The 57,671-nt window shown below is 65.1% G+C and carries 46 protein-coding genes and 2 tRNA genes (2 of these 48 cut by a window edge); 15 read left to right on the top strand and 33 right to left on the bottom strand.

The genetic code is table 11. The features are described 5' to 3' along the window. Both I6E04_RS05175 and I6E04_RS05170 read right to left on the bottom strand, forming a co-directional pair. On the bottom strand, positions 1-1,429 hold the 5' portion of the coding sequence (locus I6E04_RS05175) for a UDP-glucose--hexose-1-phosphate uridylyltransferase (protein ID WP_235422107.1). It extends 239 nt beyond the left edge of the window; only the first 1,429 of its 1,668 coding nucleotides appear in the window; its start codon is at positions 1,427-1,429; its stop codon lies off the left edge, out of view. After that, a complete protein-coding gene (locus tag I6E04_RS05170; RefSeq protein WP_235422106.1) occupies positions 1,420-2,604 on the bottom strand; it encodes a galactokinase in 1,185 nt (394 codons plus the stop codon). The genes I6E04_RS05175 and I6E04_RS05170 overlap by 10 nt, the downstream gene beginning before the upstream one ends. A 429-nt stretch (positions 2,605-3,033) precedes the next feature. Here I6E04_RS05170 and I6E04_RS05165 point away from each other — a divergent pair, with 429 nt between their 5' ends. Next, on the top strand, positions 3,034-3,819 hold the full coding sequence (locus I6E04_RS05165; protein ID WP_235422105.1) for a DeoR/GlpR family DNA-binding transcription regulator: 786 nt from the start codon (positions 3,034-3,036) through the stop codon (positions 3,817-3,819). 90 nt (positions 3,820-3,909) lie between these two features. On the opposite strand, the gene I6E04_RS05160 is transcribed toward I6E04_RS05165, so the two are convergent. From I6E04_RS05160 to I6E04_RS05125, 8 genes are all read right to left on the bottom strand, one after another. After that, the gene (locus I6E04_RS05160; protein ID WP_235422103.1) at positions 3,910-4,551 is read right to left on the bottom strand and encodes a metallophosphoesterase family protein; all 642 of its coding nucleotides are present in this window, start codon (positions 4,549-4,551) and stop codon (positions 3,910-3,912) included. Further along, on the bottom strand, positions 4,548-6,509 hold the full coding sequence (locus I6E04_RS05155; RefSeq protein ID WP_235422102.1) for a BMP family ABC transporter substrate-binding protein: 1,962 nt from the start codon (positions 6,507-6,509) through the stop codon (positions 4,548-4,550). The genes I6E04_RS05160 and I6E04_RS05155 overlap by 4 nt, the downstream gene beginning before the upstream one ends. 336 nt (positions 6,510-6,845) lie before the next feature. Next, positions 6,846-8,147: a branched-chain amino acid transport system II carrier protein gene (gene brnQ / locus I6E04_RS05150; RefSeq protein WP_235422101.1), complete on the bottom strand. Its 1,302-nt coding sequence runs from the start codon at positions 8,145-8,147 to the stop codon at positions 6,846-6,848. Between the two features lie 177 nt (positions 8,148-8,324). Beyond that, positions 8,325-9,314: an ABC transporter ATP-binding protein gene (locus I6E04_RS05145; RefSeq protein WP_235422100.1), complete on the bottom strand. Its 990-nt coding sequence runs from the start codon at positions 9,312-9,314 to the stop codon at positions 8,325-8,327. 3 nt (positions 9,315-9,317) lie between these two features. Beyond that, complete coding sequence (locus I6E04_RS05140; protein WP_235422099.1) at positions 9,318-10,307, bottom strand: ABC transporter ATP-binding protein; 990 nt, start codon at positions 10,305-10,307, stop codon at positions 9,318-9,320. A 12-nt stretch (positions 10,308-10,319) separates the two neighbouring features. After that, entirely contained in the window at positions 10,320-11,213 is an 894-nt protein-coding gene (locus I6E04_RS05135; protein ID WP_235422098.1) for an ABC transporter permease, read from the bottom strand. A gap of 9 nt (positions 11,214-11,222) precedes the next feature. Further along, positions 11,223-12,143 carry an ABC transporter permease gene (locus I6E04_RS05130; RefSeq protein WP_235422096.1) on the bottom strand — a complete coding sequence of 307 codons (921 nt, stop codon included), beginning with the start codon at positions 12,141-12,143 and terminating at the stop codon, positions 11,223-11,225. A 117-nt stretch (positions 12,144-12,260) separates the two neighbouring features. Beyond that, entirely contained in the window at positions 12,261-13,964 is a 1,704-nt protein-coding gene (locus I6E04_RS05125; RefSeq protein ID WP_235422095.1) for an ABC transporter substrate-binding protein, read from the bottom strand. 36 nt (positions 13,965-14,000) lie between these two features. Between I6E04_RS05125 and I6E04_RS05120 the strand changes: the two genes are divergently transcribed. Together I6E04_RS05120 and I6E04_RS05115 are read left to right on the top strand one after the other, a co-directional pair. Beyond that, complete coding sequence (locus tag I6E04_RS05120) at positions 14,001-15,566, top strand: alpha-L-fucosidase (protein WP_328225447.1); 1,566 nt, start codon at positions 14,001-14,003, stop codon at positions 15,564-15,566. Between the two features lie 6 nt (positions 15,567-15,572). Continuing rightward, on the top strand, positions 15,573-18,224 hold the full coding sequence (locus tag I6E04_RS05115) for a transglutaminase domain-containing protein (protein WP_235422091.1): 2,652 nt from the start codon (positions 15,573-15,575) through the stop codon (positions 18,222-18,224). 189 nt (positions 18,225-18,413) lie between these two features. Here I6E04_RS05115 and I6E04_RS05110 read toward each other — a convergent pair whose 3' ends face one another. The 3 genes from I6E04_RS05110 to I6E04_RS05100 all read right to left on the bottom strand — a co-directional run bounded on the left by I6E04_RS05110 (position 18,414) and on the right by I6E04_RS05100 (position 23,253). Then, positions 18,414-19,355: an ROK family protein gene (locus I6E04_RS05110; protein ID WP_235422090.1), complete on the bottom strand. Its 942-nt coding sequence runs from the start codon at positions 19,353-19,355 to the stop codon at positions 18,414-18,416. 123 nt (positions 19,356-19,478) lie between these two features. Then, positions 19,479-19,958 carry a hypothetical protein gene (locus I6E04_RS05105; protein WP_235422089.1) on the bottom strand — a complete coding sequence of 160 codons (480 nt, stop codon included), beginning with the start codon at positions 19,956-19,958 and terminating at the stop codon, positions 19,479-19,481. 466 nt (positions 19,959-20,424) lie between these two features. Beyond that, positions 20,425-23,253 carry an ATP-dependent helicase gene (locus I6E04_RS05100; RefSeq protein WP_235422088.1) on the bottom strand — a complete coding sequence of 943 codons (2,829 nt, stop codon included), beginning with the start codon at positions 23,251-23,253 and terminating at the stop codon, positions 20,425-20,427. Between the two features lie 263 nt (positions 23,254-23,516). Between I6E04_RS05100 and I6E04_RS05095 the strand changes: the two genes are divergently transcribed. Continuing rightward, on the top strand, positions 23,517-24,530 hold the full coding sequence (locus tag I6E04_RS05095) for a C-terminal binding protein (RefSeq protein WP_235422087.1): 1,014 nt from the start codon (positions 23,517-23,519) through the stop codon (positions 24,528-24,530). A 54-nt stretch (positions 24,531-24,584) separates the two neighbouring features. Here I6E04_RS05095 and I6E04_RS05090 read toward each other — a convergent pair whose 3' ends face one another. Both I6E04_RS05090 and I6E04_RS05085 read right to left on the bottom strand, forming a co-directional pair. Further along, positions 24,585-25,508 carry an AEC family transporter gene (locus I6E04_RS05090; RefSeq protein ID WP_235422086.1) on the bottom strand — a complete coding sequence of 308 codons (924 nt, stop codon included), beginning with the start codon at positions 25,506-25,508 and terminating at the stop codon, positions 24,585-24,587. A gap of 67 nt (positions 25,509-25,575) precedes the next feature. Further along, the gene (locus I6E04_RS05085; protein ID WP_235422085.1) at positions 25,576-26,532 is read right to left on the bottom strand and encodes an undecaprenyl-diphosphate phosphatase; all 957 of its coding nucleotides are present in this window, start codon (positions 26,530-26,532) and stop codon (positions 25,576-25,578) included. A 216-nt stretch (positions 26,533-26,748) separates the two neighbouring features. Between I6E04_RS05085 and I6E04_RS05080 the strand changes: the two genes are divergently transcribed. After that, a complete protein-coding gene (locus tag I6E04_RS05080; RefSeq protein WP_235422084.1) occupies positions 26,749-27,186 on the top strand; it encodes a universal stress protein in 438 nt (145 codons plus the stop codon). Between the two features lie 150 nt (positions 27,187-27,336). On the opposite strand, the gene I6E04_RS05075 is transcribed toward I6E04_RS05080, so the two are convergent. The 4 genes from I6E04_RS05075 to purH form a co-directional block, all read right to left on the bottom strand. Further along, on the bottom strand, positions 27,337-28,428 hold the full coding sequence (locus I6E04_RS05075; protein WP_235422083.1) for a sensor histidine kinase: 1,092 nt from the start codon (positions 28,426-28,428) through the stop codon (positions 27,337-27,339). A gap of 15 nt (positions 28,429-28,443) precedes the next feature. Continuing rightward, the gene (locus I6E04_RS05070) at positions 28,444-29,109 is read right to left on the bottom strand and encodes a response regulator transcription factor (protein ID WP_235422082.1); all 666 of its coding nucleotides are present in this window, start codon (positions 29,107-29,109) and stop codon (positions 28,444-28,446) included. Positions 29,110-29,255: 146 nt separating this feature from the next. Then, the gene (locus I6E04_RS05065) at positions 29,256-29,960 is read right to left on the bottom strand and encodes a hypothetical protein (protein WP_235422081.1); all 705 of its coding nucleotides are present in this window, start codon (positions 29,958-29,960) and stop codon (positions 29,256-29,258) included. Positions 29,961-30,645: 685 nt separating this feature from the next. Then, the gene (gene purH / locus I6E04_RS05060; RefSeq protein WP_235422079.1) at positions 30,646-32,259 is read right to left on the bottom strand and encodes a bifunctional phosphoribosylaminoimidazolecarboxamide formyltransferase/IMP cyclohydrolase; all 1,614 of its coding nucleotides are present in this window, start codon (positions 32,257-32,259) and stop codon (positions 30,646-30,648) included. Between the two features lie 300 nt (positions 32,260-32,559). Here purH and I6E04_RS05055 point away from each other — a divergent pair, with 300 nt between their 5' ends. Beyond that, a complete protein-coding gene (locus I6E04_RS05055) occupies positions 32,560-33,198 on the top strand; it encodes a GNAT family N-acetyltransferase (RefSeq protein WP_235422078.1) in 639 nt (212 codons plus the stop codon). Between the two features lie 165 nt (positions 33,199-33,363). Here the strand turns inward: I6E04_RS05055 and I6E04_RS05050 are convergent, their stop codons facing one another. Beyond that, positions 33,364-35,241 (bottom strand): DUF2207 domain-containing protein, encoded by a 1,878-nt coding sequence (locus I6E04_RS05050; protein WP_235422077.1) that lies wholly within the window; start codon positions 35,239-35,241, stop codon positions 33,364-33,366. A 244-nt stretch (positions 35,242-35,485) separates the two neighbouring features. Between I6E04_RS05050 and I6E04_RS05045 the strand changes: the two genes are divergently transcribed. The 3 genes from I6E04_RS05045 to I6E04_RS05035 all read left to right on the top strand — a co-directional run bounded on the left by I6E04_RS05045 (position 35,486) and on the right by I6E04_RS05035 (position 37,210). After that, entirely contained in the window at positions 35,486-36,004 is a 519-nt protein-coding gene (locus I6E04_RS05045) for a ferritin (protein WP_235422076.1), read from the top strand. Positions 36,005-36,105: 101 nt separating this feature from the next. After that, positions 36,106-37,104, top strand: coding sequence for a tRNA glutamyl-Q(34) synthetase GluQRS (gene gluQRS, locus I6E04_RS05040; RefSeq protein ID WP_235422075.1), 999 nt, complete (start codon positions 36,106-36,108; stop codon positions 37,102-37,104). Positions 37,105-37,119: 15 nt separating this feature from the next. Then, positions 37,120-37,210: transfer RNA gene (locus I6E04_RS05035), tRNA-Ser, on the top strand. 303 nt (positions 37,211-37,513) lie between these two features. On the opposite strand, the gene I6E04_RS05030 is transcribed toward I6E04_RS05035, so the two are convergent. From I6E04_RS05030 to I6E04_RS05020, 3 genes are all read right to left on the bottom strand, one after another. Further along, complete coding sequence (locus tag I6E04_RS05030) at positions 37,514-39,853, bottom strand: tetratricopeptide repeat protein (RefSeq protein ID WP_235422074.1); 2,340 nt, start codon at positions 39,851-39,853, stop codon at positions 37,514-37,516. Positions 39,854-40,119: 266 nt separating this feature from the next. Then, positions 40,120-40,196: transfer RNA gene (locus I6E04_RS05025), tRNA-Arg, on the bottom strand. A 225-nt stretch (positions 40,197-40,421) separates the two neighbouring features. Next, entirely contained in the window at positions 40,422-40,775 is a 354-nt protein-coding gene (locus I6E04_RS05020; protein ID WP_235422073.1) for a hypothetical protein, read from the bottom strand. A 147-nt stretch (positions 40,776-40,922) separates the two neighbouring features. Here I6E04_RS05020 and I6E04_RS05015 point away from each other — a divergent pair, with 147 nt between their 5' ends. Next, positions 40,923-41,933: a dipeptidase gene (locus I6E04_RS05015; protein WP_235422072.1), complete on the top strand. Its 1,011-nt coding sequence runs from the start codon at positions 40,923-40,925 to the stop codon at positions 41,931-41,933. A 93-nt stretch (positions 41,934-42,026) separates the two neighbouring features. On the opposite strand, the gene serS is transcribed toward I6E04_RS05015, so the two are convergent. Then, complete coding sequence (gene serS / locus I6E04_RS05010; RefSeq protein WP_235422071.1) at positions 42,027-43,319, bottom strand: serine--tRNA ligase; 1,293 nt, start codon at positions 43,317-43,319, stop codon at positions 42,027-42,029. 127 nt (positions 43,320-43,446) lie between these two features. Between serS and I6E04_RS05005 the strand changes: the two genes are divergently transcribed. Then, positions 43,447-43,614, top strand: a complete 168-nt coding sequence (locus I6E04_RS05005) for a DUF6724 family protein (RefSeq protein ID WP_235422070.1) — start codon at positions 43,447-43,449, stop codon at positions 43,612-43,614. 303 nt (positions 43,615-43,917) lie between these two features. On the opposite strand, the gene glyA is transcribed toward I6E04_RS05005, so the two are convergent. Beyond that, complete coding sequence (gene glyA, locus I6E04_RS05000; protein ID WP_235422069.1) at positions 43,918-45,171, bottom strand: serine hydroxymethyltransferase; 1,254 nt, start codon at positions 45,169-45,171, stop codon at positions 43,918-43,920. 276 nt (positions 45,172-45,447) lie between these two features. Between glyA and I6E04_RS04995 the strand changes: the two genes are divergently transcribed. Further along, the gene (locus I6E04_RS04995; protein ID WP_235422068.1) at positions 45,448-46,467 is read left to right on the top strand and encodes a hypothetical protein; all 1,020 of its coding nucleotides are present in this window, start codon (positions 45,448-45,450) and stop codon (positions 46,465-46,467) included. 87 nt (positions 46,468-46,554) lie between these two features. Here I6E04_RS04995 and I6E04_RS04990 read toward each other — a convergent pair whose 3' ends face one another. From I6E04_RS04990 to I6E04_RS04980, 3 genes are all read right to left on the bottom strand, one after another. Further along, complete coding sequence (locus I6E04_RS04990) at positions 46,555-47,391, bottom strand: PRD domain-containing protein (protein WP_235422067.1); 837 nt, start codon at positions 47,389-47,391, stop codon at positions 46,555-46,557. 104 nt (positions 47,392-47,495) lie between these two features. Further along, positions 47,496-49,652, bottom strand: coding sequence for a PTS transporter subunit IIABC (locus I6E04_RS04985; protein WP_235422066.1), 2,157 nt, complete (start codon positions 49,650-49,652; stop codon positions 47,496-47,498). Between the two features lie 342 nt (positions 49,653-49,994). Next, on the bottom strand, positions 49,995-50,174 hold the full coding sequence (locus tag I6E04_RS04980; protein ID WP_235422065.1) for a hypothetical protein: 180 nt from the start codon (positions 50,172-50,174) through the stop codon (positions 49,995-49,997). 308 nt (positions 50,175-50,482) lie between these two features. Here I6E04_RS04980 and I6E04_RS04975 point away from each other — a divergent pair, with 308 nt between their 5' ends. Beyond that, a complete protein-coding gene (locus I6E04_RS04975) occupies positions 50,483-51,202 on the top strand; it encodes a helix-turn-helix domain-containing protein (RefSeq protein ID WP_235422064.1) in 720 nt (239 codons plus the stop codon). A gap of 30 nt (positions 51,203-51,232) precedes the next feature. Here I6E04_RS04975 and I6E04_RS04970 read toward each other — a convergent pair whose 3' ends face one another. Continuing rightward, positions 51,233-51,430 (bottom strand): hypothetical protein, encoded by a 198-nt coding sequence (locus I6E04_RS04970; RefSeq protein ID WP_235422063.1) that lies wholly within the window; start codon positions 51,428-51,430, stop codon positions 51,233-51,235. Positions 51,431-51,755: 325 nt separating this feature from the next. Here I6E04_RS04970 and I6E04_RS04965 point away from each other — a divergent pair, with 325 nt between their 5' ends. After that, complete coding sequence (locus I6E04_RS04965) at positions 51,756-52,556, top strand: fructosamine kinase family protein (RefSeq protein WP_235422062.1); 801 nt, start codon at positions 51,756-51,758, stop codon at positions 52,554-52,556. A 247-nt stretch (positions 52,557-52,803) separates the two neighbouring features. Continuing rightward, on the top strand, positions 52,804-54,282 hold the full coding sequence (locus tag I6E04_RS04960) for an ATP-binding cassette domain-containing protein (RefSeq protein WP_235422061.1): 1,479 nt from the start codon (positions 52,804-52,806) through the stop codon (positions 54,280-54,282). Between the two features lie 39 nt (positions 54,283-54,321). Here I6E04_RS04960 and I6E04_RS04955 read toward each other — a convergent pair whose 3' ends face one another. The 4 genes from I6E04_RS04955 to I6E04_RS04940 all read right to left on the bottom strand — a co-directional run. Next, on the bottom strand, positions 54,322-54,879 hold the full coding sequence (locus tag I6E04_RS04955; protein ID WP_235422060.1) for a nucleotidyltransferase family protein: 558 nt from the start codon (positions 54,877-54,879) through the stop codon (positions 54,322-54,324). A 205-nt stretch (positions 54,880-55,084) separates the two neighbouring features. Continuing rightward, positions 55,085-56,437, bottom strand: a complete 1,353-nt coding sequence (locus I6E04_RS04950; protein ID WP_235422059.1) for an alpha-amylase family glycosyl hydrolase — start codon at positions 56,435-56,437, stop codon at positions 55,085-55,087. A 143-nt stretch (positions 56,438-56,580) separates the two neighbouring features. Beyond that, the gene (locus I6E04_RS04945) at positions 56,581-57,297 is read right to left on the bottom strand and encodes a hypothetical protein (RefSeq protein WP_235422058.1); all 717 of its coding nucleotides are present in this window, start codon (positions 57,295-57,297) and stop codon (positions 56,581-56,583) included. A gap of 203 nt (positions 57,298-57,500) precedes the next feature. Next, a protein-coding gene (locus tag I6E04_RS04940; RefSeq protein ID WP_235422057.1) for a YczE/YyaS/YitT family protein crosses the window boundary here: on the bottom strand, positions 57,501-57,671 show its final stretch. It continues 483 nt past the right edge of the window; the window shows 171 of its 654 coding nt (coding positions 484-654); the start codon falls outside the window, past its right edge — the gene reads right to left on this strand; it ends in the stop codon at positions 57,501-57,503.

Raw genomic sequence — 57,671 nt, 5'->3', positions numbered from 1 at the left:
CCGCATGGGCCAGCAGATGCTCGCGCACGGCGCCCAGCTCGTCGACCAGACGCGGCGGCAGGATCGCCAAGCCCATGACCTCGATAAGCCCGATGTTCTCCTTCTTGATGTGATGCCACTGCGCATGCGGGTGGAACACGCCGAGCGGGTGCTCGTCGGTCGTGATGTTGCAGCGCAGGGCAAGATAGAGCACGTAGCCCGCGTCGGTCTTGCAGGCGACGGGCGTGATGGTGTTATGACGCACCGTCTGCCCGTCCTCGACCGTCTCGGCGACCACGCCGGCGGCGGCGTCGGAGTAGCCGCGCCACACGTCGAGCACGTGCGCGGCGGCGTCGAGCAGCTGCTCGCGGTCGGCGCTCGTCAGGCGCAGCACGGACATGGGCCAGCGCACGACCTCGCACGAGACGGCGTCGAACCCGTCCATCGCAAACGTCGACTCCGCGGGCGCCTTCATCATGGGGAACACGTGGCGACCGCCCTGGAAGTGGTCGTGCGATAGGATCGAGCCGCCGACGATCGGCAGGTCGGCGTTGCTGCCGACGAAGTAATGGCCGAACAGCTCCACGAAGTCGAGCAGGCGCCCCATGTTCTCGCGGTCGACGTGCATGAGGCGGTGCTCCGCACTCATGGCGATGCAGTGCTCGTCGAAGTACGCATACGGGCTGTACTGCAGACCCCAGTGCTCACCGCCGAGGGTGATCGGCAGGATGCGCAGGTTCTGACGGGCGGGATGCGCGCCGTGGGCGGCTCCCGCGCCGCGGCCGGGATACCCCTCGTTTTCCATGCACAGCTGACAGGCCGGGTAGACGTCGCCTGTATCCTTGGCGGCGCCCGCCGCCGCGATCGCCTTGGGATCTTTTTCGGGCTTGGACAGGTTGATGGTGATCTCGAGCTCGCCCCACTCGGTCGCCGAGGTCCACGCGATGTTCCTCGCGATGGCGGCCTTGCGCACGTAGCGGCTGTCGCAGCTCATCTTGTAGAACCAGTCGGTCGCGGCGACCGGACCGTAGGCGCGGTACAGCGTGGCAAAGCGGCGCTCGACCTCGGAGGGGCGCGGCATCAGGATGTTCATCACGCGCGTGGCGATGCGATCGGCACCCGACGGCGTGTCCTCCTCCTGCCCGTTTGCCACGCCGGCCGCGGCGATCCGCTCAACCGTCCCCTCGAGGTCGAAGGTCTCGTCGACGGCGGCGACGGCCATCGGCGCGTCCGCGTCCAGATGCGACGTCGGAGCCACCGCGTAGGCGGCATCGAGCAGCACCGAGGCGTTCGGCGCGGTGGGACCGACGGCGCCCACGGCCTCGAGCACGGTGTTGTAGGCCCAGACGGCATCGCCGGGCAGCACGAGGCCGCAGCGGACGGCGTAGGTCACGAGCGCCTCGATATCGGCCGCGAGCTCACGCGGCCCGTAGGTCGACGTTACAGCCATGCCGCATACGCCCCCTCGGATGCGATGCGGTAGGTGCGGCAGTTGCCCTCGCCGAGCCATGCATCCATGCTCTTGACGAAGTGGTCGACCATGTCGAGCGGCACGAACGCCTGGATCGAGCCGCCGAAGCCGCCGCCGTGGATGCGGACGGCACCGTTGTCGCCCAGCACGTGCTCGGCGAGCGCGAGCGCCACCATGGCGGGCTGATCGTTGCCGCCGTTGGCGACGTTTTGCAGGTACATGCCCGAGCTTGCGCCCGAACGGCGCGTGAGGTCGAGGAAGGTGTCGATATCGCCGGCGCACAGGGCGTCCCAGCGCTCGATGACGAGCTGGTTCTCGATGTAGTAGTGCAGGGCGCGCAGCACCGGGCGGTCGCCGAGCTTGGCGCGCAGATCGACCACGCGCTCGTCGAACGCCTCGGCCGGCACGTCGCACAGGCGCGTCTGGCCGAACTCGGCCGCCACCGCCTGCATCTCGCCGGGCACGGCGGCGTAGTCGGCCGTGCTCACGCTGTGATCGGTGCCCATGTAGGCCAGGCACAGCGCGTAACCCTTGTCGGCGAAGTCGAAGTCGAGCTTCTCGGACACCGGATGCGCCGGATCCTTGAAATCGATGTGGGCGATGCCGCCGAGGGCCTCGGACAGCTGGTCCATAAGGCCGCAGGGCTTACCGAAGTAGACGTTCTCGGCGCGCTGGGCGGCCTGGGCCATCGCGGTCGGGGTCACGGGGTCGCCGGGCCACAGGGTCTCCATCACGCGGCCGACGGCGAGCTCGAGCGCCGCCGAGGACGACAGGCCGCTGCCGCCGGGGATGTCGCTCGTCATGACGAGGTCGAAGCCCTTGACCTCGCGCCCGGTGGCGGCCAGCTCCGCGGCCATGCCGCGCACGAGCCCGGAAGTGCTCACCTGCTCCTCGGGACGGGCGGACACATCGGAAAGGTCGATCTCGAACGGCTCGTAGCCCTCGCTCGCCACGCGCGCGACCATCGTGCCGTTGAGCGCCGCGATGCCCTCGATGGCGACGTCCAGGGCGCCCGCCACGACATGGCCGCCCTCGTGGTCGGTGTGGTTGCCGGCGATCTCGCTGCGTGCCGGCGCGTGCACGTGGGCAAGCGCCCGATTGCCGCCGAACTGCTCGACGAAGCGGTCGATCAAGGTGGGATCTGGCGAACTCATGGCGTGTCTCCCCTCTATCGGGCGGGACGCACCGGGCGTCCCGCGGATGTCACCATCGCGCGGAGCACATGCCCTCATCCGCGCGACGCCCTCACCTTCACTGTGCGATTGTGTAAGGGTTTGTTATCTCTGGTTCTGACTGTAGCACACGGGATACCGCCCGACCCGAACGGAATGCGACCAATTCGGCCGTCGGATCCATCGATGTGCACAGTGCTGGGCATCACTCATTGATACCCATATTTACCAGCTTGTTTCTTACTATTGACCCCAATGTGACAACCCGGACTCGAACATTTGGACCCGGCGCGCCTGATCGAACGTGGCGGCTCCGTGAACGTCGACCGCTCACCCGCCAAGACCGACCGTCCACCTCGATGTTGACCAAGTTTGTTCGTTTATGTTGAAATACGTGAGAGGTGGTACCAGATGCTCAAAGCCCAACGCCAGGAACAGATCTTACGCCGGCTCGCCCGCGAGGGGACCGAGTCGGTGAGCGACACCGCTCGCGCGCTCGGCGTGTCCGAGATGACCATCCGGCGCGATCTGGAGGAGCTCGCCGACCGCAACATGGTCGAGCGGGTCTACGGCGGCGCGCGCCTGCCCCGCAACCTTAGGGACACCTTCTCCGCCGACGGCATCCCCGTGCCGCGTGAGTACAGCCACACCGAGAAGCGCCATCTGCACACCGAGGAGAAGGCGCGCGTCGCGCGTCGCGCCGCATCACTCATCGAGGCGCACGACACGGTCTTCCTCGGCGCCGGCACCACGGCCGAGCAGATGGTCGACTACCTGCCGGATATCCCCGTCCGTATCGTCACCAACTCGCTGTCCATCTTCCGCAAGCTCGAGCATGCCACCGCCGTCGAGCTCTACCTCGTGGGCGGCCTGTATCGCCGCCAGACCGGTTGCTTCGTCGGCGTCATGGCCGAGGACGCCGTCGCGCCGCTCGGCATCGACAAGGCGTTCATCGGCACGAACGGCATCGTCGGCGACTCGCTGTTCAACGCCGATATCGACGAGGGGCGCCTTCAGCGGCTCGTATTCGACAAGGCACACCGCCGCTATGCGATCACCGACGCGAGCAAGATCGGTCGCCGCGACTTCTACGCGTTCTACCGCCTGATCGACCTCACCGCGATCATCTGCAGCGGTCAGATCGACGCGGATAAGCGCGAGGAACTCGAGCAGCAGGTTCAGCTCATCGAGGCGTAACGGCTACGGGCGAAACGCGGGCAGGCGCATCCCGACGCACCGGCCCTCGAGCGCTCGCGACACACCGGGCACGGTGTGCGCCCGTCCGCCCTACCCCACCGTCGGCACCAAAAACGGCTCGCGCTCGCGGATCAGCTCGTCGGGATACTCGATGATATGCCCGCCGAACGCGTTGACCACCTTCGTGCCGCACGGGTGCTCGATCGTGCGCGCCACGCGCCCGTAGTTCATGTGCACGTGTCCGTGCACGAGGTAGGCCGGCTTGAGCTTGTCCACGTAGTAATCGAAGCACTCGAAACCCTGATGCGGCAGGTCGTCCATATCGCCGTACCCGCGCACCGGCGCGTGGGTGACCATGAGGTCCACCCCGCCCGTCGCACGGGCGAGCAAGGCGAGCTTGCCCACGCGCGAGCGCATCTGCTTTTCGGTGAACCCGAAGATCCGGTCGTTGTACTTCATGGATCCGCCGACGCCGAGGATGCGGATCCCGTGGAAGTCGCACAGCTGCCCCTCGATCGAGATGCACCCTTGTGGCGCGTGCCGCGCATACGACATGTCGTGGTTGCCCCACACGTACAGCAGCGGCACGTTGGCGAGCGTCTCGATATGCTCCAGGTAGCGCGCCGGCAGATCGCCGCACGACACGATGAGCTCGACGCCCTCCATGCGCTCGCGATCGTAATGGTCCGTCAGCCACGACTCCTCGACGTCCGAGATGACGAGTATCCTCATCGCTTAGCCTCGCGCTGCGCGGCGACCAGCGGATCGATGGGGATCACGCCGCTGACCGAGACCTCGTCCAAGGCGCGCTCGGACAGCTCGCGCTCCTCCGGCAGGCGGCCGACGACGTTCTGGTTGAGCCACGCCATGCGGGCGATGTCGTTGCTCGACAGGCGCGGCGCCCCTTGGGGCTGGACCAGGCCGCTCTGGCTCACCAACTCGTCGGAGAACGGATGGGTCTGGCCGGCGAGCATGCTCTGCTTGAACACCTCGACCAGATTGCGCTGACGCGCTGGCACCACATCCGACACGCGCACGTCCATGACGCCCGACGACAGACCCCACCAGTAGTTGAGCGCCTTGTTGCGCAGCTCGTCGCCCTCGCGGCGCCACGAGTCGTCGCGGATGGACTGGACGATCCGTTCATAGAAGCGACCCCAGCGCCAGACGGGCTCTGCCAAGCGGGTACGCGTGCCGTCGTGCTCGACCATATAGAGGCCCCATGCCTCGTCCGCGCGCCGCGGGTTGGGCACGTCGCGCGCGCAGACGATGCGCACATCGGTCTCGGACAGCTCGCGGCGCCAGTCGTAGTCCTTGGCGGAGTACCACTTGAGGTACACCGTCGCATGCGGGTCGACCGTCTGGACGCCCACGGCGAAGGCGTTGATGCCCGCCACCGTGCCGTACACCGGGGAATCCGCCACGTATCCCACGCGATGGTTGTCCGACAGGCTCGCCGCCAGCACGCCGAGCAGGAACTTGACCTCGTAGGTCTTCGTGGCAAAGGTACGCACGGCCGAATGCGACAGGCTGACCGAGCAGTTGAGCACCTTGAGCTGGGGGTACCTGACCGCTGCGCGCAACGCTTGGGACATCTGGGTGGGCACGTTGGTCACGATGAGGGTGTTCCCCGCGCGCACTGCGGCGTCGACCGCCTCGTCGAAGGCGGCGTCACCTGCGCAATCGTAGTATGCCGACGTGTTGACCACGCCGCCCAGGCTGCATTCGAGCTCCCGCCGCCCCTGCTCATGCGCGACGGCCCAACCGGAGGTCTCCGGGTTCCGCTCGTAGATGAACGCGATATCGATCGGCTTGAGGGGCCTCGTCTTCTTGTACAGGCCCTTGAGGTCCGACAGGATCGTCCCGCGCTCGGGCGCGGAGGGCTGCTCCAGATACGCGATCGGATCCTCGCTCGTCTTGACCTGCAGCTCTCCCCAAATGCGCCCCAAGCGGTCCGCGATCTCGACGGGAGAGGCGCAGACGGCGAGCTCGTAGCCGTAGAGCTTGAGGTAGACGAGGAAGGCGTCGCCGGCGGTCATGTTGAGCGCATCTCCGCCGCGCTGGGCAAACGACGCCGCGAAGCCACCGAACGCCGAGCGCAGGGTCTTGACGTCGTCTTCGGGCCACGGCGTATCGAGGTCGTGCCCGGCGAACACGGCGAGCCGTTCGAAGGACCCCTCTTCCGAGAAGTCGATACCGTAGATGGGCGCGACGCGGTAGAAGCGCATGAACTCCTGGTAGATGCGCGACTCCTTGTCGTCGGAGGGCATGGGCAGCACGCGTGTGACGTTGGCCGTGATGGTCGGCGCGTCAATATAGCGCGAGACCGAGACGCGTTTGTTGCCCTCTTGGACGTAGAAACGCTGCAGGTACTCGTAGACGATGATCGGCTCGTGCAGACCGACGTCACGTTGGGAGTCGATCAGGGCGCTCCATTTGGCGGCGAACTCGGAGTCCTCCTCGAGCAGCGGCATGAAGTCGCCGGAAAACGAGTTCTGCCGTCCGTGCGTGCGTGTGCCGACGATCAGGGAGAGGTCGATTTCCATGACTCCCAAGGGGACCTCCCCTTGATAGCCGCGGTCTTTGAGGATGTCACTCAACGCGACCGGATAGGGATAGCGTCCCGCCGACACGTCGCGCTGGACCTGTCGCAGACCCGCTTTCCTCGCCTTGCGATAATCCTCGATCATGGAAGCCTCCTCGCGCACCGCTTTCGCGACCCCCGCTTCGAGACTATTATCCCCTCGGCGGCGACGCGAACCCGCGTTCGGCGAAGGCGACAGAACTATTGCGCATCTCATACCAAGATGATGGGTTTTTCCTGCGAAAAGCTGCCATTTTGGGACATCGACGCACCCAGTGCCCCAAAAGGGGCCAGGAGGACATTGGGGCATGGAACACGGCCGAAATCGACTGTGCGGCTGCGGAACGTTTTGAGCACCGAAACGTTCCATAGGTGATCAGTCGACACCGCGGCAAGGGCACCCTCGCGTCAAGGGATATGAAACCGGCGAGCAGACCCCCGATCACCGTGCCAGTTTGGCGTGTACGTAGCCGATCGCGACCGCCACGAGCGCCGGCGCGACCCACGCGAGCCCCATATCTGCCAGCGGCAGCGCATCCGTCGCGATCCAAGCACCCGGCGCGAATGCGTCACGCAGCGCGATGACGACGCTCACGATGGCGGTGACGCCCACGACCCATGGCCACACTTGGGGCGCACGGTCGCAGACACCATGCAGCATGCCCATGATCACGAGCACGATCGCGATGGGATACAGCGCACCGAGCAGCGGCACCGAGAAGGCCAGGATGGCGTCGAGCCCGAAGTTGGAGATCACGCACGAGAACGCGGCGAAGGCCAACGCGCACCAGCGATACGGCACGGCGGAGATCTCCTGCGAGAAATACGTACCGCAGCAGCTGATGAGGCCGATGCACACGTTCAGGCACGCGAGCAGGAAGATCGCGGCGACGACCACGGTGCCGACCGCCCCGAAATGCGCCGTCGCCGACGCCGTGAGCACCGTCGCCCCGTTGGTCGCGCCGGCGGCCACCTCGGTCGCGTTGACACCGACGTAGGCCAAGCCGCAGTAGATGAGCACCATGAGCACGCCCGCGATCACGCCGGCGCTCGAGATGGCACGCGCGAGCGGACCCGGCTCCGTGACGCCCATCTCGCGGATATTCGTCGCGATGACGATGCCGAAGGTGAGGGATGCCAGCAGATCCATCGTCTGGTACCCCGTCAAGAAGCCCTGGATCGCCGAAGCATGGTCGTAGGGCGCCTGCGGAGCGGCCGCCTGCACACCCGGTGAGACGAGCGCCGCACCCGTGACGACCACGATCAAGGCGATGAGCGCCGGTCCGGTCACCCGGCCCAGCAGACGGGTCAAGCGTCCGGGATGCATGGCGAGCAGATACGCGACCGCGAAGAACGCGACCGAGAACACCAGACGCACGGTATCCAGCGAGACGTCTGCAGGCAGCAGCGGTGCCAGCATCTCGAAGGCCGTGGACGACGTACGGGGAATCGCCAGGCAAGGACCGATGGCCAGATACACCGCGGCCACGAACACGCGGGCGAACAGCGGATGCACGCGCCCGGCAAGCTCGCGCACGGTGCCCGCGAGCGCCACGGCGATGATGCCCAGCACCGGCAGTCCGATGCCCGCGATCAGAAAGCCGACCGTCGCCGGCACCGCCGACGTTCCGGCCTGCAGGCCCAGAAGCGGCGGCAGGATGAGGTTGCCCGCTCCGAAGAACATCGAGAACAGCGTCACTCCGACAACAGCCAGCTGCCGAGGCTCGAGTGTCCGTTGCGTCATAGCGGGTTCCTTTCATCCGATAGATCGTCGCAGCCGCGGCGGTTCGCGCACCGTGCGGCATATGCACTATGCGCCTTCGCGCACCGCAAAACAAGGGCGCACCGCGCCCGCATACGAAAAACGGGCGCACGCCGGTATCGGCGTGCGCCCGCAAAGCGCCAAGGCTATGGAACCGTCTTACAGCTCGCGTCCCGGATAGTGACAGTTCACGAAGTGGCCGGGCTTGACCTCCTTGGCGGGAGGAACCTCGGCGGAGCACTTCTCCGTCGCATGCGGGCAACGGGTGTGGAACGGACAGCCGCTCGGGATGTTCGTGGGGCTCGGCAGGTCGCCCTCGATGAGGACGTGCTTCTTCTCGATCGTGGGATCGGGAATGGGCACGGCGGACAGCAGCGCCTGCGTGTAGGGATGCTGCGGATTGGAGTACAGCTCCTCGTTGGGCGCGACTTCCATCATGGTGCCGAGGTACATGACGCCGATGCGGTCCGAGATCATCTCGACGACGGCGAGGTCGTGCGAGATGAACAGGTAGGTCAGGTTGTAGCGCTCCTGCACGTCGCGCAGGAGGTTGAGGACCTGGGCCTGAATGGACACGTCGAGCGCCGAGACGGGCTCGTCGGCCATGATGAGCTTGGGGTTGACCGACAGGGCGCGCGCGATGCCGATGCGCTGGCGCTGGCCGCCGGAGAACTCGTGCGGATAGCGCTCGCCGTGGGTCGCGGGCAGGCCGACGACCTCGAGCAGCTCGTGCACGCGCTTCAGGCGCTCGCCGGGGCTCATGTTCGTGTGGACCAGCAGGGGCTCGGCGATGATGTCCTGAACCCTCATGCGCGGGTTCAGCGAGCCGTACGGATCCTGGAAGACCATCTGCATCTCGGAGCGCAGCGGGCGCATCTCCTTGGTGGAGATCTTCGCGATGTCCTTGCCCTCGAAGATGATCTCGCCGGAATCGGGCGTGATCAGACGGTCGATCAGGCGGCTCGTGGTGGACTTGCCGCAGCCCGACTCGCCTACGAGCGAGAAGGTCTCGCCGGGCATGATGTCGAAGCTGACGTTGTTGACGGCGTGGACCCACTTCTTGGGCTTACCGAAAAACGTCTTGCCCACGGGGAAGCGCTTGCTCAGGTTCCTGACGGACAGCAGGGGCTCAGTTGCGGTAGCAGCCATCGCTTACGCCCCCTTTCGTGCGTTGGTGTGGAACGGGCAGGCGGCGTAGTGGTTCTCGCTCACCTTGTGGAGCTCCGGCAGCGCCTCGCTGCACGAAGGCTGCGCGTACTTGCAGCGCGGCGCGAAACGGCAGCCCGCGGGCATGGCCGCGAGATCGGGCACGGAACCCGGAATGGACGGCAGGCGATGCACGCGGCTGCCGAGCTTGGGCACGGACTCGATCAGGCCCTGGGTATAGGGGTGCTGCGGGTTGGCGAACAGCTCCTTGACCGGGGCCTCCTCGACGATGTTGCCCGCGTACATGACGATGACGCGGCTGCAGGTCTCGGCGACGACGCCCAAGTCGTGAGTGATCATGAGGATGCCGGTGTTGCGCTTGTTGCGGATGTCCTCCATGAGCGCCAGGATCTGCGCCTGGATCGTCACGTCGAGCGCCGTGGTGGGCTCGTCGGCGATGAGCAGCTTGGGCTCGCAGGACATGGCCATGGCGATCATGACGCGCTGGCACATGCCGCCGGACAGCTCGTGCGGGTAATTGCGCAGCGTCATCTCGGGCTCGGGGATGCCCACGAGCTTGAGCGCGGACACGCAACGGGCGTGCAGCTCTTCTTTGGAGAGATCCTTGTTGTGCAGCGAGATGGCCTCGACGAGCTGGTTCTCGATACGCATGATCGGGTCGAGCGCGCTCATGGGCTCCTGGAAGATCATCGAGATCTCGTTGCCGCGGATGGACTGCATCTCGGACTCGGAGAGCTCGAGGATGTGCTTGCCGCCGAAGGAGATGTCGCCGGTGATGCGCGTGGACAGCTTGTTGTGCAGGCGCATGATGGACATCGAGGTGACGGACTTACCGCAGCCGGACTCGCCCACCAGACCGACGATCTCGCCCGCGTCGACGTGGAAGGACACGCCGTTGACGGCGGTGATCCAATCCTTCTTTCCGCGCTTGAATTCTGTTCTGAGGTCCTTGACCTCAAGCAAGGTTTCAGCCATGAGGACCTCCGACTAGTTGAGCTTGGGATCGAGCGTGTCGCGCAGGCCGTCACCGAAGAGGTTGAAGGCCAGCACGGTCAGGAAGATCACCAGACCGGGGAACAGGACGAGGTGCGGAGCGATGGCCAGGTAGTTGCGGCCCTGCGACAGGATGGCGCCCCACTCGGCCTGAGTGACGTTGGCGCCGAAGCCCAGAAACGACAGGGAGGACGCCGACAGGATGGCGCCGCCCACGTTCATCGTGAAGTTGACGATGAGCGCCTGCATGGTGCCGGGGAAGATGTGCACGAACATCGTGCGCGCCGGCGTGCAGCCGATGGACTGCGAGACCTCGACGTACAGCTCGCCGCGGACCTCGAGCACCGCGCCGCGGATGATGCGCGCGAACGAAGGCACCGTGAACACGGCCAGGCCGATCATGATGTTGGTGATGCCCGGGCCGATGATGGCCACGATGGCGATGGCGAGCAGGATCGACGGGAACGCGAACATGACGTCGCAGATGCGCATGATGATCGAGTCGATGATGCCGCCGAAGAAGCCCGCGATCAGGCCGAGGACGACGCCGCCGGCCGTACCGAGGATCGACGCGGTGAGCGCCGTGCCGAGCGACAGCTGGGTGCCGGCGAGGATGCGCGAGAAGACGTCGCGGCCGAACTCGTCAGTGCCCCAGATATGGCGCGCGGACGGACCGGCGAGGATGGCGCTGTAGTCATAGGCGTTGGGATCGTACGGGACGATCGACGGGCCGATGACCGCCATGATGAGGATGAACACGATGAACGCGAAGCCGAGCACCGCGGTCTTGCGGCGCAGGAACTTCTTGATGAACTGCACCGTGGGGTTTTGCGCCTGGGGCAGCTCCTCCGCCGTGGTGGCGGCAGTAGTTTGCTTGGTATCAGCCATAGTCGCCTCCTATTCGTATCTCACGCGCGGGTTGATGACGGCGTAGAGGATGTCGGCAAGCAGGTTGATCACCATGTACTCGAAGGAGAAGAACAGGATGAGCGCCTGCACGACCTCGTAGTCACGGAACCCGATGGAGTCGACCAGCAGACGGCCCATGCCGGGAATCGAGAACACGCTCTCGACCACGACGGAGCCGGCGATGAGGGCGCCGATCTGCAGGGCGGTCACGGTGATGATGTCGATCGAGGAGTTCTTGAAGGCGTGGACCATGATGACGCGCGGCTCGGGCAGGCCCTTGGCGCGCGCGGTGCGGATGTAGTCCTTGCCCAGGTTCTCGATCATGGACGAACGGGTCACACGGGCGAGAATGGCCATGATGCCCGCGCCCATGGCGACCGAGGGCAGGACGTAGCCGCGCCAGTCCTCGAGGCCGCCGGTCGGGAAGATGCCCAGGTTGACCGAGAAGATCTGCATGAGCTGCAGGCCGAGCCAGAAGTTGGGCAGCGAGATGCCGGCAATGGCGATGAGCATGCCAAGCAGGTCGAGGGCGCGACCGCGGTTGATCGAGGCGATGACGCCGATGATGATGCCCAGGATGACCGACCAGGTGATCGAGCAGATCGTCAGGTAGATCGTGATCGGCAGACGCGGGGCGAGCAGGTCGGCCACCGACGTGTTGTTGGTGAACGAGTGACCCAGGTCGCCCTGGAAGATGCCGGTGATCCACTGGATGTACTGCGGCACGAGCGGCTGGTCGAGGCCGAGCTCGCGACGGATGTTCTCGATCTCGCCGATCGTCGCGGTGGGGCCGCCGATCTGGCGCGCCGGGTCGCCCGGGATCAGGCGAACGAACATGAAGATGATGATGGAGATGACGATCAAGAGCGGAATCATGCTCAAGACGCGCTTAACGGCATATTTCCCCATGTAGCTCCCTCCCTTTCTGTCTTAACCGAGGTGATACGAGGGCTGCCAGCCCCCGCGGCGCGGAAGCTGGCAGCCGACAAACATCCTCGATGTAGGACTCAGGACGTGTGCAAGTTACTAGACGTTCAGCGTCGCGTGGATGACGTCGATGCCCTGCGCCACGTACTTGACGCCGTTGAGGTAAGCCTTGTAGGACAGGAGGGTGTTGTCGCTGGCGAGGAACAGCCAGGGGCACTCCTCCCAAGCGATGTCCTGGCACTTGCCGTAGTGCTCGTTCTGCTCCTCCTCGGTGGGCGCGGCGTTGCCGGCCTCGAGCTCGGAGTCGAACTCGTCGTTCTTCCAGAAGGCGGTGTTGTAGCCGGTCGGCGGCACCATGGCGCTGGAGAGCAGCGAGCGCAGGAAGCCGTCGGGGTCGGACTGCGACCAGTTGACGTACCACATCTGGAGCTCGGTGGTGTCCTCGGGCTCAGCGGCGATCTCGGCGTTGGTGGCAGCTTCGTTGGGCAGGACGTTCACCGTGACGCCGATCTTCTCGAGCTGCTGCATGACGAACGTGGCGCCCTTGGTCTCCTGCGTGGAGTTGTCGCAGATGATGGAGACCTCGAAGCCGTCGGCGTAGCCGGCCTCCTCGAGCAGGCTCTTGGCCTTGTCGATGTCGGTGTCGTACGGCGTCTGCGCCTTGTAGCCGGGGACGAGCTCGGGCAGGCAGGAGGTCGCGGGCGTGGCGGCGCCGGAGTACATGACGTTGACGTACTCGTCCTGGTTGAACGCATAGTTCAGGGCCTGGCGCACGCGGACGTCGGACAGCGGCTCATAGTTGGTGTTGAGCGTGACATAGCGCATGGTCGTCGAGGGGATCGAGATCATGTTGATGTCGCCGGCGGAGCGCACCGTGGCGACCTGGTCGGTCGGCATCGGGTAGATGGCCGTGGCCTCACCGGTCTGCAGGGCGGCGATACGGGAGCCGGCCTCGGGCACGACGCGGAAGTCGATGCGGTCGATGGAGGGAGCCTCGCCCCAGTAATCCTCGTTGCGGACGATGGAGACGTGGTCGCCCTGCGCGTACTCCTCGAGGACGTACGGGCCGGAACCCGCGGACTTCTTGGAGTAATCCCAGCTGGAGTCGGCCAGCGCCTTCGGGGAGATCAGGTAGAACTGCGTGATGGAGTTCATGAACGGCGCGTACGGGTTCGGCAGGTGGAACTCGACGGTGTACTCATCGACGGCCGTGCAGGCATCGACGCGCGTGTTCTCGGTGTTCTCGTCGATGGTCTCGATGAACATACGACGACGGCGCCAGTTGTTCTCGGGGTTGATGGCGGCCTCGTAGTTGGCCACGACGGCCTCGGCGTTCAGCGGCTCGCCGTCAGTGAAGGTGATGCCCTCGTTCAGGTGGAACGTGTAGGTGCAGGCATCCTCGGAGACCTTGTAGTCCTTGGCGGCACGCGCCTTGTACTCGTAGTTCTCGTCGAGATCGTACAGGGAGTCATAGATGTAGTACACGACGTTGCCGGAGTTGCCGTCGGACCAATCCATGGGGTGCATCTCCTGGAACTCGCCCTCGAAGGCCAGGATGCACTCGTTCTTGGGAGCCTTGCCGTCGGTCTTGGTGGCCTTGACGACGAAGCCGTCGGCGTCGGCCTCGATGGTCTCGACGCTCGTGGTGCTCGAGCCGGCGGGCGTGCTGCCGGTGGTCTCGCCACCACCGCCGCAACCGGCCAGACCGAGACCCGCGACCGTCGCCGCGGCGGCGGCAGTGGCGCCCACGAACCCGCGACGGGTAACGCTGGAGCCGGCCCAGTTCTTGCTCTGTTTGTCCATATCAGACACCCCTTCCGCACCTCTCTTATACAAGATATGGCGCATTTTGATGTATTGGCACCAAAAGCACGAGCGCTCCGCAGATGCGCGCAGCGAAACGGCTATACTACGTGCCCGCGAGAACATAGTAACGCTTTATCGCACAGAAGAGCGACTATCGCCAAAGCGGCCATACCGTTCACGCGCCGGAAATCGACCGTTCACCGTGAGGAATTATCGAAATTCCTGCATACGGCCACAACGGTCACTCAAACAGATGTGGAGGAAACGTTGGCTTACCAGTTTGACCGCGCTCGGTACGACGAACGCATGAAGTGGTATCTGCACGACCGCTTCGGTCTGTTCATCCACTTCGGACTCTACGCGATCCCCGCCCGCGGCGAGTGGGTCCGCAGCACCGAGGAGATGCCCGAGGAGCAGTACCTGCCGTTTTTCGACGAGTTCAACCCGACGGCATTCGACGCCCGCGCCTGGGCGCGCGCGGCCAAGCGCGCCGGCATGCGCTACGCGGTGCTCACCTCCAAGCATCACGACGGCTTCTGCCTGTTCGACACCGCCACCACCGACTTCAAGTCCACCAACACGCCCTTCGGCCGCGACATCGTCGCCGAGTTCCTCGAGGCCTTCCGCGCCGAGGGCATCCGCGTGGGCCTGTACTACTCCATCATCGACTGGCATCATCCCGACTTCCCCCAGTACGGTGACCGCCAGGCGCCACTTCGCAACGATCCGGTCGCCGGATCCAACGAGCACCGCGTGTTCGACCGCTACCTCGACTACATGCACGAGCAGGTGCGCGAGATCTGCACCAACTACGGCAAGCTCGACCTGCTGTGGTTCGACTTCGCCTACGACGACCTGCGCGGCGAGGCATGGCGCGCCACCGAGCTCATGAACATGGTGCGCGAGCTCCAGCCCGACGTGGTCGTCGACAACCGCCTCGAGGTCTCCGGCGAGGGCTTCGGGTCGCTCGCCAGCGGCAACCCCACCCCCTACCACGGCGACTTCGTCACGCCCGAGCGCATCCTGCCCCCGCAGGGCCTGTTCGACGTCAACGGCGAGCCGCTCGCGTGGGAGGCGTGCATCACCATGAACGACAACTGGGGCTACTGCGCGACCGACACCAACTACAAGCCCGCCGACCTGCTCATCCACAAGCTCGTGGAGTGCGTGTCCAAGGGCGGCAACATGATCTTGAACGTCGGACCCGACGCCACCGGCCGCTTCCCCGACCAGTCGCTCGCGATCCTCGACGAGATCGGCCGTTGGATGGACCGCAACGGCGCGAGCATCTACGGCTGCGGCCGCGCCGCCGGCGGCCCCATCGAGGTCGACCGCCCCGAATACGGCCGCATCACGCGCAACGGCAACACCTATTACTTCCATCTCTACGAGAACGCCCTCGGCCCCGTGCCGCTGCTCGGCGTCCCCAAGGATCGCATCGCCCGCATGCGCCTGCTGCGCGACGGCACCGAGGTGCCGCTGTCGAACAACTGGGTCCATAGCGATTATCCCGACATCGCCTTCGCCGACCTGGGTCCCTCGCCCGTGCTGCCCGACCCGGTCGACACCGTACTCGCCGTGACCATCAAGGAGGACTGACGCGGTATGCCCTTTCTATCCGAATCCCTGCACGCCTACGCGCAATCGCGCCTCGACGCGCGTCGCGAGCTCCTGGCCCCGCTCGCGCATGAGATCGACGCCGCGCTCGCGGGTCTCTCCGACCGCAGCGAGCAGACGCTTCTCAAGCTCTACCTGGGCACGCTCCCGCTGACCGACGTCTTCGACAACGACCTCGACCTGCTGGTCTCGTTTGCCCGGCAGGCCCGCGAGCTGCGCGCCACGAGCCCGTGGTGCAAGGACGTCCCCGAGCGCGTCTTCGTGCACTACGTCGCCTGCCCGCGCGTGAACAACGAGCCGCTCACCGACGCCTGGCCCGTCTTCCGTGCGGCGCTCGCCGAGCGCGTCGCCGGGCTCGACGCCGACCGCGCCATCCTCGAGACCAACTACTGGTGCGCCGAGACGGCCACCTACCAGGCATCCGACGGCCGCACCCTCGGCCCGCTCGGCGTGCTCGCCTCCGGCGACGGCCGCTGCGGCGAGGAGTCGACCTACCTCGTGACCGCACTGCGCTCCATCGGCATCCCGGCGCGCCAGATCTACACGCCGTGGTGGGCGCACTGCGACGACAACCACGCCTGGGTCGAGGCGTACGCCGATGGCACCTGGTACTACCTCGGCGCCTGCGAGCCCGAGGAGGCACTCGACCGCGGCTGGTTCACCGCCGCCTCCGGCCGCGCTATGCTCGTGCACACGCGCCTGTTCGGTGACTTCGGCTGCGACTTCGAGGGCGACCGGCACCTGCTCTCCCGCGAGGGCAACCAGGTGATCGTGAACCTCACCGGCGCCTACGCCCCCACCACGCTGCTCACCGTGACCGTCCGCGATACGGCCGGCGCGGCCGTCGAGGGCGCCTCGGTGCGCCTGCGCCTGGTGAACGAGGCCTCCTGGCGCGACATCGCCCATCTGACGAGTAGTGCCGACGGCACCGCCGAGATCGTGGTCGGCAAGGGCACGCTGCGCGTCGTGGCGACCACCGCCGACGGCATGGCCGAGCAGATCATCGACACGACGACCGACGACCGCATCGAGCTGACCCTGGGCGAGACCGTGACCGGCGACACCGCTTGGACCGATTTCGACGTCCACGCGCCCGCCGACCACCCCGCGCCCTGCGGCCACCTGACCCCCGAGCAGGCCGAGCTCGGCCGCGCCCGCAAGCGCGAGGCCGACCGCATGCGCACCGAGCGCGTCTCGGGCAACGTCGAGCGCGCCCGCGAGATCGCGCGTTCGTGCGGCCACGCCGATGACGGCTGCCTCGCCTTCTTCGAGCAGGCCTTCGCCAACGCCGACGAGGTCGCGCGCTTCCTGAGCGTCGACGACGGCGCCGACCGCGCCGCCCTGCTGGGGACGCTCACGTCCAAGGACTTCCGCGACCTGTCCGCCGACGTGCTCGAGGATCATCTGACCGGCGCCCGCGCGGTGCACGACGACGCGCTCGCCTACATCGCGCGCGAAGGCGTGACCGACCCCGAGCTCGCCGAGCAGCTCTACGTGGACTACGTGCTGTGCCCGCGCGCCCACTTCGAGCACATGTTCCCCTACCGCGCCTTCATCCGTTCCTTCTTTAGCGCCGAGGCCGTTTCCGGCTTCATCGCCGACCCGCTGAACGTCTGGACCTACATCTGCGACCACATGTCGTTCGATTCCGTCGAGCACGTCAAGAAGCACGTGGGCTCGCCGCGCGGCGCCCTGCTTTCCGGCCAGGCCAGCGCCGTCACCCGCCGTGCGCTGTTCGTCGCCATCTGCCGCACCTTCGGCATCCCGGCGCGCATCAACCACATCGACGCCGGCATCGAGTACTTCGCGCACGGCGAGTTCGTGCCGGTCGAGCATGCCGAGAAGGGCACGAACGTCGCCTTTTCGAGCGACGCCGATCCCGCGCCCGGCTACTTCCAGACCTGGAGCGTGGCGCGCTACCTGCGCTTCACCGCGGTGAGCGGGCAGGGCGCCCAGGGCTTCAAGGTGCTCGACTACTGGAACAAGGCGCAGTTCGTCGACGGCGTGTGCCACCTGCGCATGCCGTACGGCGAGTACCGCCTCACCACCGCGGTGCGTCTGCCCAACGGCGACGTGCAGGCTTCCGAGCGCGCGTTCGAGGTCGTCGAGGGCGGCAACGACGAGCCCATCGAGCTCAAGCTGCGCGAGCCCGACGTCTCGCAGATGCTCGCCGACATCGCGCTCGACCCGTTCCAGGCCGTCGATGGCGCCGGCGCGCCCTTCGACCCCGCCACCATCGCGCTCGCGCACGGCGAGGACGTGCATCCCGTCATCGTCGCCTTCCTCGAGCCCGGCATGGAGCCGACCGAGCACCTGCTCAACGAGATGCGCGAGCAGACCGACCGCCTGAGCGCCGCCCAGGTGCCCGTCGTGCTCGTGGTACGCGACGCCGAGGCGCTCGCCGACCCGACGCTCGCGCGCACCCTGCCCGAGCTCACCAACGTCACCGTCGCCTACGACGACTTCTCCGAGCTGCCCGAGCGCTTGGCGCGCCGCATGTTCGCCAACCCCGAGAAGCTCCCGCTGTCGCTGCTCGCCGTGGCGAACGGCGACGGCTCGCTCACCGGTCGCTACGCCGTGGGCGGCTACAACGTGGGCAGCGTCGACCTGATGCTCAAGCTCATCGCCCTGGAGCACTAGGCACGCCTGCGGACACACGTCCGACATGCCAAGCGGCCCGATCGTCTCGCACGACGATCGGGCCGCTTTTTGCTGTCCAGATGTCCCAAAAGGGACCGGCCCTTTTGGGACATGTTCAGACGCGAGGCCCGGCGGCGCGGAAAGCGCAGCCGGGCCTCGTCACATCATATGGGCGGAATCGAGATGCCTCTACGCCTCCATGAGGCCGGCGTAGGCGGCGCCGATCAGGCCGGCGTCGTTGCCGAGCGAGGCGATCTCGATCGGCGTGTCGGCGCACACGGACAGCGTGTAGTGCTTGAAGCGCTCGATGAGCTTGTCCAGGAACAGGTCCCCCGCGGCGGACAGGCCACCGCCGAGCACGATGGCCTCGGGGTCGACCGTGCAGGCCAGGTTGGCGAGCGCCAGGCCGAGGTACTCGACCATGGTGTCGACGGCAGCCGCGGCGGCCTCGTCGCCCGCCTGGTAGGCGTCGAACACGCTCTTGGAATCGGAGGGACCGGAGAGCTCGACCGGCTGGGTACCGCGCTTCTCGCACTCCATCTTATAGGAGTTCACCACGCCGGTCGCCGAAGCGTACTGCTCGAGGCAACCGCGGCGGCCGCAGCCGCACACGCGCTCCTCGGCCGAATTCACGCAGGTATGGCCGACCTCGCCGCCCGCGCCGTTGGCGCCGCCGATGACCTTGCCGTCGATGACCACGCCGGCGCCGATGCCGGTACCGAGCGTCACGAGCGCCATGCTGCGATGGCCGAGCGCGGAGCCGCGCCACATCTCGCCGAGCGCGGCGGCGTTCGCGTCGTTGACGAACGCGACCGCGGCGCCCTCGAAGGCCGCCTCGAGCGTGGCGCCCAAGCCGGGCAGGTCGAGCGATGCATTGGCGATCAGCTTGACGTTGCCGTCGTCGGGCACGGGGCAGGGTACGGCCAGGCCGATGCCCTTGAGGGCGACGTCGCCGTCCTGGGCATCCAGCAGATTCTTGATGCCGTCGATGACCGCTGCGTAGCCCGCCTCGTCGATGAGCGGAGGCGTGGGCACGCTCAGCTTGGAGAGCACCTCGCCGTTGCGGTTGACAAGGCCCTCCTTGACGGTCGTACCGCCCACGTCGATGCCCACGAACAGTTCCTCGGCCATATGCGGCCCCCTTTCTGGATATGTATCGGTGCCACCCATGATACCGCGACGATATGCCGTTTTGTCCGTGTTCGGCGAGCGGCGCGATAGAACGGAAAACAGGCTCGCTCGTGGCACCCGAGCCTATGAGGCGAACCCCGCCGCCAGCTCCTTGTCGAGAGCTGCTTTCAGGTCGTCCTCGTCGAGCTCCAGATCGACCTCGAGCCGCAGGGGCTCGCCGTCGCCCACGAAGTGGAACACCGTGGGCACCGTCTTCACCCCGTGCCGGTCGCGAAACGCCGCCAGCTGCTCATCCTGCGCGGTATCCGTGCTGTCGAGGTAGTACAGATCGACGCCCTGTCCGGCGAACACGGCGGCCATCGACGGCAGCAGCTTGCGGCACCACCGACACGTCGGACGGCCGATATACAGGTAGAAATCCTCTCCCGCACCCTCTTTCGCCGCAGCCCCTGCCGCGTCGACCCCGATGAACCCCGCGGCGGCCTTATCGTACGCCGCGAGCTCGCGCTGCAGCCGCTCGTCCTCCTCGGACGCCGTCGCCGGCTTGAGCTCGCAAACACCATCGATCGAGCACGCGCCCGCAGCCTGATTCCTATCGTCCATGGCAACCCCTTTCGAACGTGACCGTCATCTCCATCATACCCGCCGTGGCAAGACGGCGGACACCCGACAGCATGCGGACACGACCCGCGCCGCGGGCAGCCGCTATGCGGACAAACCGGGCGGTTCGATCGGCTGGAAAACCATGTATAGCTCTAGGGCGCGATTTTTCCGAGCGCTTTCCCCATCGTCCGGAGACCCTCCGCAAAACCCCAGTTGTTTCCTGCGGCGTTGTCACCGTGTATTGCCATAGCTGCGAAAGGGCACCGAAAAATCGCGCCCTAGAGCGGTCGGCCGTCCGCGTCGACCGCTCGTCTCGCAAAAGTATGCACAAATCATATTGTAGCCTGCGCAAACGTCTCAGAATATGCAACGGTCCGCTTTGGCCGACTTGTGTGGCCAAAGCGGACCGTCCCGGAAACGCAGAAAGCCCGAGCCGCGGCGGACGCAAACGGCTCGGACGCAGCGTCTACGACAGCTTGACGATGGGCGCGAAGCCCTTCATGAGCTTCTTGGTCTGCCCGCTCTTCTCGAACTGCACCTCGATCATGTCGCCCTCGGCGGAGATGACCTTGCCCACGCCGAACGTCTTGTGGCTCACCGTGTCGCCGGGCGCGAACACCTCGGCGGCACGCGTGGCGTCAGGGCGGCGTTGCTCCACCGTCGGGGACACGCCGGCCCGCTGCCGGCTGCGCCCCGCCCCCTGACCGCTGCCGAACGTCGCGGGCTTGAGGCCGGCATCGGGGCTGATGCCCGTATGGCGCGACATGCTACCACCCGTCGAGCGCGTGTACGAGCCGAACACCCGACCGCCGTACATATCGGATCCCATACCCGACCCGAAGGTGCCGCGGCGATCGCCGCGCTTCTCCCAGCCGGTCCCCTCGAATCCGGATGACCCGATGCCCGAGAACTCGATGTGCTCCTCGGGGATCTCGTTCACGAAGCGGGAGCGCGGGTTGGCCTGCGTGGAACCGTAGGTGCGACGCGTCGCGGCGTACGTGAGGAACAGGCGCTTGCGGGCGCGCGTGATGGCAACGTAGGCCAAACGGCGCTCCTCCTCGAGCTTGGCGGGATCGTCGGCCGCGGCGAACCCGGCGACGTGCGGGAAGATGCCCTCCTCCATACCAGCCACGAACACCGCGGGGAACTCCAGGCCCTTGGCGGAGTGGACCGTCATCATCGTGACGGCGCTCGTCTGACCGGACAGCGCGTCCAGATCGGAGCGGAGCGCCAGCCACTCCATGAGCGCCGGCAGGGCGGGGCACGCCAGCGCGCCGTACGTCCGCTCGATCTCGGCGGCGGTCTGGGCGGCGTGCACGGGCTCGGCGGGTGCCGCCGCCATCGCGTTGCCGGCGATCACGGCCGCCAGCGCCTCCTGCGCCGACGTCAACGGCGCGGCGAGCGCGTTGAGCGGATCGACGGCATCCGATGCGTCGCGCACGTCGACGGCACCCTGCGAAACGGCGTCCTCGGCAGCCGGCGCCGCCGCGGGCGCGTCCTCGACCACGCCTGCGGCGCGCAGCTCCTCCAGGCTCTCGAGTGTACCCTCGATATCCTCGTGCGTCTCCTCGAACTCGGCGGCGACGCCCAGGAACTCCTGGATGTTCTCGGCACGGCTCTCGGCCTCCATCGTGCCCTCGGCGCGAAACGCCTGCAGCAGCCCCGTCCGGTCGACGATAGCCTCGATCACGTCCTTGAGCTCGCCGTCCATGCGACGCGCATCGCGCACGATGCTCACGAAGTCGCCTAGGCCGCGGCGCACCTTGGCCGAGAACATGCCCGTCTCGGCGCACGCGAGCTCGCACGCCTGGAAAAACGAGCAGCGGTTCTCCTGCGCGAGCAGCTCGATCTTGGCGATGGAGGTCGACCCGATGCCACGGCGCGGCGTGTTGATGACGCGTTTGACGCTCATCTCGTCGGCCGGGTTCACGACCATCTTGAGGTAGGCCATGACGTCGCGGATCTCGGCACGATCGAAGAAGCGCGTGCCGCCCACGATCTTGTACGGCACGCCGGCGCGCAGGAACATATCTTCCAAGATGCGCGACTGCGCGTTCGTGCGGTAGAACACCGCCATGTCGTCGTAGCTCAGGCCGCCCGCGTGGAGCTTGTCGATCTCGGCGGCGATCCAGCGCCCCTCGTCACGCTCGTCGCTCGCCTGGTACGTCTGGATCTTGTCGCCGTCGCCGGCATCGGTGAACAGGCGCTTGTCCTTGCGCTGCGAGTTGTGGCGCACCACGGCGTTGGCCGCGGCGAGGATGTGCCCGGTGGAGCGGTAGTTCTGCTCGAGCTTGACCACGCGCGCGTCGGGGAAATCCTTCTCGAAGTCCAGGATGTTGGAGATGTCCGCGCCGCGCCAGGAGTAGATGGACTGGTCGTCGTCGCCCACGACCATGAGGTTGTGGTACTTGGCTGCCAGCAGGTTGGCGATCTCGTACTGCACGTGGTTGGTGTCCTGGTACTCGTCCACGCAGATGTAGCGGAAGCGCTCCTGGTAGCGGTCGAGCACCTCCGGACGAGTGCGCAGCAGCTCGAGCGCGCGCACGAGCAGGTCGTCGAAGTCCATGGCGTTGGCGGCGCGCAGACGGCGCTCGAGCTCGGCGTAGACGCGGGCCGCCTTCTCGGTCTTGGGGTCGTCGGCCTGCTGCGCCATCTCCTCCGGGCCCACCATGGCGTTCTTGGCGGCCGAGATCTTCCCGCGGATCATGTTGATGGGATATTGCTTTTGATCGATATCCATGCTCGTCATGATGTCGCGCACCAGCCGGCGGGAATCGTCGTCGTCATAGATGGTGAACTGGCCCGTGTAGCCCAGAAGGTCGGCATCCTCGCGCAGCATGCGCACGCACATGGCGTGGAAGGTGCACACCCACATGCCGCGCGTGCCGCCCGGCAGCAGGCCCTGCAGGCGCTCGCGCATCTCCGCGGCCGCCTTGTTGGTGAAGGTGATTGCGAGCACCTGCCACGGGCGAACGCCCAGATCGGCGAGCATATGCGCGATGCGGAACGTGAGCACGCGCGTCTTTCCGGAACCGGCGCCGGCGAGCACGAGCAGCGGGCCCTCGGTGGTGAGCACCGCCTCGCGCTGCGCGGAGTTGAGGCTGTCGATGTCGACATGGGGCCGCTGTGGTGCGGGCGCGGGTGCGTCGTAGATGTCGAGGGGAACCTGCTCGTACGCAGGCGCGGCAGGTGCGGCAGGTGCGGTGGACATGGCTCCCGCGGCGGGCGTCGTCGGGGACGGCGCGCCCTCCTTGGCGGCCTGCATGTTCTTTTCCCACGGGAGCTGTAGCGGCATGGATGCGACCTCCGGCATATCGAATCGAGCGGGCCTGCGATCGCGCCATGCGGCGTCCGCGACCCGCCCCGGCACGTCCTACGGGCCGTGCCATATGTTGAGCCAAATCAGTATAGCCGCCCGCGCGGACGCGGATCGGCCGCGCGGAAGCGAAGGGCGGGGCGGGCACCATATTCCCATCTCGTACCGAACCGCAAACCGCCCGCACCACCGCGGCCGCGGGCGCGCTACACTACTTGGGAACGAACGGAACGGGAGGCACGATGGCGCACAGGATCTTGTACTACACCCTCGACGGCGACTGCGCGCGGGCGCGCGAACTGCTCGACCAGCTGGATGCCGCACGCGATATCGAGCTTATCGGATGCGCCCACGAGCCCTTCGTACCCCCGACGGCCCGACAGCTCGAAGGCTGCGAGGGCATGATCGGCGAGTTCGCCCCCGCCATCAAGGACACCGTGGGGCTCATCGCCGATGCCGGCGTCCGCATCGTGGCGAGCATGTCCATCGGCCTCAACCACATGGACATCGAGGGGCTGACCGAACGCGGCGTCATCGTCACCAACTGCCCGGGCTACTGCGCCGAGGACGTCGCGACCCACACCGTCGCCCTCATGCTCGATCTCATGCGCAAAGTGACGTTTTCCAACCGCGACGTGCTCGCGGGCGGCTGGGACCCCAAGGTCGGCTACGAGGCGTACCGGACGCAGGGCCGCACGCTCGGCCTCGTGTTCTTCGGGCGCATCGCGCGGGCCGTCGTCCCCATCGCGCGGTCGCTCGGCATGCGCGTGCTCGCATGGGCCCCCACCAAGAGCGCGGAGGAACTCGCGGCGGCAGGCTGCGAGCGGGCGGACAGCCTCGAGGCGCTGCTGCGGGCATCGGATGTGGTGAGCCTGCACTGCCCGCTCATCCCGCAGACCCGCAATCTCATCGGCGCGCGCGAGCTCGCGCTCATGAAGCCGACCGCCTACCTCATCAACACCGCGCGCGGCGAGGTCGTGGACGAGCAGGCCCTCGTCGACGCGCTCGACGCCGGGCGGATTCGCGCCGCCGGGCTCGACGTCATCGCGCACGAGACGCGTCCCGACCGCCGGCTCATCGACCATCCCCGTGTCGTGGTCACGCCGCATTCGGCCTACGATTCGGTGGAGGCTGCCGACAACCTGCGCATCATGTCGCTCGAAGCATGCGTGGACGTGCTGGTGCGCGGCATGGCGCCCGCCTACGCCGTCAACCCGCAGGCCATCGAGGCCCAGCACCTCGCACCTCGTCCGTAACGATTCCCCGCCCGGCGTGAAATCTTGTCAGACGAATTGTGCCGCTTTGCGCCGTCACAGCGACCAGAGCAGGCGCATACCGATCGTCACGAGCGGCACGGTGACAAGTGACAGCGCTGTCGACGTCATGACGAGCTTCGAGGCGAACGGCGCGTCGGCGTGGTACTTCTCGGCGAGCATCGCCGTGGTGCTCGCCGCCGGCATGGCCGACAGCAGCACGGCCACCTCGGCGGAGAAGGCGTCGATCGGCAGCAGGTGCAGCAGCACGGCCACGATGACGGGGATGGCGATCAGACGCTCGAAGCTGTAGATCAGCGCCTCGCGGTCGAGCATCTCGCGCAGCGGGCACTCGCTGATGATGGCGCCGACCACGAACATGCTGAGCGCCGTGTTGCAGCCACCGATGAAGTCGACGGCGCCGACGATCGGCTCGGGCAGCGTGAAGCCCACGCTGTACCAGGCCATCACGGCAAAGCCGATGAAGATCGACAGGACGCACGGGTGCAGCAGCACGCGGCGCACCGCGTGGCGCTCCTTGGTGCCCGCGAACATGCTCACGCCGTAGGTCCACATGAGGATGCGCTGCGGCAGCAAAAACACCGCCGCGCACAGCAGGCCCTGCGAGCCGAAGTACGCCTCGGCCACCGGCATGCCGATGAGCCCGGCGTTGGACACCATGATGCCGTACTTCAGGCAGGCGCGGTGGCTCTCCTCGGTCCCGCGGAAGAACACGTGGTTCCACACGGCATAGAACACCTGCAGGGCGCAGGCGATCGCCAGCACGGATATCGTCATCTTGAGGATCTCCGGCGTGATCGCCATCTCGAACGAGCCGATGATCGAGGCGGGCATCACCACGGCCATGATCACGTCGACCAGATGCGCCCGCGTCATCGCGTCGAGCGTCTTGCGCAGACCGAGGTAGTAGCCCACCGCGGTCATGATGAAGATCTCGATCTGGATCGCGATCATCTCCATGCCGGCATCGTCCCCTTTCGCAGAGCGACAAGATTGTACCTGGCACCAACTTGTCGCCAACTTGTCGCTACAGGCCCAAGGCGGGAACGAGACAGAGGAAGTACACGAGCACGAGCACGCCGAGCGCGATGCGGTACACGCCGAAGCCCTTGAAGTCGTGACGGCGCACGAAGCCCATGAGCCAGCGGATGGCGAGCAGCGACACGACGAAGGCGGTGAGGCAGCCGACGACCATGATGCCGATCTCGTTGGAGCCGAAGGTGCCGCCGTCCATAACCAGGTACTTGACGAGCTTGAGGGCGCTCGCGCCGAACATGACGGGCACGGCCAAAAAGAACGTGAACTTGGAGGCGACGGTACGGGTGCAGCCCAACAGCAAGCCGCCGATGATGGTGGAGCCGGAACGCGACGTGCCGGGGATGAGCGAAAGCACCTGGAAGCAGCCGATGCCGAGCGCCGTCTTCCAGGAGAGGTCCTCGAGCGTGGTGATGCGGCCGAAGTCGGTGTCCCCGTCATCGTCGGTTGCCGGCTGAGCGGGGGCGGCGAAGTGCGACCCGGCAGGACGGCCCACCGCGAGCTCGCCACTCGCGATCATCTGCCGACGGCGACGGGCGCGCCAGTTCTCGATGACGATGAAGGCGATGCCGTAGACGATGAGCGCGGCGGCCACGACGACGGGGCTGTACAGGTGCTCCTCCATGAAGTCGTCGAGCGGGATGCCGACCGCCGCGGCCGGGATGCAGCCGAGCACGATCTTGCCCCACAGCTTCCAGGTGTCGCGGCGACCCTCACGGCCCTTGGACGGGCTGAACGGGTTGAGTTCGCGGAAGAACAGGACGCACACCGCGAGGATGGCACCCAGCTGGATGACGACCTGGAACATGTTCCAGAACTCTTGGGAGACGTCCAACTTGATGAACTCGTCGACCAGGATGAGATGACCGGTCGAGGAGATGGGCAGCCACTCGGTGATGCCCTCGACGACGCCCAGAAACGCCGATTTCAGCAGCTCGATGATATCCACAGGTGAAAGCCTTCCATGTAACAGCCTGCGCGACCCGGGCAGGCGGACGTATCGTATGCGACACCCCATTATCGCCCGCTTGGACCGCCTGAACGGAAAAAGCAGCATCGTTCACAGAATAATGAGGGGACGGCGCGCTCGCGCGGGTATAACGGGAGCATAGATTCGACCACGCGGCTCGACTACCGAGTAGCGCCATGGCACAAGGAGGTCACCATGAACGAAGGCTATTCCAAGGTATTCGTCTCGCTCGACGGAACCGAGCAGCAGGACTTCGTGTTGGCGCGCGCCATCAAGGTGGCGGCGAACAACGGGGCCACGCTCTACATCGGCCATGTCATCGACTCGACGGCGCTCGAATCCGCGGGCTCCTATCCGGTCGATTTGGTCAACGGACTCGAGGAATCGTTCCGCAACTCCATCGCCGAGCAGGTGCATGAGGCCGAGGAGAACCCCGATATCCCCGAGGTGAAGATCATCGTCAAAGCCGGCCGCATCCGCGAGACGCTGAAGGACGAGATGCTCGACGTGATCCAGCCCGACCTGGTCATGTGCGGCGCCCGCGGCCTGTCGTCGATCAAGTACGCGCTGCTCGGCTCGATCTCGACGTTCCTGCTGCGCAGCACCGAATGCGACATCCTGGTCGTGAAGTAACCGAGGGTCCCGGGGCCCGCCCGGGATTCCCCCGTGCCCACGTCCTCGCGCCTGCGGAGCTGCGGAATGTGGGCCCAGAGGAATCCCGGGCGGGCCTTACCTCGGCTGCTTCTCCGATGGAACGGTAAAAAAGGATGTGCATGGCGCCTTTTAAGGCGCCATGCCTTTTATGGGGTCGCGTTCGAAGTAGTGCATTTTGTTCGCGGGGAAGGTGAGCGTCGCCGTGAAGCCGCTGCCTTCGTCGGATTGCGCCTCGACGCCGATGCCCATCTTGTCGCACAGGCGCTTGACCAGATACAGGCCGATGCCCGTCGAGCGCTTTCCCGTCCGGCCGTTCTCGCCGGTAAAACCCTTGTCGAACACGCGCGGCACGTCGGCGGCCGGCACACCGCATCCGTTGTCCGACACCGTCAGCACGACGCACTCATCCGCCATGCCCTCTGCAACCACCGCCCCGCGAAATTCGATCGTCGCACCCTCGTCGCGAGCGTATTTCACACTGTTCTGGATGAGCTGCCCTAGGATGAACTCCATCCACTTATCGTCCGTGAACACCTCGATATCGAGGTTACGCTGCACGGGAATCACCCGCGTGGCGATCATGACGCGCGCATTGGCCTTGATCGCCGTCGACACCAGATCGCCCAACCGATGCTTGCGGATCAGGTAGTCGCGATCGAGCGTCTCGGAGCGCGCGAAGAACAGCGCCTGCTCGATATAGCCCTCCAGCCGATCGAGCTCCTCCTCGAGGGCTTCGGCCTTCTCCAGGGCGGTGTCGGCGGCATCGTCGGCGGGCATCGAACCGACCAGGTTCTCGAGCATCAGATGCGCGGCGGCCAACGGGGACTTGGCCTCGTGCACCCAAGTCTCGACGTACTCGCGATAGTCAGCCGCCTGCCTGCGATAGCTCGCCACGTCGTCGTTGGCCGCCTTGGAGATCGCACGAAGCGCGTCGTAGGTAAGCTCGCCCTCGATGAAGTCGGGACGGTCGACCATCTCGGCGATCCACAGCGGGTGCCGCACGTCGGAGGCGCTGCGCTCGAGGTCCGTATAGAACGCACGGCGCTGCAGCCACGACGCGACGCTCGCCGCGAGGGCCGCGACGACCACCATCAGCGTGACCAACAGCGCCAGCGGCCACCCGACACCCCCGACCACCAGCACGAAGCAGATGAGCAGCGCGACGCTGCCCACGATGAACGCCCCGACGAACGACGATCTGAGATACGCCCGATACGACATGCGCGCCCCTCGCTCCTAGACCGAATAGCCGCGCCCACGATGCGTGGACAGGTACCCCGTCACGCCGATCTTCTCGAGTGTGTTGCGCAGGCGGTTGATGTTGACGGTCAGCGTGTTGTCGTCCACGAAGGCGTCGGAATCCCACAGGTCGCGCATGATAGCCTCACGCGAGACGATAGTCCCGGCATGATTGATGAGGAGCGCCAGGATGCGCATCTCGTTTTTGGTGAGTTCGACCTGGCCACCCTCGGCACTCGCCACCGAGCGCGCGAGGTCGAGCTCGAGCCCCTTATGCGAGATCACATTGCGTTCGGGCGCCGCGCTCGCACGGCGCAGCAGCGCCTGGATATGGGCGATCAGCACGCGCGAGCTGTACGGCTTGGTCACGAAATCGTCGGCCCCCATCGTCATGCTCAGCACCTCGTCGATCTCGGTCACACGTGAGGTGAGCACGATGATGGGCACGTCGGAGCGCTCACGCAGCTCTCGGCAGACGAGCTGGCCGTCGGTGCCGGGAAGCGTCAGGTCGAGCAGCACCAGATCGGGCCGGGCGGCGACGATGCCCTCGACCACGGCGTCGAAGGTGGAGCAGGACGCGGTCGCAAAACCGTTGCGCTCGAGAACCTGCGCCAGCTCGGTGCGGATGGGCTCGTCGTCCTCGACGATGTAGATGAGCGGCATGGATGCCTCCTCGATACGCATGGTCGCGACGGGTGACCGTCCGTTCCATTATGCCGCGCCTGAGGTGGATGCACCGCGGCGAGCAATCAGGTTGCGACAATGTAAGGGATCGTGGTGGCGCGCCCAGCCCGCACGCCGAGTCGATGCTACGCGTAGAGCTTCGCCATGCCGGACGCGAAGAAGTCCAGCATCGCCGTGTCCTGCGACTCGATGCCGGCAGCCTCCTCGGAGACGACCACGCCGTGCTCGTCGGAGATGAGGGCGACGGGGCCCGTGGCGACAAGGCCGGCTGCGCCGTCGCGGACGATCGCGTACCCGCGCGTGGAAGCCAGCTGCTCCACCAGGGTTCCCGCACCGCACAGCACCTCGTCGGGCTCGGCGGCGATATGCAATACGCCGTCGCGCACAAAGCAGAGCAGCTCGGGGGCGATTCCGGTCTTTGCCGCTTCGTCGCGCGCCTGGGCGGCGCGGTCCGTAAGCGCCGCGGCGGATGTGTCGGACAGCGGTTCGTAAGCGCCGACCGTCATCGCGGCGTTGCCGTTCACGTCGATGACGAGCATGAGGACGCCGTTCGGGTCGTCGTAGGCCCCATCGGCCAATGACCACTCCACATGCTGCTTTGCCCACGAGAGCATGTTGCGCGTGAGCGGCGCGCCGGAGACCACGCGCTGCGACAGGGCGCGGATATGCCGATTGAGCAGCGGAACCGTGCGCTTTGCCATGCGCCAGCGGCAGACGAGCGCCGGCCGGTCGAGCTCAAAGGCCGGTACCTGCTCCTGATTGGCGCAGAACTCCTCGTACGCACGCCGGTCCTCGGCGTTGCCGAACAGCTCGCTTGCGGTCGGCTCCATCACACGCCACCCCCATCGGTCTCGATATGCAAACGGCACCATTGTACCCATCCCGATCGGCACGCCCGCGAGGAAACGGACGAGCCGAGCCCGCGGCTCGGAACGCTCGGAACGCCCCCTCACCGGCAAAGACCCAGCACCGATGTCTGAAGCCCAGCGCTGAGAGCCGAAACCCGCCATCGACAGACAGGGCTCCCTACTGACAGCCGGGGCCCACTACTGACAGTCGGAACCCAGCACTGACAGCCGGAACTCAGTACTGACAGTCGAAACTCAGCACTGACAGCCGGAACTCAGCACTGACAGCCGGAACTCAGTACTGACAGTCGAAACTCAGCACTGACACAACATGGCGAGATAGGCGCCTATCTGTCAGTAGTGAGTTTTCGTTGTCAGTAGTGAGCCCCGACTGTCAGTAGTGAGTTCTCGTTGTCAGTAGTGGGCCCCGGCTGTCAGTAGTGGGTCCCGGCTGTCAGTAGTGAGTTTTTACCGTCAGTAGCAGGTTCCAACAGACAGTCGCGAGCCTATCCGACAACGCCAAGCCTCGAGAAGCTCCGAACACCGCCCCGGCGCTGACGGCAAAGGGCGCACGCCGAACAATCGACGTGCGCCCCTTCGACCAAACAACCACAACGCCAAGGCGCCCGACGGCACCTCGGCTCGCCATCGTGCTCGCTCGAGCACCTTAGTGACGGAAGTGGCGGGCTCCCGTGAACACCATCGCGATGCCGTGCTCGTTGCACGCCTCGATGCTCTCGTCGTCGCGCTTGGAGCCACCGGGCTGGATGATGCAGGTCACACCATGTGCCGCAAGCGTATCAACGTTGTCGCGGAACGGGAAGAACGCGTCGGAGGCGCAGGCGAAGCCGCCCTTCTCCCAGCCCATGCGCTCGCACGCATCCTCGGCGCGCTCGCAGGCGAGCAGCGCGGAGTCGACACGGTTGGGCTGACCGGGACCCATGCCGATACCGGCGTTGTTCTTGGACACCAGGATGGCGTTGGACTTGACGCCCTTGCAGACGCGCCAAGCGAACATGAGCTCCGCCATCTCCTCGTCGGTCGGCTTGCGCTCGGTCGGGCAGGTGAAGGTCGCCGGATCCTCGGAGACGGTGTCGACGTTCTGCACGAGCACGCCACCGTCGATGGAGCGCAGCTCGTACTCGGCATGGCCCTCGGCGCCGCCCGTGGCGAGCACGCGCAGGTTGGGGCGCTTGGCCATGCGCTCGAGCGCCTCGGACGTGTAGCTCGGGGCGATGATGACCTCGACGAACTGCTTGTTCACGTCGGCGAAATGCTCGACGAGCTCATAGGGCACCTCGCGGTTGCAGGCGATGATGCCGCCGAAGGCGCTCTTGGGGTCGCACGCGAAGGCACGGTCGTAGGCCGCGGTGATGTCCTCGGCCACGGCGGAGCCGCAGGGGTTCTGGTGCTTGAGGATCACGCAGGCCGGGCCGTCGAACTCGCGCACGAGGTTCCACGCGGCGTCGGCGTCGAGGTAGTTGTTGTAGGACAGCGGTTTGCCCTGGATCTGCTCGGCGCCCACCAGGGGATTTGCCGAGGAGGCCTTGGCCGCGAAGTCGTCGGCGAAGCGATAGACCGCGGCGGTCTGCTGCGGGTTCTCGCCGTAGCGCAGGTCGTCGACCTTCTCGAGATGCAGATCGATCGCGGCGGGCGCGGCGACGGCGTCGGTCTCGGCGGCATGGGCACCCAACCATGCGGCGATGGCACCGTCGTAGGCGGCCGTGGTCTGGTAGACCTTGAGCTGCAGGCGGCGACGCGTCTCGAGCGTCGTGGCGCCGTCGTGCTCGGCCATCTCGGCGAGCACCGCACCGTAGTCGGCCGGGTCGGACACGACCGTCACGGAATCCGCGTTCTTGGCCGCGGAGCGCAGCATGGAGGGGCCGCCGATGTCGATGTGCTCGATGGCGTCGGCGAAGGTGACGTCGGGCTTGGCCACGGTCTTCTCGAACTCGTAGAGGTTCACGACGACCATGTCGATCATGCCGATGCCGTGCTCTGCCGCCTCGGCCATGTGCTGGGGATCGTCGCGACGGGCGAGCAGGCCACCGTGCACCTTGGGGTGCAGCGTCTTCACGCGACCGTCCATCATCTCGGGGAACCCGGTGTAATCCTCGATGGGCACGACCTTCACGCCGCCCTCCTCGAGCGCGCGGGCCGTACCGCCCGTGGAGATGATCTCCACGCCGTAGACCGTCTGCAGCTCCCGCGCGAACTCGACGACCCACGTCTTGTCGGTCACCGAGATCAGCGCTCGCTTGATCTTGACGTCTGTTGCCATGCAACCCCTCCTTCTGTTGGCGCCCGCAGCGGTCTGGGCCTTCAGCGGACGCATGTGCACGCCTCTAATGTACCGCATGGCGAAGTCCGCATCCGCCTTGTTGCGAAGAATCTCCCGAGGGATGTGCGGACCATGGCGAACGGATGACGCGGAACCTGTGACGACACGAAGGCACCATATTTCACCCGTCCCCAGGTGCTACAAACAACATGTGACATGTGGACGATCATCAGACGCGGTTTCACATGTTTTCACATGTCAGTCCACGCATCGGATGCTCGAGACGAAAAGGAGGCGACCATGGTTTCACGGGTCCTGTATCGACCGTTCGAGGAGACCGATTTCGACGCCATCGCCTCCGTGCTGCAGGGCATCTGGCACGACCGGTCCGATATCGAGGCCTACAATTTCCTCGAGGCCTGCGACGACCTCGCCTACTCGCTCTCGAACTCCACGTTTTCCCAGGTCGTGGTCGTGGACGATGCCCCGAGCGGCATCGTGCTCGCCCGCGCGGCAAACGCCGAGACCGACCGCTCCGGCCGCTGGGAGCAAACCGACCGCGACTTCCTCGAGCAAATGCGCCGCATGGATCCGCGGGCATCGCAGGTGCGCGCCCGTTTCTCCGAGCTGGAAGACCGCGTCAACGCCGAGCTGCTGCGACGCGCCTCCTTGGGCGAGGCGGCAGGCGAGATCACGCTGCTCGCCGTCGGCGCCGAGACGCGCGGCACCGGTATCGGCTCGGTGTTGCTCGACGCCGCCCTCTCCTACCTCTCCTCGCATGGGACCACCTGCGCGTACCTGTTCACCGACACGAGCTGCACCTGGTCGTTTTACGAGTATCGCGGCTTCACGCGCCTGGGCAGGCATCGCTCGACGCGCGAGGAGCGCCATCTTCTGCCGCGCGAGCTGTACCTCTACGGACTCGATCTGTCCGCATGATCGTTATCCCGCAGCATCGCGAAGGACAGCGCGGAGCTGCTCGGATACGTTCGGGACCTCCCGAACAGGCATACGGGAAGCGCATCGGCTTCCACGGAAAACGGCTCCCCGAAAGGAGCCGTTTTCCTTTTCATCGCACCGTATGAAGCGCCATCGCGGCGCGCATCAGAACGTGCCGCCGCCTCCGCCGCCGACGCCTCCGCCGCCGCCGACCGAGAAGCCGCCGCCCAGACCCGATCCCGAGCTGTCGAGGCTCATGGCGAGAGCGCCCATGGTCTCGCTCTGCACGTCTTGGAACTCGCTTGCCGCGCTGCGGTGCGACCCGTGGGGATACAGCCACCAGTACATGGGATAGTAGTAGTCGCCGTAGGCATCCTGGCGCATCTCTCGCGGCACCGCGTCGGCGAGCTGGCGGATCACCTCGTCGGATACGCCGAGGGCGACCGCCATCACGAGCAGCCTGTTCCACAGCACCAGATCGGATGGAACCGCCTCGTCAAGTCGGGTGAAGTCCTCGAGCCACCGCTTGAGCGCCTCGCACCTCGCGCGCAGCTCCGAAGCCTCCGCGGAGCGCACCTTGAACGTCGCCACGAGCACGACGATCGCCACGATGCACGCGACCGAGATGGCGAAGGCAGCCGGATTGACGAAGTCGCTCTCGATGAAAAAGAGAAGCGACGCGACGCCGAAAAACGCGGCGAGCGAGGCGCACGCCACCAAGAATTTCGAACCGCGCGACGTCACGAGCGATTTTTGCTCGAGCACCGCACCGATCTCCGCTTTGAAATCGCTCACGCGATCGCGGAGGACCTCCCCGTCCGCTTCGACCCGGTCTTCGAGCTGATCGAACCTGACATCCGTCACGGCGTCGTCCCCCTCGCCGAAGTACAGGGCGAGCGCCGCGCGGTCGATGGGATCGACGACACGGCTCCTGTCAAGCAACGATATCCGGTACTCCTCGTGCGTCTTGGTCCCGAACAGCCCCTTATCCTCGACGGTGACGCACGACAGCGAGATCGCGCGCTCGTCGGTGAGCTTCATGAGCGTGGCGGTGAACGCCCGGTCGGGCACTGTCCCGTCCTCCATGAACGCGGCGATCACGGCGGGATGGTCGGCGGAGGGGACGTCGCGCAGGTAGGTCTCCTGGAACATCGGCTTGGGGCTGCGACCGCGCGTGGAGCGGTACCACGCCGTCACGGCGAGCAGCAGCGCCGGCAGGCCGATCTGGACCGCGCTTCCCACTCCGGCGAGCACGCGCGCCTGCTCGCGGCGGTCGTTCGCCTCATCCGCCCAATCCTGCTCCTCGGCGAAGATCGTGTCCAGCCGAGCCTCGCCGGAGGCATCCATGCCGGGCACCCACGATGTCGGGAACGCGGCACGGACCTCGGCGAACTGCCCGGATTGCACCTGGGGAACGGTGCAGCTCACCTGGGGTTCCCCGTCGTTTTGCACGCTCACACTGCCATCCAGCGGGCCATGCGCCCATGCGCGCAGCTCCTGCTCACCATCCGTGGCGGCGGACGAGGCGCCGGCGAACGCGACCGTCAGGCTCACGTCGCACGAATCGTCCTCCCATCCGGGCCCGACGAACTGCCAGTACAGCTCGGCCGTATCGGACCACGCCATGACCGCACCGTCGAGCTCGTAGGTCAGCGAGACCGTCGCCGTCTCCCCGTCATCGTGCGGCGAGAACACCTTGAGCTCGATCGAATCGCCTTCGTTTTCGACGATGTACACGCCCGCATCCCCTGATTCGGCATCTTGCGCCGGCTCGTAGCGCACGGCCTTGCCGTCCTCGGAGACCTCGACGTCGAACACCATGATCGACGAGGCGCTGCCCTGTTCGTTGCGCGCGTAGGGAATCGTCCAGTACACGCCGTTGACGTCGTCGTCGAACTCGAACGTGCGCGCCTCCTCGACCATGAGGGAGCCGTCGGCCTGCACCGTCGCCCGAATGTCGACGCGCGGCATCTCGACGCCGAACGCGACCGCGGGCAACGCGAGGAACAGCGCGGCGAGCGTCATCGCGAGCAACCACGGCATACGGAAGCGGCATTCACGCGTTCTTGCGAGGGAGCACATGTCCTACCTCCCGACAGGCGATATGTGGCACATCGTCGCTCATTGTACCCAATCGCGCCGAAAGGCCCCACCGTATGGGCGAACGTGCGAACGCGACCATCCGCCCCACTCCCCGAATCGCCGTCCGCGCAAGGGGGTATACTCGATAAAGTGTACAAGTTCGCTGCCTTTCAGCAGGCAGTAGCGCGAGTAAGGAGAATCGCACATGGCCATCGACACCAAGGTCGCCGAGGTTCTGGAGGACCAGATCAACAAGGAGCTGTACTCCGCCTACCTCTATCTCACGTTCGCCGATTACTACGAGGACCGCGGTCTCAAGGGCTTCGCCAACTGGTACGAGATCCAAGCCAAGGAGGAGACCGACCACGCCATGGCGCTGCGCCGCTACCTGCTGGACAACGACTACAAGCCCACGATGAAGGCCATCGCCCAGCCCGATAAGACCTTCGACAACGACCTCGCCCCGCTCGAGGCCGGCCTCGAGCACGAGGAGTACGTGACGAGCCTCATCCATCACTGCTACGAGGTCGCGCACGAGGCGCACGACATCCGCGCGATGCAGATGCTCGATTGGTTCGTCAAGGAGCAGGGCGAGGAGGAGACCAACGCCCGTGACATGATCACCAACATGAAGCTGTTCGGCGGCGACCCCAAGGGCCTGTACGACCTGGACCGCGAGTACCAGACCCGCGTCTACACCCCGCAGACCGCCCTGCCCATGTAATCTGCGCGGCGATGTGAGTTCGCGGCCGGTGACGGGCACTCCGTCGCCGGCCGTTTTCGTTTCCGCAGGACGCCGCGCGTCGGCTCGCTATACTCTTGCCCATGGATACCGATACCGCCACCAACACCGCCTCGCGGCCCGTCGTCGGACGTTTTGCGCCGTCCCCCTCCGGCCGCATGCATCTGGGAAACATCTATTCAGCCCTCGTCGCCTGGCTGTCTGCCCGCTCGCAAGGAGGGCGCATCGTCATGCGCATCGAGGATCTCGATCCGCGCACGCAGGGCGGGCCGTGGACCGAGTTGCTGCTCGAAGACCTCCGCTGGCTCGGCCTATACTGGGACGGAGAGCCCGTCTGCCAGCACGAACGGATCGAGCTCTACCAAGATGCCCTCGATAGGCTGCGCGCGGCGGGCCTCACCTACCCCTGCTTCTGCACGCGGGCGGAGCTCCATGCGGCAAGCGCGCCGCACGCAAGCGACGGCACGCCCATCTACGCGGGTACCTGCCGCGACCTCTCCCCCCAGGAAATCGCCCAACGCTCGAAGGTCCGACCCCCGGCATGCCGGCTGCGCGTACCGGACGCCTCCGACCCGACAGGCATCGTGACCTTCCTCGATCGTACCTATGGGGATCAACGCACGACGCTTGCGCACGAATGCGGGGATTTCCTCGTCCGTCGCAGCGACGGCGTCTTCGCCTACCAGCTCGCCGTGGTCGTCGACGATGGCGAGATGGGGATCACCGAGGTCGTCCGCGGCCGTGACCTGCTCGATTCGTGCGCGCGGCAGATGTACCTGCAAACCCTGCTCGGGTATCCGCACCCGACCTACGCCCACGTCCCCCTCCTGATCGCGCCCGAAGGCAGGCGGCTGTCCAAGCGCGACCGCGATCTGGACATGGAAGGCCTGCGCGAGCGATTCGGCAGGCCGGAGGCGCTGCTCGGCTGGCTCGCCCACGCGACGGGCATCGTCGAGGACCCGCGTCCCCGGAGCGCCGAGGAGCTCATCGACCGCTTTTCCTGGGACGCCATCCGTGCATATCGCGAGGATATCGTTATCGACCAAAAATCCCTTGAACAAGCGGACGTAGGTGCGCTATGATATTGCGGCTGTTACGGAGAGCTGACCGAGAGGCCGAAGGTGCTCGCCTGCTAAGCGAGTATTCCCCACAAGGGAATCTGGGGTTCGAATCCCCAGCTCTCCGCCAGTTTGAGATTGAAGCCCGATGCCCCTGCGGCACCGGGCTTTTTTCTTGGGAAACCGCTGGGCTGCGAAGCCGAAAGCTCGCGATGGCATTTATGGTGCGGTTTATCGAGGACCTTGCGAGTAGCCGAGGCAATGATCCGAAAGAAACCGCAGGTTATCGGCAACCCTGTTTTTGTGTCTACCGATAGGTCCGACAATAAACCGCACCCTAAACCATATGCGACGCCAAATGGCGCATCGATACCGGAACCGTTCGCGCCCATCACATGGATGAAGCCATATTCCCGCCGTGCCTCCATGGATCTTACGGTAGCAGCGACCTGCTCACCGCGTTCAGCTCGTCGGAGCCGCGCATCTGCCATGCGACGTAGGCGCAGCGGCCTGCGAGGAACGGAAAACCGCTGTCGGTCAGCATGACTGCCGCATCGGCGACCTGACAGAACAGTTCCTCGGTCGGTGGAATCGGCACGTCCGCTGCCTGCAAGATCGCCACCGCCTCGTCGAAGGCGAGCGGCTCCACCCGCCCCATGGCGCGCATGAGCTCACGCATCTCCTCTTGGGCGACATGGCTGATCCGTCTTCCCTGCGGGACGAGCCGATAACAGGCCAAGGCGATCTCGCGCTCACGGCGCCGCCAGTACGCGAACGCCATGCGGTAGAACAGGTACGCTGCAGCATCCGTATCGTAGGTGGCCCGCAGCCCGTGCTTTGCCACCTCGATGACCTCATCGAACATCTCCAGCCGCGCCAGCACGTTGACCAGCGTGAAGTGCGCCTGCATCGACGTCGTCGCCATATCGAGCATGTGGCGCGCCAAGGGCAGCGCCCGTTCGTATGCCCCGACCTGCGCATACATGTTGCACAGATCGAACTGGGCAAAGAACAGCGCGTCGGGCGCCCGATGGATGCGCGTCGCGGTGTCTCCCACAAATATCGGCAGAATGATCCGACCCAGGTGGTTCTCGCAGAACTGCGTCTGTACGGGGTGGGATTCCAGCAGCTCCGCCGCCACGCAGGATGCCTGCGCCTCCTCGATGATCTCGTTGAACTCCTGCTCGGCGCGAAGCGGGTCCTCGGCCATGACGGACCGCGCGGCGTCGAACCGCCCGCGCAGGGCATCATGCAGGTCGTCGTCGACCTCGAGCTCGTTCGCGCAATCCGCCAGCAGCAGATCGCGCAGGCCATCCGGCAACCGTCGATCGTCGTCCATCGGTGCCAGCCGCAACGCAGGAGACCCGATCCGCAGAGCGTCCTGCTCCACCTCGAACCGCCGCAACGCATCGACGCACCCAAGATCCGCAAGCGATGCGCCTACAAGCTCGCGCGCGAGCGGAACCAGCGTCGCCATGAACTCGATACGATCAAACGCCCGAACCACCGGCTCCTCGCCGGCAAGCGTCCGCTCCCCGATCACGCATCGGGTCACATTCAGATTCGATGCGAACGCCGCGGCGGCGAGCACGAGCGACATGCGGCTCGCATATTCGCGAGCCATGCGGGCGCGCTGGTCATCGGGCAGGACGCGCCAACTGCCGAAACGCTCCTCGTACGACTCGGCGGGCATCGACAGCAGATCGGGTCGCACAAAGCGAATCGAAATCTCGCCATCGTCCATATGCACACCAAAGCGATAGTCCAGCCTCACGATAAGGTTCAGACCCTCGCACAGCGTCGCCAGCGTCGCCCTGGTATCCCATTCGCCTCCCGGCTCGCATCGCACACTTCCCAGCGTCCGCAGATCGCAATCCTCGACAGGAGCGCCGCCGATCAGTGTATCCACATGCGCCGTGATCCCCTCGAACGTCGTGCGATCGAGCACCGCGCAGGACGCCTCGGAGGGCGAATAGGAGGCGGGTGCGAAACCGCATCCGATCGAGGCGAGCACATGGGCGATCCGGTTGAGCGCCGTCTCGACGGACAGCAGGAACGCCTCCTGCTCCGGCGCGATACCTTCGTGGTCAAAGACCAGGTAGATGCCACCGGTGCGCTCAGTGCGGATAAGCTTCACGCCACGCGAGGCGACCTCGGTCCGAAGGCGCTGCAGATCGATACGCGACAGGACACGCCCCGCGAACCGCTCGATCCCCGCCGGTTGTTCCTTCATCCTGATGCGATACAGCAAAGACTCGATCGCATCGGGCAGCGCCATCTTGCCCATGTCGGCGAACAGCTCGACCGGTTCGTCGAGCTTCTCGCACCGCGGTATCGGACCGGGCATCGCGGACTTCGAGGCGACATGCGGATTGAACACGCAGTGCCGCAGGAACATAGTGGCCATGAATTCCTGGTACAGCAGGCTTCGCTCGGTGTTCCACGTCGTATCGTCTGCCACCTCGCGCATCGTACCGGAAAGCGACCCCTTGAACTCGCTGACCCGTACCATCGAACCGTCGGTGGCACGGGCATACACCTCGCCCACCTTCTCGTCGACGCCTCTCACCAAAACAAGATCGAGGTTGTCGTTATCGGGCTCGGCGACAAACGGGGTCGATGCCCGATACACACGTCCGCCCTTGGCGATATATCCCAGCACGACGGCTTGCGTGCGATCGATAAAGCGCACGATCCGGCACAGGCTTCGCGCCGGCAGCGTATCGGTACCCCATACGATGCCGTACGTGGCATCCAGCGGCTGGTCAGGCAAAACAGGTAGGCGCTTGCGCCGTGATAGAAAAGAGAGTTTGATCGTCGGTTCCACTGCCATCGCCAGGCCGCCCTCGTTATACGCTTCACACACCGTTGTTTTGAACTATGCCCATTGTGCTGCGAGATGATGCGCACGCGGTAGCTTTTTCGGCGACGGGCCGCACCGGGGTTTGGCTGCGAAACCTCTTACGGCATAACCGCCGGCGCCGACACGCCAAACCGATAACAAAAAAGGTGCTCCGAAGAGCACCTTTCAAGTTCAACTGGTGCGGCGTACAGGATTCGAACCTGTGACGTTCTGATTCGTAGTCAGACCCTCTATCCAGCTGAGGTAACGCCGCATCGCACGGAATATAATGCCATCATCCCCCTATACCGTCAAGCGCAAATCAAAACTTTTTTGAAAAAAATTTTGCCGTATATCCTGACCTGCGAAAACGTCATAGACAAGGACCTTGGAGACACTCCGTCCCACCCGATCGGCATCAAACGCCACCAGAGGCGCACCTTCGCCCCATCCGCACCAGTATGCACAAAGGGGGTCAAAACATGCACGCTTTACCCGCTCATCGCTGCACGGCATGCTCCACGACCTCGTACTCGCCTCCTGCCTCGCGCACGAGCGACCGGATAAGCTGCGATGCCTCATAGCGCCCCGCATAGTCGATCTGCAAGGCGGCGAGCAATTGCCCCGGCGTGTCGAGCTCGAGATGATCGAGAAGTCCGCTCACGCTCTGCACCGGAACGATCGTTTCGACCGAATGTTCGGGCTCTTCAAAGCACCACGACGTCAACGGTCCCGAACTCACTTGCATCACATGCAGGCTGCCCTCATCGTCGATCGCGCAATCGATGCGCAGATCCTCCTCCCCCTCTTGGCTATCGAACAACATCGCATGCATCAACCGCTTTTCCGCCATCGTGACCTCCCCTGCTCGTCCAATCCCGTTCACCAAGCAGTATACCCTAAAATAGAACATGTGTTCGTGAGAACTTTTGTTCGATTCCTTTTCTTGCCAGAACCCGTTTCAGTGATAGGCTATTCACGACAAGATGATTGGAGACCCATGAGCTACCCTGTGTTCGACCTTCACTGCGACACCGCCGACCGCCTGGCATGGCCGCAGCTCGACCAAGCGATCCGCCAGATCGCCGGCAACGACCTGTACGACCCCGACGGCTGCGACCCCACACCCTACACCGAGCTCGCGCACAACGGCTGCCATCTTTCGCTCGATGCGATGGGAAGCGTACCATGGGCGCAGTGCTTCGCCTGCTTCGTCTACGACGAGTTCTCCCCTGAGCTTTCCCGCACCTTCTTCCACCAGGTCATGGACCATCTCGAGCACGAGGTCTCCCGCAACGCCGACCGTATCGTCACGGTGCGCCACGCATCGGAGATCCGCCCCGCACTCGAGGCGGGCAAGCACGTCGCCGTTTACACGGTCGAAAACGCACGCTTCTTCGCACTCGATGGCGCTGCCGTCCACGACGCGGCGCATGACGGCGTCCTCATGGCCTCGCTCAGCTGGAATGCCCAGGGTCCGCTGGCAAGCGGCCACGACGTCGCCGACGCCGGCATCACCCCTGCCGGCGCCGAGGCGATCCGCCAGATGGAAGCCGAGCACATGATCCTCGACGTCTCGCATCTCAACGACGTCTGCTTCGCCGATGTCGTCCACCTGGCAACGCGCCCGTTCGTCGCGAGCCATTCCAACAGCCGCGCCGTCTGCGGGCACCTGCGCAACCTCACCGACGCGCAATTCGCCGAGATCCGCGACCGCGGTGGCCTGGTCGGCCTCAACTACTGTCCGGACTTCCTGCGCGACGATGCGCCGACGCACGAGCCCACCGAGGATGACCTGTGCCGCCATATCGAGCACTGGCTCGATCTCGACGGCGAGGACATCGTCGCGCTCGGCAGCGATTTCGACGGCACCGACCTGCCGACCTGTATCTCGTCGGCATCCAAGATGCCCCAGCTGCAGGAAACGTTCGTCCGCCGCTTCGGCGAGCAGATCACGCGCAAGCTCTGCTACGACAACGCCGTGACCTTCTTCGAGCGCTGGGGACGCTAGACTGCCCTGTCGCTCAACCCATCTCCGACGCAGCAAAAACGGCGGCCGGCACGAAGCCGACCGCCGTTTCCCATTCAGCGAATGCCGCGTTTCCTACGCGCGCGGCTCGATGCGCTCGCGCCCGCCCATGTAGGGGCGAAGCACCTCGGGGATGGTGATGGAGCCATCGGGGTTCTGGTAGTTTTCCATGATGGCGGCCATGGTGCGACCGGTCGGCAGGCCGGAACCGTTCAGCGTGTGGACGAAGCGCGTGCCCTTGAAGTGCTCGGGGTCGCGATACTTGATGTTCGCGCGGCGTGCCTGGAAATCGCCGCAGTTGGAGCACGACGAGATCTCCTTGTAGCTGTTGTAGCTCGGCAGCCACACCTCGATATCGTAGGTCTGGCGCGCAGAGAAGCCCAGATCGCCCGTGCACAGGCTGATCACGCGATACGGCAGCTCGAGCAGCTGCAGGATGTGCTCGGCCTCGGCGACCATGCTCTCGAGCTCGTCATCGGAGGTCTCGGGCGTGGCGAACTTGACCATCTCGACCTTGGTGAACTGATGCTGACGGATGATACCGCGCGTGTCGCGACCGGCAGAGCCCGCCTCCTCGCGGAAGCACGGCGTGCCCGCGGTGTACCACAGCGGCAGGTCGGCGGCGTCGAGCACCTCGCCGGCATGCAGGTTGGTGAGCACGACCTCGGCGGTGGGGATCAGGAACTGATCGTCGCCCACATGATAGGCATCGTCCTCGAACTTGGGCAGCTGGCCCGTGCCGTACATGATCTCGCGGTTCACGACCACCGGCGGGATGAACTCGCGAAAGCCCGCGGCGAGATGCGTGTTCAGGAAGAAGCTCTCGAGCGCGCGGTCGAGGGTCGCGCCGTCACCCGACAGCACGGTGAAGCGGCCGCCTGACAGCTTGGCGCCGCGCTCGAAGTCGAGGATGCCCAGGTCGGTACCGAGATCCCAATGCGGCTTGGCCTCGAAGCCCTCGGCCGCAAAGTCGCGCGGGGTGCCCCAGCGACGGCGCTCGGGATTCTCGGTCTCGTCCACGCCCACCGGCGTAGCCTCGTAAGGCAGGTTGGGCAGATGTGCCATGAAGTCGTTGAGCTGCGCCTCGAGCTCGGAGCGACGCGTGGCAAGGCCGTCGATCTTCTCGTTGACCTCGCGCACGGCCTCCTTGGCGGCCTCGGCCTCGTCGCGCTTGCCTTCGCGCATAAGGGCGCCGATCTTCTTGGACTCGGCGTTGCGCGTGGCCTGCAGCTCCTCGACCTCGGTGATCACGGAGCGGCGCTCGTCATCGAGCGCGAAGAACTTCTCGCGGTCCCACGACGTCTGGCGATTGGCCATGGCGGTATCGATCGCATCGGGATTCTCGCGAACGAACTTGATGTCTAGCATGATGCCTCCGGTTGCTATGAACCCGCCCCGCACTTGATGTGCAATTGGGACGAGCGGCATGACTGTGCACTGGCAAGTATATACTTATGTGAGTTTTCCCCAGACCGAGAAGGCGAGAAGGCATCATATGGACGCGTTTTTTTCCTTTTTGTTCGGCACCCGTGAGGGCGTTGCCGTCCTGTTCGTAGCAGGCATCGTCATCTTCGCGATCGCAGCGTTCGTGCTCGAGAAGCGCACGCACAAGATCTACGTCGACCGCGGACCCGGCGACGATAACGACAGCTTCTGGGGGTAGTGCGGGGCTGTCTTCGCGTAAGGATTCGCCGTCTCCACGAGAAACCGAGCAGGAAAGCGGGCCTACAGGCCCGCTTTCCTGTTCAAACACGGACACCCAGACACACGTAGCCCTTTACGGTTCGGTTTATCGAGGCCCCTTCGAGTAGACCGATTTCGGGCACCATAATTTACCTGCTTGTTCTTTCACCGACATGCGCCAGCTACTCGAAAGACTCCGAATAAACCGAACCATAAACGACCTCGCGTGACCGCGGCACTGATTTCAGACGAAAAAACGCTTGAACTGAACGAGATGCAACCCCTACCCCAGATCCGGATAGAGCGGATGGACGGCAAGCAGCTCGGTCACGCGGGCATGGATCCCATCGAGTACGGCCTCGTCGTCGGCGTGGAACACGGCACGGGCGATAAGCTCACCGATCTCGTAAAACTCGTCGCGCACAAAGCCGCGGGTCGTCGCGGCGGCCGACCCCACGCGGATGCCGCTCGTCACGAACGACGAGCGCGGCTCGCCCGGAATCGAGTTCTTGTTCACCGTCAGCCCGACGTGCTCCAGCAGACGCTCGGCATCACGCCCGGTCACGTCGGCGGGCGTCAGGTCCACCAGGCACAGATGGTTATCGGTCCCGCCGGACACCAAGCGCAGTCCACCTGCGACCAGCCCCTCGCCCATCGCCGCCGCGTTTTCCACCACATGTGCGATGTAGTCGGCGAACTCGGGCCGCAGGGCCTCGCCGAACGCCGCCGCCTTGCCGGCGATCACGTGCATAAGCGGGCCTCCCTGCGTCCCCGGAAACACCGCTTTGTCGATCGCGCGTGCCAGCTCCTCGTCGTTGGTGAGGATAAAGCCGCCGCGCGGTCCGCGCAGGGTCTTATGGCTCGTCGAGGTCACCACGTCGGCATAGGGCACCGGCGAGGGATGGGCGCCCGCAGCCACAAGCCCCGCGATATGTGCCATATCGACCATGAGGCGCGCGCCGACCCCGTGGGCGATGGACGCCAAGCGCTCGAAATCGATGACGCGCGGATAGGCCGACGCGCCGCCCACGATCAGGGCCGGACGCTCCGCCGCGGCCAGGCGCTCGAGCTCGTCGTAGTCGATCGTCTCGGTCTCGAGGTTCAGCCCGTAGGGCACGAAGCGGTACAGCTTGCCCGAGAAGTTGACCGGGCTGCCATGCGTGAGATGGCCGCCCTGGTCCAAACTCATGCCGAGCACCGTATCGCCCGGCTCGAGCAGGGCCGCGTAGGCGGCGAGGTTCGCGTTGGCACCCGAATGCGGTTGGACGTTGGCAAAGCGGCAGCCGAACAGCTCGCAGGCACGGGCACGGGCGAGCTCCTCGACGCGATCGACCTGTTCGCAGCCTCCGTAATAGCGACGGCCCGGATAGCCTTCCGCATATTTGTTGGTAAGCACGCTGCCCTGCGCCTCCATGACCGCACGGCTCGTGAAATTCTCCGATGCGATCAGCTCGATGCTATCGCGTTGACGGGCAAGCTCGGCATCGATCATGTCGGCAAGTTCGGAATCGTACGCTTTGAGCTGTTCGATGGCCATGGTGCCTCCTGTCGACCGCAGGGCGCGCGGGCAGCGCAGTACATCCAGCCTACGACCAAAGCGCCCGTTTTGCCAGAGCGTTTCGCCAAAGGGATAGCCGCCGTCGACGATGTGAAATGACGTCTGACGTTTTTTCGCCTGGAGGCGGATATCCCACATGTTTGGGGAGTATCCGCATACGTAAGGACTTGGTACGCTCAGCACCTCTCGCAACGTTTACCCGACGCGTCGTCCGTATACTGGTGTCAACGCACGCTTCAACCTCGAGGAGGCACCATGGCAAAGCGTCGCCCGTCGCAGATCGACCCCTTCAACGCCGGCGAACCCGAGCTGCCATGGGAGCTGCCGAGCAACGACCCCGCGCGCGACGGATTCGATGACGGGCACGTCTGCGGGCTTCCCGAAGAGGGCTACGAAAGCCCCGTCAAACGGCCGGACAACTACGATGCTCCCGACACGACGGAAGAGGCACCCGCGCGCCGTCGACCGCGCAAAAGCAGCAAGCCGATCTTGCCCAAGCGACCCCGGAATGCCGATTCGCGTGGCAAGAAGGGGTGCGGCTGCATCACCGCGTTCATCATCATGGTCGCCGCGCTTTCCATCTTCGGAGCACTCGGAAGCTGCATCTCCGAAGCCGTATACGACCTCACCTTGAATCACTCATCGCCATTCGATGCTTTCGACGACTACGACGACGTCGATGATTACGACTACGACTACGAATACGAGTACGACTCCGACGAACTCGATGCCGATGAGCAGGCGGTCGAGCAGGCGACGATCGACACGCTGGAGGCGCTCGACGAGCCCGGTGGCACCGCCGAGACGAGCATCATCGAGTACTTCACGTGGGATTTCGAGAACTTGACCGGCTTTACCGTCGAGGATGCGGGAATCGACCCTGCCGAGTACGCGGCGTGGGCGCTCCATACCGTCGACTATCAGATCCACGACGTCTATGCGTTCTCCGCCATCGATGAGGACGATGAGGCCACCGGCTCGTCGTATTTCGATATCGAACTTGCCGATATCGACTCGTGGCGCAATGACTTCTATCCCGAGGTCTTCGAGTATCTGGACGACCGCGGACTGCTCGACGAGGACGACGCCACGCTGAGCGACGAGGACCGCGCCTTCATCCAGGAACTCTATGCCGGCACCCTCGAAACGTACGCCGACGCCACGCACACCATGGAATATGCGGGCCTCGATTTCGTGCAGCGCGACGGCGAATGGGTCCCCGACGAGGACGTCTACGACAGCACGCTGGAATATCTGTTCAAGCTCTACTACTGACGCCTAAATGGAAAAACGTCTGACGTTTTCACGTCAGACGTTTTCACGTTTTCGCATGTGATGCACCCCGAGTGGAACGAGGCAGCTTCACCGCCCGACCACGCGAGCGATATGCATGGCCAGATAGCCGGCTTCCAGCTCGCTCACGGGCTTACCGAACGCCTGCTCCACCTCGGCGCACACCTGCTCGGCGATGGCATAGCTCTCCGGCGCACTCGAGCGGATCGTATCGTTCACGTCTATCGTCAGGCGCTCGCCACGCAGAATGCGCGCGGCCATGTACTTCACATGCGTCATGAGGCGGTTGTAATCCATGGAGGAGGTGTTCACCGGCGACCCGGCGATGCGCTCGACCGCCTCGATGCACGAATGGGTGATCTGCGCTATGGTCATGGCTTGACTCACGTGCGTGTCGTCGAGTGCCGCGTGCACATGCAGCGCGACCAATCCCGCCTCATCGTCACCCAAATACAGCCCCAAAGTCTCCCCCAGCCGTGTCACGCCGCGCGCGGCGATCTCGAACTCACGAGGAAAAAGCGCCCGTATATCTTCGGTCAGCGGATTGGTCACCGCGCGTCCGTCGCGCGCCCGCGCGACGGCGAAAGCAAGATGGTCGGCGAGCGGCAGCAGCATCTCCGGATCGAGCGTTCCGAAAACCGCACGCCCTTCCCCGTAGATATCTTCGGCAGCATCCAGCACGCGAGGATCCAACCGCTCGATCGCCTCGCGCGCCGCACCGCGTCCGCCCGCATCCTGCGAAAGCAGATAACGTTGAACCTCGCCTCCGCACTCGAAACCCTCCACGCGCTCGCCGGGCTTACGGCCGAAGCCCACTCCTCGGCCCACGACCAGATACTCGTGCCCATCGTCGACGTCGAAGGCGAGTACGGCGTTATGGTTCAGGGGTTTGGTGATGCGGTACATGGCAGCCTTCCCAAGTATTCGCGGACGGAGCATCCCTCGGTCACGGGCGCCGTCGGGCGATCTTCTGCAGGACCGCCCGACGGGAATCATGCGAAGGGCGCCGCCTACGCCTCGAAGATATCGATCGCGAGCAGGTCGTCACCCCGGTTCACATGACCGAAAGCCAACTGGCGCACCTTGTGGTTGTCGTCAGTGCTCGTGACAAGCACCGGCGTCGAGATGCTCGGAGCGCTTTGGGCGATCTGGGCCACGTCGAACGTCAACAGTGTATCACCGCGTTCGACCTCATCACCTTGTGCCACATGGGCGGTAAAGCCTTCGCCGCCCAGCTTGACGGTATCGATGCCAACGTGGCAGAGGATCCCCGTGCCATCCGGAAGCTCGAGTCCCACGGCGTGCTTGGTCTCGAACACGAAGGCAACCTTGGCATCGCACGGCGCCACGAGCACGCCCTCGCTCGGAACGATGCTGGCGCCATCTCCCATCATCTTACCTGCGAAAACGGGATCAGGACATGATGTGAGCGCCAAAGCCTCTCCAGCAAGGGGGCTGCCCAGCGTGATGGTCTCCATCGGCTCACGCGCCTCCTCGCTCGCTGTGGACTCGGCGTCGGCCTTCTTCGCATCCTCTTCCCCGCTCGCGGCGTCCGCTACGGGCAATGCGGCAAGATACGCCTCGAGCTCGGTCTTGATCACGTTCACCTGCGGACCGTAGACCACCTGCACGCCCTCGCCGCGTTTGATGACGCCTGCGGCACCGGTGGCCCTGAGCAGCGAATCTTCGACAAGCGAACCGTCGTGGACCGTCACGCGCAGACGGGTGGCGCAACAGTCGACGTCGCGGATGTTCGCCGCGCCGCCCAGACCTGCCGTGATCTGCGCGGACCGCTCGTCGTCAGCGGAAGCACCCGCGGCGTCTTGCGCCTGCTCGCCTTCCTTGCGGGCATTGTAGTCGGCCTTGGTGTAGAGCTTGGTCTCGGTATCCCCCTCCTCGCGACCGGGCGTTGCGAAGTCGAACTTCTTGATCAGGAACGTGAACAGCAGGTAGTACACGGCAAAGAACGCGATGCCCAACGGGATGATGAGCAGCCAGCTCGTCTTGTCGTTACCCTGCAGGATGCCGAACATGAACAGATCGAGGAAGCCACCCGAGAAGGTGAGACCGACGGTGATGTTGAGCAGGTAGCACAGCATGTAAGCGAGACCCGCGAACACGGTGGAGATTCCGAAAAGCACCGGCGCGACGAACAGGAAGGAGAACTCAAGGGGCTCGGTGATACCGGTGAGCATGGAAGTCAGTGCCGCGGAGAGCAACAGGCCGCCGACGACTTTCTTGCGCTCGGGCCTGGCCGCCTGGTACATGGCGAGCGCAGCACCGGGAAAGGCGAAGATATACAGGACGAATTCGCCGGTGAAGCACCAGGTACCCGCCGTGGAGAAGTGCGTGACGGTGGGGTCGGCCAGCTGCGCGAAGAAGATGTTCTGGGCACCGTAGACCATCTGGCCGGCAACCTCCATGGAGCCGCCGACAGCGGTCTGCCAGAAGGGCAGGTAGAAGACGTGATGCAGGCCGAAGGGAATGAGCAGGCGCTTGATCATGCCGAACAGGAAGACGCCGACCGGACCGGCACTCGCCACGGCATAGCCCAGCGCGTTGATACCGTCCTGAACGGGCTGCCAGATGAAGAACATCGCGATGCCCACGAAGGTGAACACGACTGTGGAGATGATCGGCACGAAGCGCGAGCCGCCGAAGAACGAAAGCGCTTGGGGCAGCTGGATCTTATAGAACTTGTTGTGCAGCGCCGAGGTGCCCAGGCCCACGATGATGCCACCAAAGGCGCCCATCTGCAGCGAGGTGATGCCAAGCACGCTCGCGGTCGCGCCGTCGATGAACTGCTCGACGCCGCCGGTGAGGGTGATCATGGCCGAGATCGCGGAGTGCATGACGAGAAACGCGACGGCAGCGGAGAGCGCCGCGACCTCTTTCTCGGCGCGCGCCATGCCGATGGCCACGCCCACGGCGAAGATGAGCGGCAGGTTGTCGAAGATCACGCCACCGCAGGCGGAAAGCACCGTAAAGACATCCCAAGCGATGGTGCCGGGCCCCATGATGCCCAGCAGGTTGTACGTGGCGAGGGTGGTCTCGTTCGTAAATGAGCTGCCGAGACCCAGAAGCAGGCCGGCCACTGGCAGAACCGCGATGGGAAGCATGAACGAACGTCCCACGCGCTGAAGGATTCCGAAGATCTTGTCCTTCATGTACGCCTCCTAGCGTCCATGCGCCCTGATGACGGGCGCGGATGATTCCGGGATGACCCGGACCGAATGTCGCTGGCTTGGAGGAGGCGAAAGAGTTGCAAGATGCGCTGGGCGGAAGCGATATGCCGGCATGAAAAAAGCACCGACCGACGACATGTCCGCGACGCTTGCGCCGCCTCGAAAGCCGAAGGTTAGTGCCTGCCTACCAGTAACACGCCTTACGTATGCGATTAGATGTCATTCTGCCGTTTTCGGATAAACCAACGGAAGAGGCAGCACGGCGAACGGCGGAAATTCGGAGGTGGACGGCATCGTAGCCATTTTGAGTTGCACGCTCGGAACCTACTTTCGCTTCGTGTGCTCGCCGTCCTTTCCCCTGAAAGCAACGAGCTCCAGAAGCAGGGCGAGGACGGCGAAGGTCGGCCAGGCGCCCGAAATGCCGAAGGCGGCGATCACTCCTGCACCCGCCGCCGACGCGAGCGCGCCGCCGCCGCGCAGCGAAAGGGATTGGACGGAGGCCATGCTCGCGCGCTCCTGCGACGGCACGGCGTTGTGCAAGACCGTCTGCTCGATAACGCTTCGCGCGGCGATGCACACGTAGTACAGCGCGTACCCTGCGATAAAGATGCCGATACCGGAGGCGGTCCCAAGAACCAGCAGGCACAGTCAGGCTTCCTCCTTCCCGCGGCCCAGGGCGGGCAATCCGGCTACACCGCCTCTCACCTGCGGGGCAACCGGCAGTTGACACCTCTTGGCGCCCTTTCGGTATGGCGGGCGGACGACACCGGTAAAATCTAGGTGATACGACATCCGCTTTCGGGGAGGCACCGATGGCATCCCTCCGCAAACCAACGTGCGACCTTGGGCAAGCCCTTCGTGCCGCACGGCGATCCCGTGGCCTCACACAAGGACAGCTCGCCATACGCCTAGGCGTGACACGACAGGCGATCTCGAAATGGGAACAGGGACAGTCGCAGCCCGACCTGTGCAATCTCAGGCGACTCGCCGAGGTATACGGCTGCACCGTCGATGAACTGCTGGGCACCTCCGCGCATGATCCGGCACCCGGCACGCCAGGCGACCCCATACCTTCGACGGAGATCACGCCCTCCGAAGGCGCGCGCATCATGCGCGACCGCTCGCTTGTGTGGAAGCACGCCCTGGTCTCAGGATGTCTGCTGGGCTTCGGGTTGGCGGCGACAGACACCCTGTGGCACGCTTACGACCCAGCAACAACCCCTTGGCTGCTGTTCGTCTATTGCGCCGTGGCGCTCCTCTGTACGGCCAAGCTGTTCGGGTACTACGCGGAGTTTTGCCAGCGTGGCGGAACGCGACTCGCACCGGCTCTCACCTGCGCGCTCATCGCATTCGCCTCGGTGGTACCGCTCGTTTTCGGTGCTTCGCCTACCGTCATGGCCCTTTGCGCGCTCGCCGGCTTCGCATGTATCGTATGCGCCAACCGCATATTCGCCTGGCGCCTGCTCTACCAGCGCGCATGGGATCCGCGTGAGGACTTCCGCGACCCCTGGGGCCGCAAGCGCCACGCGTGAAAAACGTCAGACGTAAGGTGACGCGCCCCATTAGTCGCCGATGACGTCGAGACCCTCGATGCCCAGGCGGTCGACCGTCTCGCCCGTCATCCACAGCTCGTCGCGGTTGCGCGAGATGAAGTCGCGGCTGCCCTCGGCGATCTCGTGGGCGGGCGTTCCGTCGATCGGCAGCTCGTAGAGCTCCTCCTCGATGGTGACGACCTTGTAGTCATCGCCGGAAAGCGTCACGCCGCGCAGGGTGATCGCGTCGTTATCGAGCCCTCCGGCGCGCTGCTGCCGAGCGAGTTGAAGAAACGACGCCGATCGCCAAGAAGATGACCAGCAAAATGATCGCGACGGTACGTCCCTTACCAGGTACTGCCATGATGCCCCATCTCTCGATCATTGGTTGAACATTATGATCACGCGTGAGATTTCCCAGCTTCTCGGCCACATAAACCAACTTTTGATGTAGAAAAACCCCTGGGGTTATCTTACATGGCATGTAGAAAAACCCCTGGGGTTATTCTACATGGGAGGAGGACTGGTGCCGAGGTTCGAGCAGGGAAACGTCGTGAAGACAGGATCGCCTACGAGCGATGAGCTGCTCTGTGAGGCGGCGGGCCTGCGCTGGCTCGCCGAGGCGGAAGGCAGCGGTGGCATCCGCATCGCCCGCGTGCGCGAAGCATCGCGCGAGCGTCTTGTGGAGGAGCGCATCGAAACCGGAGCGCCCACGCGCGCGGCGGCGCGGCGCATCGGAGCCTCCCTCGCCCGTATGCATGCCGCCGGAGCCCCCTGGTGGGGCTGCCCGCCACCCGAGACGCCGGATAGCGCCGCGGGCATCGGACGCGCACTGACCCCGTGGGCTTCGCGCGACGCCGCATCGAGCTGGGGCGCGTTTTTCGCCGAGTACCGCATGATGTACTACGTGCGCCTGCTGCGCGACGACGGCTCGTTCGGGCATCGCGAAGCCGAGCTCCTCGAACGGGTCGCCTCGCGCGTCGCAGCCGGCGAGTTCGACGCCCCGCAGCCCGTCCTCGTGCGCGAAGCGGGCGTTCCGTGCGCTCGGCTGCACGGGGATCTGTGGGCAGGCAACGTGCTCTACCTCGCCGATGCGAACGCCCCGACCAGCGGCGCCCTCATCGATCCCATGGCTTACGGCGGGCACGCCGAGACCGATCTGGCCATGCTCCAGCTCTTCGGCTATCCGTTCCTCGAGGACGTGCTCGCCGGCTACGATGAGGCGTCCCCGCTCGCCGACGGCTGGCGCGAGCGCGTGGGCCTGCACCAACTGGCACCGCTTTTGCTCCATTGCGTGCTGTTCGGCGGCGGCTACATCCCCGAAACCCTCGCTGTCGCCCGCCACTACGCCTAACCGACCGACAAGATGGTGCCAGGTACAAACTTGTCGCGACAAGTTTGTACCTGGCACCATTTTGTCGGCTATACTGGGGGCTGCCGGCCGAGTGGGACACAGGGCCCCGCAGCGCGTGTGGCGGCGCCATCGGATCGGCAGAAAGACAGGACACGGTGCGGATTCGCTAGACAGCTCATCGTTTGACGAACCCTGCGCATGCAGGGAGGCCCCGCGGCGCATGCCGCGTGTCACCAGGAGTATGTCTATGCAACTTATGCTATCCGGCGTGTCGTTCGCCTACCCCTCCGCCCTCGAACCCATCCTCTCAAACGTGACCGTCACCTTCCCCGTCGGCTGGACCGGCCTGCTCGGTGACAACGGCTGCGGCAAATCCACGCTCGCGCGCATCGCCTGCGGGAAGCTCGAGCCCGACACGGGATCGGTCACGCACGGCCTCGTCTGCGCGATGTGCGACCAAGAGGTCGACCGCTCCCCTGACGGGCTGTACGATTTCGCCGCGGATTACGGCCGCGAGGCGCGCGAGCTCAGACGGATCTTCCATATCGAGGACGATATGCCGTGGCGCTTCGACGAGCTCTCCTTCGGTGAGCGCAAGAAGCTCCAGATCGCCACGGCGCTTTGGCAGCATCCCGACGTGCTCGTCGCCGACGAACCGACCAATCACCTGGACGTCGATGCTCGTGCCCAGCTCACCGCGGCACTCGCGCGCTTCCGCGGCATCGGCATCCTCGTCTCGCACGACCGCGAGCTGCTCGACGCGCTCGTCGATCGCTGCGTCTCGTTCGAGCCCGGCGGACGCCTTGTCGTGCGCCCCGGCGGCTACACGGCGGCGCACGGCCAAGCCGAGTTGGAGCGCGCGACGGTGGCGCGCGAGCGTACGCAGGCAAAAGAACAGCTCGGCCGCCTTGCCGCCGAGCAGGACCGGCGCGCCCACGAAGCGGCACGCGCGGCCGCGCGGCGCAGCAAGCGCCATATCGATCCCAAGGACAAGTCAGCGAAGGCCAAGATCGACCTCGCGATCTACACGGGACAGGATGGAGCCGCCGGCAAGTCGGCCGTGCAGATGAACGCCCAAATCGCCGCTGCGAAAGCCCGCGTCGACGCAGCCTTCGTCCACAAGCGCTACGACGGGGACCTGTGGCTCGACGCGCATGCCAGTCCGCGCAAAACCGTGGCGCACATCCCCGCGGCCCTCATCCCCTGCGGCCTCGGCGAGCTCGCCATCCCCGAGCTCTACCTCGGCAACACCGATCACGTGGGGATCGTCGGCCCCAACGGCGCCGGCAAGTCGACGTTGCTCGCCCACATGCGCACGCTGTTCGCCGCCGATCTTGAGGTTCTCGATATCCCGCAGGAGCTAGATGCCGAACAGCGCGCTCAGGTCATCGCCGCCGTTCGCGAGCTTTCGTCCGCCGAACGCGGCCAGGTCCTCTCGACCGTGGCGCAGCTCAACTCGGATCCCGACCGTATCCTCGAGGGTGGACGCACGAGCCCCGGAGAGCTGCGCAAACTCATGCTCGCCCTCGGTATGCTGCGCCATCCCGTCCTCATCATCATGGACGAACCCACCAACCATCTGGACCTGCATTCGACCGAAGCGCTCGAACGCGCGCTCGCGGGCTACCCGGGCGCACTGCTGCTCGTGAGCCACGACCATGCGTTCCTGCATGCGTGCACCTCACGCACCTGGGAAGTCCGCGACGGCGCCGTGCAGGAACGCTAAGCATCACCCGACAAGTTTGTACCTGGCACCGTCTTGTCGCTACTCGGCTTCGCGGTCATAGATCAGCTCCTTGTCCCGCTCGATCGCCTTTCTGAGCGATTCGTTTTTGATACTGCCCGCCGTGACCACATCGACAGATCGTCCCGTCTCCTCCTCGATGCGCTTCGAGTAATACGTGAGATCGCGCAAGGTGAAGCGCACGGAAGAATCGATTTCGAGACGAATGTCGATATCGCTCTCGTCGTCGAACGTACCTCGCGCAAACGATCCGAAAAGATACGCACGTCGCACGGAGGGGAACTCTTTGCAAGCGCCGATGACCGCATCTATGACGAACCGCTTATCAGCGATAGCCCCATGTTGTCTGCGCACAAGACGCAAGGTCTCGGAAACCTTTTCCTCAATCCTCTCGAGCGCGGTTGCCGCGTCGCCTTCGCTCTCGGCAGCGATGCCGAGGGACAGGAAGTGAAGAAACGCATCGGTCTTGCTGAGGCGATGCTCAGTCGCATATCGCTCAACCGTATCGACGAGGACGGGAGGAAGGCGCAGCGATATGGCGACTCTCGTCTCTCTTGCCGGTGCAATCGAAGTAGTCATAGCCCCTCCGATCGAGTAAGTGTATTGCAATTGTATCACACACGGAAAGCGACAAGAGACTTTCCGAGGTCAAGCGTGCCACCTGCCCGAGTGTCAGCGCTGCAAGCTGACACCAAGCGTCAGGTCCCGTCTTGCCGACAGGTTTGCGACAAGTTTGTACCTGGCACCATCTTGCGACAAGTTTGTACCTGGCACCATCTTGTCGCTATCGTGCTGCGAGGTAGCGGACCTCGAAGGGCGCGAGCTCGAGCGTACCGGCGAGCTCAACGGGCACGGCATCCGCATCGAGCAGGTCCGCGAACGTGCCTGCAAGCTCGCCCGTCTGCAGTGTGAACGGCTCGTCGACGGCGTTCACCGCCACGAGCACGCGCTCGGCGGGCAGATCGCCGCATGCCTCGACCGCGCGCTCGAACAGCAGCTGCTTGTTGGTAATCACCACGTTGCGGTACGTGCCGTAGTTAAGCGCGCGGCATCCGCTACGCGCCGCGATGAGACCGCGCAGCCACTCCGTCAACTCGTTGGGCGCAGGCTCGACGAACTCCGGACGCAGGTCGTAATCGTCATGCGCGCCCTTTACGCCCGTCTGCCCCCACTCGCTGCCGTAGTAGAGGCACGGGATGCCCGGCATGCCGAACAGCACACCGTACGCCGGCCGGATGCAGCGCGGCTCGGTGAGGATGCTCGCCAGACGCGTGACGTCGTGGTTGTCCGCAAAGCTCAGCAGGTGCAGCCCGCGGTAGATGCACCACGGGTCGCCGCCGAACTGACGATGCAACGAATGGGCGATCTCGAACATGTTCTGCGAATTGAAGCTCGAATACAAACCTTTGTAGCACTCGTAGTTGGTGCACGAGTGCAGCATCTGGTCGTTGACGAGCTGGCTGTAGTCGCCGTGCAGGGTCTCGCCGATCAGCACGAACTCGTGCTCGGGACCGGATGACGCCGTGAGCTCACCCGCCACGCCGCGCAGGCGACGCATGAAATCGTGGTCGAGCGAGTAGGCCACATCCAGCCGCAGCCCGTCGATCATGAACTGCGCACGCCACCTGCGCACGCAGTCGAGCAGGTACTCCACCACCTCGGGATTGCGCAGGTTGAGCTTGACCAAATCGAAGCAGCCCTCCCAGCCCTCGTACCAAAAGCCGTCGTTAAACGCTGAGTTGCCGTCGAAGTTGGTGAAGAACCAGTCGCGATAGGGCGAGTCCCAGCGCTTCTCGCGCACATCCCGGAACGCCCAGAACTCACGGCCGACATGGTTGAACACGGCGTCGAGCACCACGCGGATACCATGCTCGTGCAGAACGCGTACGACCTCGGCGAAGTCCTCGTTCGTACCCAGACGGCAGTCGATGCGATGCAGGTCGCGCGTGTCGTAGCCATGTGCGCTCGACTCGAACACGGGGTTGAGCAGCACGGCGCCCACACCGAGCTTTTGCAGGTAGGGCGCCCACTCGGCCACGCGCCGGATCCGATGTGCCTGCACGCCGTCGTTTTGCAGTGGCGCACCGCAGAAGCCGATGGGATAGATCTGGTAGAACGTGGTCTCGTATGCCCACATGGCAGCCTCCTTGCCATCGAATGGTCCGAGGCAAGTATACCTGCTGGCAACGGCCAAGGTGGGTAGCAGCGCGGCGGTGGGAAAATAGGGACAGGCACTTTTTTCCCACCGACGTGGGAAAAAAGTGCCTGTCCCTATTTTCCCTAGCCCATGAGCGACCCGTTGAAATGGATGATGGCGGCCAGCATGGACACGAGACCGCAGCCGAACGCAACGGTGCCTGCGACCATGAGCACCTTGGTCCACCGCGGTGCGGGACGCCGCCGCGAGCCGAGCAGCGCGCCGACGATACTCGCGGCAAGGCCCGCACCCATCACGGTCATGCCGGCACCCTCCCACCGCGCCAGCGCGGCATAGTTCTCGGGTGCGACGTTCACCAGGTGATAGCTATGCAGAGCGGACGGGTCGCCCGAGGCGATCATCAGCACGCCCGGCACGACCGTGACGGCGCAGCAGATCACGGCGACCACGACACCAAGCCCCCTGACGAGCGTCCGCGAGGAACCCTCGGATTCACGCGAATCGCCGCCGGCACCCGCAAACGAGAATAGCGACCCGTTGAAATGCATGATCGCGCCGAACGTCAGGACAAGCCCCGCCACGAGCAGTGCGATGCCGACGATGGAGAGCCATTCCGGCATCCCCGTCGCGGGAACGAGCAGCGCGCAGCCGATACCGCACACCAACATGCCGGCACCCGACCAACGGGCAAGCGAGGGCATCTTCACGGGTGGCGTCGCGGCGTAATGATAGCTATGCATGATGCGGGCGTTGCCCGTCACGAGCATGTACACCCCGCACGTACCGACCAGCAATCCGACCAGTAAACAGGTGATAAAGCCGCCCGTCTGCGCGTCCATGGCACGCCTCCTTGGAGCCGAACCGACACCTCGTTTTCGAGGATTGCGTCATGATAGCGCGGGCGGTGCAGGATGCAAGGCCCTCTCGCCCGCACCGCCGAACGGACGCCGCGCGGCGGCAAACGGCGCCGGTGGGAAAAAAGTGCCTGTCCCCATTTTCCCGCCGGGGAAAATGGGGACAGGCACCGATTTCCCACCTGTCGCTAGATGCCCAGCGCGCGGATGGGGGCTGCGGTCTTGGGCAGCCAGAACTGCACGAGCGGACCGGTGCAAAATGCGGCGACCACGGTACCCACGCCCACGGTGCCACCCAACACGAAGCCCGCGGCCACGAAGAACAGGTCGCAGCCCACGCGCACCCAGCGAAACTCAAT

The sequence above is a fragment of the Collinsella tanakaei genome, assembly GCF_021531055.1.
Classification (GTDB): domain Bacteria; phylum Actinomycetota; class Coriobacteriia; order Coriobacteriales; family Coriobacteriaceae; genus Collinsella; species Collinsella tanakaei_B.
Note: the sequence above shows the minus strand (reverse complement) of the source record. Positions and strands in the feature narration are given on the sequence as shown.

Coding starts and splice junctions, on each gene's coding strand:
- I6E04_RS05170 (WP_235422106.1), bottom strand. CDS start 2,604: ATGAGTTCGCCAGATCCCACCTTGATCGACCGCTTCGTCGAGCAGTTC.
- I6E04_RS05165 (WP_235422105.1), top strand. CDS start 3,034: ATGCTCAAAGCCCAACGCCAGGAACAGATCTTACGCCGGCTCGCCCGC.
- I6E04_RS05160 (WP_235422103.1), bottom strand. CDS start 4,551: ATGAGGATACTCGTCATCTCGGACGTCGAGGAGTCGTGGCTGACGGAC.
- I6E04_RS05155 (WP_235422102.1), bottom strand. CDS start 6,509: ATGATCGAGGATTATCGCAAGGCGAGGAAAGCGGGTCTGCGACAGGTC.
- brnQ (WP_235422101.1), bottom strand. CDS start 8,147: ATGACGCAACGGACACTCGAGCCTCGGCAGCTGGCTGTTGTCGGAGTG.
- I6E04_RS05145 (WP_235422100.1), bottom strand. CDS start 9,314: ATGGCTGCTACCGCAACTGAGCCCCTGCTGTCCGTCAGGAACCTGAGC.
- I6E04_RS05140 (WP_235422099.1), bottom strand. CDS start 10,307: ATGGCTGAAACCTTGCTTGAGGTCAAGGACCTCAGAACAGAATTCAAG.
- I6E04_RS05135 (WP_235422098.1), bottom strand. CDS start 11,213: ATGGCTGATACCAAGCAAACTACTGCCGCCACCACGGCGGAGGAGCTG.
- I6E04_RS05130 (WP_235422096.1), bottom strand. CDS start 12,143: ATGGGGAAATATGCCGTTAAGCGCGTCTTGAGCATGATTCCGCTCTTG.
- I6E04_RS05125 (WP_235422095.1), bottom strand. CDS start 13,964: ATGGACAAACAGAGCAAGAACTGGGCCGGCTCCAGCGTTACCCGTCGC.
- I6E04_RS05120 (WP_328225447.1), top strand. CDS start 14,001: ATGGCGCATTTTGATGTATTGGCACCAAAAGCACGAGCGCTCCGCAGA.
- I6E04_RS05115 (WP_235422091.1), top strand. CDS start 15,573: ATGCCCTTTCTATCCGAATCCCTGCACGCCTACGCGCAATCGCGCCTC.
- I6E04_RS05110 (WP_235422090.1), bottom strand. CDS start 19,355: ATGGCCGAGGAACTGTTCGTGGGCATCGACGTGGGCGGTACGACCGTC.
- I6E04_RS05105 (WP_235422089.1), bottom strand. CDS start 19,958: ATGGACGATAGGAATCAGGCTGCGGGCGCGTGCTCGATCGATGGTGTT.
- I6E04_RS05100 (WP_235422088.1), bottom strand. CDS start 23,253: ATGCCGCTACAGCTCCCGTGGGAAAAGAACATGCAGGCCGCCAAGGAG.
- I6E04_RS05095 (WP_235422087.1), top strand. CDS start 23,517: ATGGCGCACAGGATCTTGTACTACACCCTCGACGGCGACTGCGCGCGG.
- I6E04_RS05090 (WP_235422086.1), bottom strand. CDS start 25,508: ATGGAGATGATCGCGATCCAGATCGAGATCTTCATCATGACCGCGGTG.
- I6E04_RS05080 (WP_235422084.1), top strand. CDS start 26,749: ATGAACGAAGGCTATTCCAAGGTATTCGTCTCGCTCGACGGAACCGAG.
- I6E04_RS05075 (WP_235422083.1), bottom strand. CDS start 28,428: ATGTCGTATCGGGCGTATCTCAGATCGTCGTTCGTCGGGGCGTTCATC.
- I6E04_RS05070 (WP_235422082.1), bottom strand. CDS start 29,109: ATGCCGCTCATCTACATCGTCGAGGACGACGAGCCCATCCGCACCGAG.
- I6E04_RS05065 (WP_235422081.1), bottom strand. CDS start 29,960: ATGGAGCCGACCGCAAGCGAGCTGTTCGGCAACGCCGAGGACCGGCGT.
- purH (WP_235422079.1), bottom strand. CDS start 32,259: ATGGCAACAGACGTCAAGATCAAGCGAGCGCTGATCTCGGTGACCGAC.
- I6E04_RS05055 (WP_235422078.1), top strand. CDS start 32,560: ATGGTTTCACGGGTCCTGTATCGACCGTTCGAGGAGACCGATTTCGAC.
- I6E04_RS05050 (WP_235422077.1), bottom strand. CDS start 35,241: ATGCCGTGGTTGCTCGCGATGACGCTCGCCGCGCTGTTCCTCGCGTTG.
- I6E04_RS05045 (WP_235422076.1), top strand. CDS start 35,486: ATGGCCATCGACACCAAGGTCGCCGAGGTTCTGGAGGACCAGATCAAC.
- gluQRS (WP_235422075.1), top strand. CDS start 36,106: ATGGATACCGATACCGCCACCAACACCGCCTCGCGGCCCGTCGTCGGA.
- I6E04_RS05020 (WP_235422073.1), bottom strand. CDS start 40,775: ATGGCGGAAAAGCGGTTGATGCATGCGATGTTGTTCGATAGCCAAGAG.
- I6E04_RS05015 (WP_235422072.1), top strand. CDS start 40,923: ATGAGCTACCCTGTGTTCGACCTTCACTGCGACACCGCCGACCGCCTG.
- serS (WP_235422071.1), bottom strand. CDS start 43,319: ATGCTAGACATCAAGTTCGTTCGCGAGAATCCCGATGCGATCGATACC.
- I6E04_RS05005 (WP_235422070.1), top strand. CDS start 43,447: ATGGACGCGTTTTTTTCCTTTTTGTTCGGCACCCGTGAGGGCGTTGCC.
- glyA (WP_235422069.1), bottom strand. CDS start 45,171: ATGGCCATCGAACAGCTCAAAGCGTACGATTCCGAACTTGCCGACATG.
- I6E04_RS04995 (WP_235422068.1), top strand. CDS start 45,448: ATGGCAAAGCGTCGCCCGTCGCAGATCGACCCCTTCAACGCCGGCGAA.
- I6E04_RS04990 (WP_235422067.1), bottom strand. CDS start 47,391: ATGTACCGCATCACCAAACCCCTGAACCATAACGCCGTACTCGCCTTC.
- I6E04_RS04985 (WP_235422066.1), bottom strand. CDS start 49,652: ATGAAGGACAAGATCTTCGGAATCCTTCAGCGCGTGGGACGTTCGTTC.
- I6E04_RS04980 (WP_235422065.1), bottom strand. CDS start 50,174: ATGGCCTCCGTCCAATCCCTTTCGCTGCGCGGCGGCGGCGCGCTCGCG.
- I6E04_RS04975 (WP_235422064.1), top strand. CDS start 50,483: ATGGCATCCCTCCGCAAACCAACGTGCGACCTTGGGCAAGCCCTTCGT.
- I6E04_RS04960 (WP_235422061.1), top strand. CDS start 52,804: ATGCAACTTATGCTATCCGGCGTGTCGTTCGCCTACCCCTCCGCCCTC.
- I6E04_RS04955 (WP_235422060.1), bottom strand. CDS start 54,879: ATGACTACTTCGATTGCACCGGCAAGAGAGACGAGAGTCGCCATATCG.
- I6E04_RS04950 (WP_235422059.1), bottom strand. CDS start 56,437: ATGTGGGCATACGAGACCACGTTCTACCAGATCTATCCCATCGGCTTC.
- I6E04_RS04945 (WP_235422058.1), bottom strand. CDS start 57,297: ATGGACGCGCAGACGGGCGGCTTTATCACCTGTTTACTGGTCGGATTG.